Genomic DNA, 55,779 nt, shown 5'->3' on the forward strand with positions numbered 1-55,779 from the left:
GTCTGGCGCTTCCGCTCCGCTGCTGGCGGCCGAATGCAGCGTGGCCAACCGCGACGCGGTGCTTGCCCTGCCCCTGCAGGTGTTCGACGGTGATCCAGATGCCGGCTGGCGGCCGCTGGCCGACCGGCCGGGCTGTTCGCTGGAGACCGCCGACCTCATCGCCGACTACCGTCGCCAGCAGCCCAAGGCAGCCGGCGACCGACCGTTGATCTGGCGCGAAGCGCAGCTGCGCGCACTGGGCGGGCAACGCGACCCGGCCAGTGCGCTGATGCGCACCACCTACAAACCGGCGCACGCCGATGTAGGCGGCTGGAATGCGTATGTGGACGCCACCATCGCCTTCCTGGACGACGACCTGCCCGCGTTGAAGCAGGCGCGGGCGCGGTTGGCCGCGCTGCCGCCGCCACCGGGCCGCATGGTCCGCAATGGGATGGTGCAGGTGGAGGCCGAGCAGGTGCCCTGGCCGCCGCGCTTGCCGGTGGTGGATGCGTTGGTGCGCTGCATGTACCAGCCGTATGCGTTGGCCTATGAGGCGTGTCCGGCCGCGTCGGAGTGAGCAACGGCTTGACCCGATGCGCGCTGCTGGCAAACACTTCGGTGATGGTTCTGCACAAGGAGGTGACGATGCGTGCTGTTCGCTGTCTGCTTGCACTGGCCGTTTCGGCCGTTGCACTTCCCGCTCTTGCCGACGACTGCGTGGTCGATCGGGCCGCGCTGCTGGCGTTGTCGCCGGATGCGTTCGACCAGGATCTGACCGGCGGCTGGCGACCGATGGCGGAGAGGCCGGGATGCCAGCTGCCCGTTGCGGACCTGATTGCCGCCTACCGTGCGCAGCCCAAGGCTGCGGGCAACACCACGTTGATCTGGCACGAAGCGCAGGTGCGCGCGGAGGCCGGGCAGGATGCGCAGGCCGTGGCGCTGATGCGCCAGACCTACAAGCCCGCCCCCGATGCCGGGGGCTGGAATCCCTACGTGGATGCCAGCATCGCGCTGATCGAGAAGAACAAGCCTGCGCTGGTTTCGGCCCGCGCGGCGCTGGCAGCCGTGCCAGCACCCCCGGAGGCGAACGTCAAGGACGGGTTCTTTTCATTCACCCTGCCCAGCGGCGAAACGATGAAGGTGGCCTGGCCGCCCAACCTCGACGTGGTGGATGCCTTTGTCCGCTGCTTCGACAAGCCCTACCGCGATGCCTACGGGATGGCCTGCCGCACCCCGGGCGGGTAACGCCGGGGTGTGTGAACCTGCGTGATGCCGTGCAGCCACGCATGGCGTGGCTCTACCGGTTTCCTACCCGATCACCCGCTTGAACGGCGGCAACGCGTCGATGATGCGCTTGCCGTAGCGGCGGGTCAGCAGGCGCGAGTCGAGGATGATCACGCGGCCGGTGTCAGTGGACGTGCGGATCAGGCGGCCGGAGAACTGGGTCAGCGTGCGCAGCGCGTGCGGGATCGCGATCAGGTTGAAGGCGTTCAGGCCACGGCTTTCGAACCACTCGCTCAACGTGGAGGTCTGCGGGTCGGTGGGCACCGCGAACGGTACCTGGGTGATCACCACCGTGGTGCACGCCTCGCCGGGCAGATCCAGGCCCTCGCCAAACGAGTTCAGCCCGAACAGCACCGAGCCTTCGCCGGCAGCGGTGCGCCGCAGGTGTTCGTCGATCATCTTCTGCTTGGCGCCCTCACCCTGCACCAGCATCAGCTTGCGCTGCGCGGCGGGCATCAGCTCGGCCACCTTTTCCATCTTCCAGCGCGAGGTGAACAGCACGATGCTGCCCTTGCCCCAGTCCAGTTCCTTGACCAGGTACTTGGCCACTTCCTTGGGATGGCGCTCGCGGTCGTCCGGGGTGACCGGGAACGCGGGCACGATCAGCTGGGCCTGGTTGGGCAGGTCGAACGGCGACGCCAGCGACACCATCTCGGCTTCGGCCGGAATGCCGTTGTCGATCGCCAGCGACTGGAAATCGCCGCCGCCGGTAAGCGTGGCCGAGGTCATCACCACAGAGTCCACTTCGTCCCACAGCAGCTTGCGCAGCACGTGCGCGGCCGACACCGGCGACCCGTGCAGGATCAGGTCGCCGTCGCGCGACAGGGTGATCCAGCGCGCCATCGGCGGTTGGCCTTCCTTGTCTTCGCGGCGCCAGGCCGTCCACAGGTTGTGCTGCTGCTCGATCATCTCCAGCGCCATGCCCAGGTTGCGCTGCAGGCGTTCGCGCGCGGCGTCCTCGGGCTTGCCCTTGGCTACTTGAGCCAGCGCGGCATGGGCCCAGTTGAACAGGCTGCGGGTGTCGTCGGCGATGGCCTCGATGTCGGCCATCCAGATCTCCGGCAAGCGCCCGTTCGGGGCGCGCCACATCGGTTCCTGGGCGGCCGGGTCCGGGCGCCAGCTGCGGTCGATGACGTCGCGGAACGCCTTGAGCTGCTTGCTGACCTTGGCCGCGGCTTCGATGGCTTCGTTGGGCAGCAGGTTGCCCAGCTTGTCCTTGTCCACCGCGCGGTAGGAGGCGGCGATCAGCACCTGCAGGCGGCCGGTGCGCTTGGCCATCTCGTCCAGGGCCAGGCTGGCCGCGCCCTGGTCGATGGCCACGCTGCCGATATGGTGGCCTTCGTCGAGCACCAGCAGCATGTCCGAGGGCGGGGCGATCAGCGGCTGGCCGTTGTCGCTCTCACCGATGGACAGCGCCGACAACAACAGCGCGTGGTTGGTGACCACGATCTGCGCCTCGCGCACGGTGTTGCGTGAGCGCAGCACCGCGCACTGCGCCGAATAGGCGCACTTGCGCCCGGCACAGCCGGACGCCGGGGTGGTGATGCGCGAGCGCAGCGTGTTGCTGATGGTCTCCGGGGCGTTGTCGAGGTCGCCATTCCAGCGCCCTTCCAGGAAGTCCTTGCTCAGCTTCTGCGCCAAGTCCATTTCAATCGGTGCCAACGGCCGGTCGAACAGCGGTTGCTCGTCCTCGAACATGCCCTCCTGCGCGCCATCGCCATGTGCTTCGGCGGCATTGCGCGTGCACAGGTAGCGCGTGCGGCCCTTGGCCAGGGCCACCGTGGCCTCGATGCCGGTGGCCTTGAGGAAGTTGGGGATGTCGCGCTCGAACAGCTGCGACTGCAGGGCCACCGTGCCGGTGCTGATCACCAGCTTCTTTTTGGTGGCCAGCGCGATCGGCACCCCGGCGGTGAGGTAGCCCAGCGACTTGCCCACGCCGGTGGGGGCTTCGACCACGCCGACGCCGCCGCTGTGCGACAGCGCACGCGAGACCACGCCGATCATCTGGCTCTGCGACCGCCGGGTGCTGAAGCCGGGGGTATTGGCCTGCAGCTTGGCGTAGGCATCGCGGATGGCGGCCTTCATCTCGTCGTTCAGCGCACGCGGGGCTTCAACTTTTTCGGTCACGCCAAGAGCTACCTGCCTGGATCACGGCGGGTATTTTCTCACGAGCGGAGCGTCTGAACCGGCGCGGATTTCCGCGCCGGTTCAGATCCGGGATGCAGGTCCGGTGCCGGAGCAACCGGGGACACGCATGGCCGGGGCCTCAGCGCCGACGCAGCGCGGCCAGCAGGGCCCAGACCAGCACGATCAGCCCGCCGCTCTGTGCCAGGTACAGCGACTCCACGGCGTCCGAACTGCCGGAAAGCAGGGCCAGCAGGATCCGCACGATGTCCAGCGCCGTGCCGCCCAACAGCAACGCGGCACCGACCAGACCGATGCGCCCGCCGCGGCGCCGCACGAACGGCCGCAACGTCACCAGCAGCAGCACCGCCACCCCCAGCACAGTGACGTGCTGCAGCAGCTGCGTTACGTGCATGGGGCCCACCATCATCAGACCGGACAGCGACAGCGGCGGACTCATGCGCCTTCTCCTGCAGAGCCTGCCAGCGCCTGCCGCAGTGCCCTGCCAAGCACCACCACGGCAGCGGCAAGCAACAGCGTCCGGGCCCAGCCGAAGGCGCCCAGCAACAGACCCAGCGACACCTCACTGCTGATGAAGGACATCAGCATGAACAGCGAAGCATCCCACAGCACCCCCACGGCGGGAGCCAGCAGCAGCGCGCCCGCCGCCCATAGGCCAAGGCGTCGCCCCGGCTGCGCGGGCCGCCGCAACAGCAGCACCAGCGCCACCAGACCCAGCACCGGCATCAGCACCCCCGGCCTGGCCAGCCACAGCACGCCCTGCAGTACCAGCCCCCACAGCACACCCATATCAGACAGCGTCATCGGTCCACCTCCTTGTGTGTGAATTCCTTTGCTGCCAACCCCGCAGCACGTCGGGCCGGAACGCCGGCCCGATCCTCAGCCAGCAGCCGCCGTCGCGTGGCGGCTGCGCAGCGTGCGGGTCAGGGCCCACACCAGCAGCACCACCCCGACCGCATTGAGCAGGCCCAGCACGAAGTGACCCACGCCCAGCCACATCGACAGGCTGCGGATCGACTCGTAGTTGCCCTGCTGCACCATCCACATCGGCACCAGGTTCAACACCAGCCCGGCCACGGTCGCCACGGCCAGCAGGATCAGCGACCACAACGCCACGTCACGCACGGCGGTGCGCGGGGTGTCGATGACCCAGACCACCGAGACGGCCAGGGCAATCAGGATCGGCAGGCGCGTGGCGGTCATGCCCAGCACGGAAATCAGCAGTTCCATGTTCATCGGCTCAGTCCTCGCCGGCCAACGCGTGCTCGGCGCGCAGCTCGGTGTACACCGGGTCGGTCTGCGGGCGCACCGCATGCCACTGCAGGAAGCTCTCGGCGGCCTGCTCGACCAGCATGCCCAGCCCGTCGACCACGTTGCGGCAGCCGGCCGACCGCGCCCACGCGGTGAAGCCGATGGCGGCCTCGCCGTAGTTGAGGTCCACCGCGGTGGTCATGCTGTTGACCAGCCCCAGCGGCAGGGTGAATTCATTGGCGCGGTCGCGCCCGGCCGAGGTGGCGTTGATGATCAGTTCGAAGTCGCCCAGCTCGCGGATGTCTTCCCAGTAGCGGGTGATGGCGCGGCCGGGTTCACCCATGGCGTCGATCAGCGCGTCGGCGCGCTCGGGGGTGCGGTTGACCACCACCAGTTCCAGGATGCCGGCATCCAGCAGCGCCGGGGCGACGCTGCGCGCCGATCCGCCCGCGCCGATCAGCAGGGTGCGGCGGCCGCGCAGGTCCAGGCCGTGGCGGTCGGTGAGGTCGCGCACCAGGCCGATGCCATCGGTGGTGTCGCCGTGCCAGCGGTCGCCCTTGCGCAGCAGCGTGTTGACCGCGCCGGCGCGGCGCGCGCGCGAGGTCAGCGTGGTGCACAGCGCGAACGCTGCTTCCTTGTGCGGGGCGGTGATGTTGGCGCCCACGCCGCCTTCGGCCGCGAAGGCCTCCAGTGCGGCGGCGAACGCGTCCGGGCTGGCCTCGATGGCGCGGTAGTCCAGCGCGATGCCTTCCTGGCGGCCGAACGCGGCGTGGATGCGCGGCGACTGCGAGTGGGCGATGGGCTGGCCAAATACGGCGTAACGATCGGCGGTCATGGGTGTGTCTGCTCCGGGCCTAGAATGGAACGCAAACCCCCAACGGAAGCGGCTATGCGCACTCCATTGTCACTGCTCGCGCTGTGCGCCAGTTTACTCTCCACGCCGCAGGCGATGGCGCTTTCCGAATTCGGCATCGAGGGCATGGGCGTGGTGTCGACCAAGGCCAACGAGGCCCAGGCCACGATAGCCCCGGACGGCCAGCGCATCGTGTGGGCCTCCGACCGCGCCGGCGGTGCCGGCGGCTGGGACCTGTGGCAGGCGGTGCTGCGCGACGGACGCTGGCAGGACCCGACGCCACTGGCCTTCAACACCGGCAGCGATGACACCGACCCCTACTTCAGCCACGACGGGCGCTGGCTGTACTTCGCCTCCAACCGCAGTGGCGGGCGCGGCGGGTTCGACCTGTACAGCGTGGCGGTGCGTGGCGACGGCAGCTTCGGGCCGGTGATGGCGCTGCCGATGACGATCAACACCGCCGCCGACGAGCGCCGCCCGGCCCTGCGCCCGGATGGCCAGGCGCTGCTGTTCGCGCGCAATGGCACCGGCACCCACGGCGGCTTCGACCTGTATCGGGCCACCGTGCAGGACAAGGGCTTCGGGGCGGTGGCCGCGCTGCCGGCCCCGCTCAACAGCGCCGCCGACGAACTGGGGGGCGCGTGGCTGGGCAACGATGGCGCATTGGCCCTCACCCGGGTGACCGGCGGGCACGCGCAGGTGTGGGTGGTGGGCTGCGATTACCGCCAACCGGCCACGCCGCTGGTGCTGTCGTTCAACACGGCCGATGGCCAGACCGGCGCACCGGTGGTGGATGCCGCCAAGCCGACCGAGCTGGTGCTGGCCGGCATGGCCCGCGCACCGCGTGCCGGCGGGCTGGACCTGTACCGGATGAAGGCACCGACCGCACCGGGCGGTGCGTGCCGCTGAGGAGAATCGATGCGGTCAGCGCGGCGCCAGCAACGCGGCGCGCTGCCGTTCGTACTCCGCTTCGCTGATGTCGCCGTGGTCCTTGCGCTGGTTCAACGCGGCCAGCTGCGCCTGCAGTTCGGGCGACAGCTGCGCCTCACGCGCCACCCGGGCGGCGGCGGACGGCTGTTCCGGCGGGCGCTTGGCCGCGCGCAGCACGCCGCGGATGACCAGCCCGATCACCGCCGCGAACACCACCACTCCAGTGCCCCAGGTCACCCATTGGACCCATCCCATCGTCTGCATCGTCATCGTCCTGTCGGCGTAGTGGCGCGTATTGTCAGCGTTCGCGCAGCCAACGCGCCACCTGCGGGGCGAAATAGGTCAGCACGCCATCGGCACCGGCGCGCTTGAACCCGATCAGCGACTCCAGCACACAGGCGCGCTCGTCGAGCCAGCCGTTGGCGAAGGCGGCCTTCATCATCGCGTACTCGCCACTGACCTGGTAGGCGAAGGTCGGCACGCCGAACTGCTGCTTCACCCGGCGCACCAGGTCCAGGTACGGCATGCCCGGCTTGACCATCACCATGTCCGCGCCCTCTTCCAGGTCCAGTGCGATTTCGCGCATGGCCTCGTCGCCGTTGGCCGGGTCCATCTGGTAGGTCTTCTTGTCGGCCTTGCCCAGGCTGGCCGAGCTGCCCACCGCGTCGCGGAACGGGCCGTAGAAGGCCGAGGCGTACTTGGCCGAGTAGGCCATGATGCGCACGTTGACGTGGTCATCGGCATCCAGCGCGCGGCGGATGGCGCCGATGCGGCCGTCCATCATGTCCGACGGCGAAATGATGTCCACGCCGGCGGCGGCGTGCGACAGCGACTGCTTCACCAGCGCGGCCACGGTGATGTCGTTGAGCACGTAGCCCTTGTCATCGATGATGCCGTCCTGGCCATGCGTGGTGTACGGGTCCAGGGCCACGTCGGTCATCACCCCCAGCTCGGGGAAGCGCGACTTCAGCGCGCGGATGGCGCGCTGTGCCAGGCCGTTTTCGTCCCACGCGGCGGCCGCGTCCAGCGACTTGCCGGCCGGGTCGATCACCGGGAACAGGTCGATCACCGGAATGCCCAGCTCCAGCGCCTCTTCGGCCACCTTGAGCAGCTCGTCGATGGACAGGCGCTCCACGCCCGGCATCGATGCCACCGGCGCGCGGCCTTCCCGCTCATGCACGAACACCGGGTAGATCAGGTCGTCGGTGGTGAGCGTGTTCTCGCGCATCAGGCGGCGCGAGAACTCGTCGTGACGCATGCGGCGGGGGCGATAGTCGGGGTGGGCCATGGGGATGCTCCGTAACGGTATGCGGGGGGCGCGGCAGGATTACTGCAGCAGGTAACGATGCGGTTGCAGCGGCGCGGGCAGCGGGTCCACGCCGAGGCTGTCGAGCAGGTCGATTTCGATGGTGCGCACCAGCGCGTCCAGCGGCAGGTCGTTGGGCTCCAGCCCGAACGGCTCTTCCATCTCTTCGCCCAGCTGGTCCAGCCCGAAGAAGGCGTAGGCCAGCACCGCCGACACCACCGGGGTGGCCCAGCCCAGCGAACTGGCCAGGCCGAACGGCAGCAGCACGCAGAACATCCACGCGCAGCGGTGCAGCAGCAGGGTGTAGGCGAACGGCAGCGGGGTGGACAGGATCCGCTCGCAGCCGGCCTGGATGCTGGACATCGCGTGCAGGCGCGTTTCGAACTGGGCGTACAGGATCGGGTCGAGGCGGCCGGCACGCAGCGGTTCGGCCAGGTCGGCGGCGATCATCGCCAGCAGCTGGTCGGGTGCGTTGAGGCGCGCGCCGAAGCGGACGTGGTCGTCCTCGGCCACCCAGGGCAGCGCGGCCAACGCGGCGTCACCGCCGCGCAGCTTGGCCGCCAGCGCATGCGCAAACCCRATCCCGAGCCGGCAGATGCGATCGCGACGCGGCGCGTCGTCGGCCAGCAAAGCGCTGCACAGCCGGGCCAGGCTGCGCGATTCGTAGACCAGCTGGCCCCACAGCTTGCGGCCTTCCCACCAGCGCTCGAAGCAGGCGTTGTTGCGGAAGCTCAGGAAGATCGACAGGACCAGGCCGAGCAGGGTGAACGGCGCCACCGAGACGCGTTCGATGCCCGGCGGGTGCCAGACCTCGGCGAAGGCGGCCACGGCAATGGCCAGCACCAGGATCGCCAGCACCTTGGGCGCCACCGCCGGAACGATGGAGCCGCGCAGGATGTACAGCAATTGCCAGCCGTGGGGGCGGGGACGAATGATCATCGAAAGCGGACATGGCGCCTGGAAAGGCGTGGGCCAGTGGCGCAACCGCCCCGGCAGCGGCTGATTGTACGCCCCTGCACGCGGCCGCCTGCCCGCTGCGACCGATGGTCGCAGCCCGGGTCGCAGCCGTCGGGTCGGCTCAGATGATGCCGCCGCCCAGGCCCAGCCGGACGATGCCCACCACCACCACGATGCCGTTCAGCACCAGCCCGGCCCAGGCCCGGCCGCGCTTGCTGGGGTGGGTGAACAGGATGCCCAGCGCGGCGATGACCGCACCGACCGCCGCGAACGGGATCAGGAACCAGTTGCCCCAGCCCAGCAGCGGGATCAGGGCCAGCACCATCCACAGCAGGGCCAAGATGCCCCACAACAGACTGATCAATCCCATGCCAGGCTCCTTGAATGACGGTGGCGCCACCATAGCCCAGATCCGGGCCGTCGGCGCCGAACCTGACGCGTTCATCGGCCCATCCGTGCCGGCCATCGCAGCAGTGTCGTGACGATCACCCGCAGGGTGCTAGCGTGGTACTCAGAACGTTGGCACCGATTCAGTTGCCAGCGCCGATGATCGCGCCACGGGCCACCGGTCCCTACCGAACAGGGGTGATGCATGAACATTCGAACGATTGCCGTACTCGGCGTGCTGCTGGCTGTAGCCGGCTGCGCCAGTACCTCCAAGGTGATGCTGGGCCAGGCGCGTGCGCCGGTGGACCCGGCCAGCGTGCAGATCTACTCGACCCCGCCGGCAGGCTCGGTGGAAATCGCCCAGCTGGAATCGTCCAGCGCGGTCGGTTTCGGCACCCAGGGCCAGACCGATGCAGCGGTGATGCGGCTCAAGCGTGAAGCGGCCGCCCTGGGCGCCAACGGCGTGATCCTGATGGGCGTGGGCTCCAGCGGCTCGCCGGTGGGCATGTCGGTGGGCGGTGGCAGCTACGGCTCGCATGTGGGCGGCGGTGTCGGCATCGGCATTCCGACCACGCAGAAGCGCGCGGCCGGCGTGGCGATCTGGGTACCCAACCCGGCCGCACCCACGGCTCCGGCGCGCCTGCCGACGCAGACGATCACGCCGACCCGGTAACCGGTAGGCCACGACCGTTGGTCGTGGCGGCCCCGCAACGGCGCACCGACCAACGGTCGGTGCCCACCGGGGTGGTTGGAACACCGACCGTCGGTCGGTGTTGGCCAGATCAGCGTTTTGCAGGTGCCTTGTACTTCGGCACGAACACCTCGTTGACCGCCTGCGCCAGCTGGTCCGGCGGCAGCAGCCCCTGGTCGAGCAGGAAGTTGTTGAAGGCCAGACGGTCGAAACGCTTGCCCAACGCCAGTTCGGTCTGCATGCGCAGTTCCAGGATCCGCGTGTAGCCGTAGAAGTAGCTGCCGGCCTGGCCGGGCATGCGCACCATGTAGCGGTCCAGTTCCTGGGTGGCCATCGCCTTGGACAGGCCGACCTCGTCGATCAGCACGCGCTCGGCGTTGGCACGGTCGATCAGGCCCAGGTTGAGCATCGGGTCGAGCATGGCGCGCGCGGCGCGCAGCAGGCGGAACTGCAGCGCGATCAGCTGCCCATCCAGCGGTTCGTACGGCACCATCTCCGCTTCGGCATACAGCGCCCAGCCTTCGACGTTGACCGAGTTGAAGGCGAACATGGTGCGCGCCAGCGAGATGCCGCGTTCAACCATCGCGGTGAACTGCAGCTCGTGGCCCGGGCGGCCTTCATGCGCGCTCAGCGTCCAGGCCGCCGAACCGAAGTTGAAGTCGTCGTACTGCGCGGCCTTGTCGCCGGCGGCCGGGTTGCCCAGCGGCAGCACGAAGGTGCCCTGCTGGCCGGTGTTGCCCACCAGCGGCGCCGGCAGGAAGTGCGGGGCCGGCGAGGCGGCGCTTTCGGCGGCCGAGCCCAGGCGCATCTGCATCGGGCGCTGCGGCACGTCGACGATTTTTTCGCGGCGGATGATCGGGTCGATCGCATCGATCACGCCGCGGTAGTGGTGCTCCAGCTGGTCGTCGGCGATCTTGTCGCCCTTCAGCGCGCGCACCACCGCCACCGGATCGGTGGGGTCGGTCACCTTCAGGCCCTTGGCCTGCACCACCAGCGGCGACAGCTGGCGCATCGCCGAGCGGGTTTCCATGAATTCCAGCTGCGCACGCTGCATCAGCACCGCCGGGGCGATGTCGATGCCCACGCGCTTGAGCTGGTAGGCGTACAGCGGCTCGGGCAGGCGCGCGTCGGTACGGGCCTTGGGCAGCACGTCCTTGCGGGTCCACTCGCGGTATTCGCGCAGCTGGGTGGCAATGGTTTTGAGCGCCTCGTCGGCGCCGGCCACCTTGTACTTGCCGAACAGCTGTTCGATGCCGGTGATGTAGGTGTCCACGTTGGCCAGCGACTGCTCGACCTCGATCTTCGTGGGCTGCAGCAGGCTCGTGTCGCCCAGGCGTTCTTCGTAACGCTGGCGCGACAGCGTGGTGACCGGCTGGCTGCCCGGGGCGAGGCCGGCATAGGCCTTCAGGCGATCCAGCGCCTTGGCGCGGCGCTCGGCCGGCACCTGGTCGGACAGCAGCAGGTTGAGGCCACTGAAGACCGTCTGCGGGGTGTCGCTCCACGGCAGCAGGTACTTCTCGTTGAGCTCGCTGCCTTCGATGTTCTGGCTGGCGGCGGCGACCATGATCGCCAGGTCCTGGCGCACGTTCGGGTCACGCTCGGTGGCCAGCTTGGCCTGCAGCTCGCTGCGTGCCTTGGCCATGGCCGCACGGTAGCGCGCGCCGTTGTCCGGGCCGAAATCGGCGACCTTGTCGTCGTAGCCGGGCACGCCGAAGAAGCCGGTTTCCTCCGGCTGGAACGGGCCCTGCGCATCCAGCAGGATCTGCGCCAGCTGGTTGCTGCGGGTGACCCAGGCCGGGCTGGACGGCGCCTTGGCGGCGGCTGCCTTGGCGGCCAGGGCCGGGGGTGCGCTCAGCGCGGCGGGAACGGAAAGGGCCAACGCGACGGCAAGGACAAGCGGCTTCATGCAGGACTCCCGATGACGGATGCCCGTGACCCTACGCACTCGGCGCACGGGCGGCAATCGGTCGGAGGTCATGCGCCCGCCTCAAACCTTCAGTGGCGGCGCCAGCGCCGGGCATTCGCCCTCTGCACGGCAGGCCTCCAGCGCGCATTCGGTGGCCGCCTCGACATCATCCAGCGCGGTCAGGTCGATCGGTTCGGCGTCCTTGACCAGCACGTAGAGCATGGGATAGTCCCACCGGCCCTGCTCGCGCTCGGCCTGCAGGAACAGCCGGCCTTTGCCGCGCGGGCCGCTGAGGTGGACCACGAACTGGCTGGAGCCGACCCCGGTGCTGCTGGTTTCCAGTTCGCCCATCGGCAGGAAGCCATCCTGGATCGGCTCGCCCAGGTGCGCCACCAGGTCCACGCTGCAGCGTGCGCGCCGCATGGCTTCTTGATAAGGCTCGCTGCCGCGGCTCCAGTGCGACCACTGCACCAGCATCCACCAGGCCACGCCGGCAAGTGCGGTGATCGTCAGCAGCAGGGCCAGCGGCAGCGCCCAGCGCCAGTGGCGTGCCCACCAACCTCGGGGGTGGGTGGGAAGCGGGGGTGGCAGGTTCATCGGCGTCCTCCTTGTCGTGCCGTTCGAGCGCTACAGCGTCCGTGCTTACGGTGCCAGGCAGCGCCCCAGGAAATCCTCGGCCAGGCGGTAGCGGTGCAGCGCGTTGCTGCCCGACAGACCGTGCTTGGCGCCCGGGTAGGTCATCAGTTCGAACGGCTGCCCACGCTTCTGCAACGCACTCATCAGCGCGGTGGAGTTGGTGAACAGCACGTTGTCGTCGGCCATGCCGTGGATCAGCAGCAGGCGCGAGCGCAGGCCGTCGATATGGGTCAGCACGCGGGCCTCTTCATAGCCCTTCGGGTTGTTGCCCGGCAGGTTCATGTAGCGCTCGGTGTAGTGGCTGTCGTACAGGCCCCAATCGGTGACCGGCGCGCCGGCCACACCGCAGGCGTAGGTGTCTGACGCCTTGGCCAGCAGCATCAGGGTCATGTAGCCGCCGTTGGACCAGCCCTGCACGCCGATGCGCGCCGGGTCCACCCACGGCTGCTGCTTCAGCCAGGCCACGCCGCGCAGCTGGTCGGCCACTTCCACCGTGCCCTGCACGCCGTACAGCGCGCCGCCGAAGTCGCGACCGCGGCGCGGGGTGCCGCGGTTGTCCAGCGAGAACACCACGTAGCCCTGCTGGGCCAGGTACTGGTTGAACAGGTGGTCGCCGCGGCCGGGCCAGCTGTTGGTGACGGTCTGGCTGGCGGGCCCGCCGTACACGTACACCGCCACCGGATAGCGCTTGGCCGGGTCGAAACCGGCCGGCTTGATCAGGCTGTAGTGCAGTTCGGTGCGGTTGTCGGCGGCCTTCAGGGTGCCGAACTCGACCGGGCGCTGGGCCTCCAGGTAACGCGCATACGGGTGCTGCGGATCGGCCAGGTTGTTCTCCACCAGCGTGGCGATCTTCGTGCCATCGGCACGGTGCAGCGAAATCTGCGGCGGGGTGGTGGTGTTGGACCAGCTGTCCACGTACACGCTGGCATTGCGCGCGAAACTTGCGCTGTGCATGCCCGGTGCCTGGGACAGGCGTTGCGGCGTGCCACCCTGCAGCGACACCGCATAGATCTGGCTCTCGCGCGGCGACTCGACCCCGGCCCGGAAGTAGGCCTTGCCGGCCGCTTCGTCCACCGCCAGCAGTTCGTCCACCGGCCAGTTGCCGGCGGTCAGCGCGGTAACGGTCTTGCCGTCATCGGAGATGCGGTAGAGATGCTCGAAACCGCTGCGCTCGGACGACCACACAAAGCCGCCCTGGGTGAGGAAACGCAGGCTGTTGTGCAGCGGCACCCAGGTCGTGGAGGTTTCGGTGACCAGCGTGTGTTGCTTGCCGCTGGCCAGGTCGACCTGGACCAGCGCCAGGTGCTTCTGATCGCGCGACTGGCGCTGGAAGGTCAGCCGTTGCGGATCGCGCCAGTCCACGCGCGCCAGATAGATGTCCGGGTTGGCCCCCAGGTCGACCCAGCGCGGTGCGGCATCGGCCTTGGGGGCAATCACCGCCAGCGTCACGGTCACGTTGTGGTCGCCGGCCGCGGGGTAGCGCTGTTCGATCATTTCGGTACGGTCGGCGTACATTTCGTAGCGCTTCTGCACCGGCACCGGGCGTTCGTCGATACGCGCAAACGCGATGGCCGAGTCGTCCGGGGCCCACCAGTAACCGGTGTGGCGGTCCATCTCTTCGTCGGCGACGAACTCGGCCACGCCGTTGCCGATGGTGTCGCTGCCATCGCGGGTCAGCTGGATCTGGCGGCCGCTGGCCAGGTCGATGACCCACAGGTTGCGCGCGCGCACGAAGCTGACAAAGCCGCCCTTCGGCGACAGCTTGGCGTCGGTGGCAAAGCCCTCCCCGTGGGTGAGCTGGCGCACCGCGGCCGTGCCTTGCTTGGCCAGGTCATACAGGTACAACTCGCCGCCCAGCGGGAACAGCAGGGTGTGGGCGTCGGGCGACCATTGGTAATCGACAATGCCGGTCATCGCGGCGATGCGCTGGCGCTCGCGGCGGGCCTTCTCTTCATCGCTGAGTGTTTCGGTGCCGGGCAGCACCACCTTGGAGTCCACCAGCAGCCGGGTCTGGCCGCTGGCGATATCGAAGCTCCACAGGTCCAGCTGGTTGCGGTCTTCCTGCTTGCCGCGCAGGAAACTCACCTGCGAGCCATCCGGGGCCACCTTGGGTTTCATCAGGGTCGGACCGGACAACGGCAACGGACCGGTGATGGCCTCCAGGGTGAGTTTTTCAGCGTGGGCCATGGTGGTCGAAGCGAGCATGAGGGCGAGCGAGGCAAACAGGTGGCGCATGAAGGGTTCCGGCAAGCGACAGGTCCGCCCCGTTGCCAAGGAAGGCAGGGGGCGGTCAGCCCCCATCCTAACCAAGGCAGTGCGGGAAGGCAGCATGACCTTCTACCCGGGCGCGGCCGTTGCTCGGCTGCCCAGGCTCCGGCGGCCGGGCGCAGCCGGGCAGAGCCCGGCGCTACGGATGGGAACGCGCCCGCACGTAGAGCGGGGCTCTGCCCCGCTGCCTTTGGCTCCGRCGGCAAGGCGCAGCCGGGCAGAGCCCGACGCTACCGGGTTTGTCAGCGCTGGCCGAACAGGTGCTTGCGCTCTGCGTCGCTGAGCGGCTTGCCGGCATCAGGGTTCACCTGCTGGCGCAGCGCATAGGCGCGCTGGGTGGCCGGGCGTGCGGCGATCGCCTCATGCCAGCGCTTGAGGTGCGGGAAGGCGGCAAAGTCCACGGGCAGCTTGTCATACGCGCCAATCCACGGGTAGCTGGCCATGTCGGCGATGCTGTACTCCGCGCCGCCCAGGTAGGCACTGTCGGCCAGGCGCTTGTCCATCACCCCGTGCAGGCGGCGCACTTCGTTGTTGTAGCGCTCGATGGCGTAGGGAATCTGCTCGGGCGCGTACACGTTGAAGTGGCCCATCTGCCCGCTCATCGGCCCCAGCCCGGCCATCTGCCAGAACAGCCACTCCAGCACCGCCACGCGGCCACGGCTGTCGGCCGGCAGGAAGCGACCGGTCTTCTCGGCCAGGTACAGCAGGATCTCACCGGATTCGAACACGCTCTGCGGCGCGCCGCCATCGGCAGGCTGGTGGTCGACCAGCGCGGGCATCTTGTTGTTGGGCGAGATGGCCAGGAATTCCGGCTTGAACTGGTCGCCAGCGCCGATGTTGACCGGCTTGATCTGGTACGGCAGGCCCAGCTCTTCCAGCAGCAGCGTGACTTTGTGGCCGTTGGGGGTGGGCCAGTAATACAGATCGATCATGGCGACAGCACTCGCGGATGAGGAACCCCGAGTCTAGTGCGTCAGTTGGGTGGCAGGGTCACGGCGGACCCGTTACCCTGCCGCGTCTCCCGCAACGCAGCATTCCAGCATGAGCCCCACTCCCCGGCCCATCAGCCCCCTGTCCTCCCTGATCTTCGCCTCGCGCTGGCTGCAGCTGCCGCTGTACCTGGGCCTGATACTGGCCCAATGCGTCTACGTGTTCCTGTTCGGCAAGGAGCTGTGGCACCTGCTGCACCAGGCCAACGCCATGGGCGAACAGGAAATCATGCTGCTGGTGCTGGGCCTGATCGACGTGGTGATGATCTCCAACCTGCTGGTGATGGTGATCGTGGGCGGCTACGAAACCTTCGTCTCGCGCCTGCGCCTGGAGAACCACCCCGACCAGCCGGAGTGGCTCAGCCACGTCAATGCCAGCGTGCTCAAGGTGAAACTGGCGCTGTCGATCATCGGCATCTCCTCGATCCACCTGCTCAAGACCTTCATCGCCTCCGGCAACCTGGACGGTCTGCCGTTGTGCAGCAGTCCTGATTACATCCTGGCCGTGCAGACCGCGATCAAGACGATTGGCCCGAGCGCCGAAGCCGCGTTCAAGTGCACCACCATGACCTCCACCGGCGTGATGTGGCAGACCATCATCCATTGCGCCTTCATCCTGTCGGCCATCGGTATCGCCTACACCGACAAGCTGATGAGCGGCACGCCCAGCAAGGCGTCGGCGCACTGACACTTGCCGGGCAGCGCCGGCATCGGTCACGATGCCGGCCTGCCCTCGCCGTCCGGCCCCTGGCCGGCCGGGGTGATGCTAGATTGCACACCTGCAGTACCGCCGTGGACGTCGGGAAGCGTCCATCGGCCTCGGCCAGCCTGACCGCATCGGGCCTTACGTACCGTCGTATTCAAAGGGGAGTTGGATGTCGCACGTCAACACGATTGCCACGCTGCGCCGGCTGGCGCCGCTGGCCCTTCTGGTCGCTCTGGCTGCCTGTTCAGGCAAGGACGAACCGGCGCCGGCCGCGCCCGCCGCTGCCCCCGCTGCCGCCCCGGTTGCAGCGCCCGCCGTGTCGGCCAAGGTGCAGTCGATGGGCACCGAGGAACTGCGCGACCTGGCCAGCAAGGCGCTGCGCGAGAACCGCATGTACGCCCCGGCCGGCGACAACGCCATCGAGTACTACCTGGCGCTGCGCGACAAGACCCCGGATGACGCCTCGGTCAAGAGCGCGCTCACCGACCTGCTGCCCTACACCCTGATCGCCGCCGAACAGAGCCTGGGCCGTGAGGACTTCGCCGAGTCGCAGCGGCTGGTCGCGCTGATCGAGAAGGTGGACGCCACCGCACCGGCCCTGCCGCGCCTGAAACAGGGCATCAGCGGCGGCATGCAGACCGCCCTCAAGCGCACCCAGGAAGAGACCGACAAGGTCAAGAAGGACGCCGAGAACCGCACCAAGCAGCTGGCCGACCAGCAGCGCCTGGCCCAGCAGCAGGCGGCCGAAGCCGAAGCGGCCCGCACCATTGCCGCCCAGCAGGATGCCGCGCGCCGCGACGGCGAACGCCAGGACGCCGAGCGCCAGGCCAGCGCCCGCCGCGAGGCCGAGCAGCGCCAGCAGACCGCCGCCGCCCAGCAGGCCGCCGCGGCCCGCCAGGCCGCCGCCCCGGCAGCAGCGGCACCGAGCCTGCGTCCGGTCAGCACGCCGGCCCCGCGCTACCCCGCCGAAGCACTGCGTTCGGGTACCTCCGGCGAAGTGCTGGTGGAAATCACCGTCGGCACCGACGGTTCGGTCACCAACGCCCGCGTGCTGCGCGCCACGCCGTCGCGCGTGTTCGATCGCGAGGCGCTCAACGCGGTCAAGCGCTGGAAGTTCGAGCCGGTGGGCGCCCCGGTGACCACCCGACGTACGCTGGCGTTCGCGCCGGGCGGCTGATCGGTTTCGATACTGGCATGGAGAAGGCCCGGAGCGATCCGGGCCTTTTTTGTTTTCGGCGGCTTCCTTCCACTGGCGCGCCGGCATCGAACCGGCCGCGGGCGACAGCGCCTGCGGGTACTTCACGCGCCGCCGCGATCGCTGGCCGATGAGTCAGTGGCCAGCACCGGGCTGAGCCTGGCCTGCGACACGCAACGTGCGTTCATCGTGGTCTTCCGGCGCGAACGGGGTACCACGCCCATGCGATATGTACGAGGCGAACCGCTGTGAGTGCGTGCCCGGACCGCAGATCGCACAACCTGATCAAGCGATGGGGGCACGCGTCGGTGAGCGGTCGCCACCCTTATTCAAATCGTGGGTGCGGACCAACGCCCCCTCCGATGCTCGACAAGAACGTGGCGAAAACAAGTAGAAATCCGGTGGAAATAAGGCATGCGCCATAGAGATTGGCGAGAGCGAAATCCTTGAGCCCGTGCATGAAAAGTAACCCAGCCAGGATCCACGCAACCACTTTCCAGCCGACCCAGCTCGCGTCAAACAACATGGCGCCCTCATGCGCGTTCCACTCCCACAGGCGCTCACGTACGTGCTGACGAACCGCATGGGCGCGGGCGAACTCGGCCATGAAACGCGGCTCTGGCAACGCAAGCGGATCGTCCACCGAAATGGCGCATTCGAGCTCGATCTTCTGAGGAAACACCGGCGCCGTGCAACTTTTGAAGACCAGCCAACGGCATGCAGTCAACGCGGCGTACAGCGGGAACATCAGCGTGTAGCGCATCGGCAGGAGTGCGGTTCCCATCATCAGACAGACCATCATCCAGTGGTTGCGAAGTGTTGGCAGTGTGGACAGGGTGATGACGCCTTCCGAAGGCGTGGCGAAGGCTTGATCCGGGCCATTCTGCATGTAGCGACAGATGAACTCCCACATCTTGTGAACCTCGGCGTCACCCGTCCAGAAGTGACCCATGGTGAAGGTGTCCATGACCTGCCTGTTTTCGTCAAGCACATGGCAGCGAAGATCACGCAGCTCAGTGTTCTGCCCGCCACATCCCACATGGAAGAACAACGAGGGTGAGTCCCAGGGAACTTCGACCACTCCCCCGGCCCCGTTGTGACGAAAAAAGTAGACCTTCTGCGACCTGCGATTGAACCGCACGGGATAGTACGTGTACTGGAACAAATCATTACGCAGATTGATCCTCCACAAGCGCACGCAGCAGCCGACGAATACCAGGGACATCAAGGCCACAGCGACGATGTTCTCGAGGTCAATTTCCGACTCCACAACGAGCGGTCGCCACGGCAAGGAGAGCGAAGCTACCAGAAAGGCGGCGAGCGCACTGATGCCAGCGAGGGGTGCGAACATCCCCTTGATCTTGAACGTGCGATCAACCATCTCCAGGTACGTCGAGTTGAAACGCGTCATCGCAATGGCGTCGTCTGGACTGACCCCGCGGCGACCTGTGCGCTCCAGTCGATTCTTCAGCTCTGTAGGATAAAGACCTCTATCTATACTGAGCACTGGCTGCCAACCGGTGAACATTGCTACACCTGCTCTCTGTCTGGAATGGGATGCGCCTTGGCGACATGAACGCCGCTACCTACCGCCACATGATCTTTTCCAAGTGGCGCCTGCGTGCACGCTCGTAGATGGCCGGATCGCTGGCGAACTCGGCCATGAAGCGCGGCTCCGGGAGGGCGTAGGGATCATCCGGTGCGATGGCGCACTCTGCTTCGATTTCTGGCGGAAATACCGGCGCTTTGCAGGTCTTGAAGGTAAGCCAGCGACTGAGGGTCAGTGCGCCATAGAAGGGGAAAAGAAGGTTGTGCCGCAATGGGAATAGGTTGGTGCCCATCATCAGGCACACCAGCATCCAGTGGTTGCGGAAGGTGGGCAGTGTGGAGAGCGTGATGACGCGATCCAGCGGGTCGTCGAAGCACGCCTCCGGACCGTCCTGCATGTACCGACAGATCAACGCCCATTCTTCCCGGATGTCCTGGTCGTGATCCCAGAAGTGGCCGATGGTGAAGGTCTGCTGCACTTGACGGTTGCGATCAAGGAGGTGGCAGCGAAGGTCGCGCAGATTGGGGTCCTGGCCGCCACGGCCGATGTGGAAGAAGGCAAAGGGCGACCCCCATGGCACAACCACGACGCCGCCCGGGCCGTTGTGACGGAAGAAGTAGATCTTGCGGGTGAGGCGGTTGAAGCGGACGGGATAGTGGGTGTACTGGAAGAGGTCCATTCGCAACTGAAGGTGCCAGAAGAGTGCGATGCCGCAGCCAGCGATCAACCCTACTGGAATGAAATAGAGGCCAATTTCCAACACCCCATCTTCAAGTTCCACCAGACGTTTCCCTACCATAACCATGGCCAGAAAGAGAAACAGACACAGCGCGCCGTATATCAGTGTCGGGACCATGCCCTTGATTTTGAAAGTTCGATCAACGAACTCCAAATACGTTGAACTGAATCTTGTCATCCCAGCCACGTCATCCGGCGGAGTGCCCATGCATTCGATATCGAGAGCTGCACCTGCTTCGACGGGTTGAATCCCCCTTTCTGTCCTGAATTTTGGGTGCCATCCGGTCCACATACGGTCAAGCCTTCAAGTTGACAAGTTCTGTGGATTGAGAGGTGATATCGGGAAAAACTCCGGTCTTGTTCTTCCCAAAGTGCATGGCTCGATCAAGCCACCTTTCGATCTGATCAGGCTTGAGCCATGCCGCTATGACAGTCACTATCGCGGCGAAAATGAAAAGCACGGTTGCCACGGGGACTAAAGCGCCGAATAGAATCAAGGCAGCGGAGATCATGAGGGCCAACCCACCAGAAATCATGGCAATTCCATACCCTGTGCTGAGCTGCATGTCCTTGTATCCCTCCCATACGGAGAGCGCACCAACTATCACTCCAGCGCCACCACTCAGCCACCGACCTCCAGCCTGCAGCACCGCGGCCCTGGTGCTGGCCTTGAACATCCACCGCCCCATCGGCTCGGCCAACGTCCGCGAAAGCCAGGGCAGCTTCGATCCCATTTCTCCCAGTACGATCGCCGCATCGCCTACCAGCGCGGCCACTCCAGCCGCAAAGTTCGCTTGCAGCAATCCGCGTCCTTCCACAGGAGCCTTGAGAATCTGCTTGTTCAACTCTCCAAGACTGGCTGACATCAGCACCAGCGCGGCAATTCCATAGCCGTAGGAACTGCGGTGCAGGCCAGATACTGTGGTGCGCATAGCGTCGTGCAGGTCCAGGACAGTCAGCGTTCCCATAAGCTGCGCCTGCCGTGCGGGCCCGGCAATCACTGCCTTTGCGTTGAGCGCCTTGAACAGCTTCAGCTGATCCGCGTCTGCCAGGGCTACCATGCCGAACTTGAACCGGCCGCCCTCAATCGTCGCGCTGGATGACGCAATCGACTCAGCCGCAGCCGCGCTGGCTTGCTGCGCCGCATTCAGGCCCGCGCGCCCGGCTAGTGTCATTGCCAACGCCTTTCGTGCGCGCTTTGGCGTGGTGTAACCGGTCAGATCTATCAGCGCCGTGCCTGGCGAGGACGACTGGCCCAGCGCAGTAAGCAGGCCGATCTGCCAACGTGCCGGCAGCGTGCCGACACCGACGGCCGCCATGCTACCGATCTCGTTGCCGACCATGCGCGTCACCGGGCCGGACAACTGTTCCAGCAGGCGCGCCGCGCCTCGGTACATGTCCACCAGCCGCTTCGGGCCGTGGTATCCGCTGACCTGGCCCTTGAGAGGGTTATCGAGCATGCCCTTGAATGCGTTGGACAGTCCGTTCGCCGCCACCATCCAATCGCGCGCGTTCGGCGCGCTGGAGGCTTGTGCCAGCGCATCCTTCCACACTGCGATTAGGCCGTCCTGGTTCCACACCTGGGCACGCAACAGTATTTCATCCGGGTTGAGCGGGTCCCCCTGTTCCAACCGTTCCAGTACGTACTGGAATACCTTGCCGCGAGAGGTAGCATCCTGCAGCAGCGCGGTCACCGCTTCCTGGTACAGAACGCCGCTGGTTGTATCGGTGCTGTCGAAGTTTCCGGTCATGTACTGCTTGAAGCCCGCCGACGACAGCCACGCAATGTAAGCATCGTCCAGTGCGGAGATGGTGTGCTCGTAGAACTTCACCTGCTCGGCTGCATAGGTTTCTTTCAGCCAGCGCGCGTAACCGTCATCCTCGCGCAGGTACTGGCGGTATTTTTTCCAGGATGCGGCACCCAGCTTCAGAACTACATCTTCATCGGCCACGGCGAACACATCATCAGTCCATAGAGGCAGTGATCGCGACATCTGCTCGGCCACGGTGCGCCCGCCGAGCGTAGTAACCAGGCCCCGACCCGCCATCGCGTTTCGCCGACGCCGATGCGTTTCATCCTCCAATGCGCCCTGCTCGATGGCCTCGCGAAGTGCGGTGATCGCAGCAGCGGTCTGCCTTTTCTCCTGGCGCTCCGGTTCGTTCTCCCATTCCAGCAAACGCGTCACCGCCAACTGGTTGAGGTCGGCGATGATGCCCACCGGGTCGTCCAGCGCTACCAGCGCCGGCGCCACCGCCAGCGGGTGGTCCGGGGCGTCCTGGCGTGCCGCCAGCCGCGCCTGGGCACGCAGCAGGTCGAGCTGATGCTGAGCGTACTGCACTCGACCGCTCAGGCTGTGGGCCAGTGCATGCGCGCCGGGCAGCACCTCCATGCGGGGCAGGTTGGTGGCGTCTGGTGTTTTAGGCAGGATTGAATAGGTGTCGACAAGGTGGAATTCCGCCACCTGATCCAACGTCTGGTACAAGCTCGCCATGTGCGGTTGCGGGTTGCCGCTGCCGACCCAGCCGGCCATGTCGATGCGGCGCATGCTGCGCTGCCGGTAGGCGGCGTCCTGGTGGCGGCGCCATACCTTGGCCGTCCACGGAGCCGCGCTGAATGCCAGCCACAGCGTGGTCCCCCACTTCGCATCCGGCAGGACGATGCACTTGCTCATCATCGCGCTGCCGTGCCGCGAGCAACTGGCCGGGGCGTCACCGTTCTGCGGCGGCGGAGAAGTGTCACGGATGTCGAAGGAAGACAGGTCGCCGTGCTCATTGACCTGCCACGCCAGCCACTCGTCGCGCGTCTCGTTGAACGCATATACGTAGCCGCCGCGCAGCAGCCGTAGCGTGTACTGCGCATCGGATGCCGGCAGCACGATGTCCTGTACGCCCGAACCGAAAGGGGCCTGCAACGGAGGTGCCCGCCGCCGTACCTCTGCGTCGGTGCGGGCCACGGCATAGCGCGCCAGCAGGATGGGAAAGCCGAACCTGATGCAGTTGGGGCAGTAGTCGGCAGCGGCGTCGTTCATGCCGCCACCGCAGCCGCAGAGGCGCCGGTTTCCAGCCGGGTAGCCATCGCATAGGACATCCCGTCGCCACGCAACCGCGCCAGCCGCAACGCCACATCGGGCCGATGCCGGAACCCGGGGCCGTGCTGCAGGCGCTGCCGTGCGTAAAGGGACAGGTCCCTGACATCTTCCAGACCGGCATCGCGCGCTTCCAGTACGCCCTCCATCAGCGCGCGCAACGCGCTTCTGCCCCCAGTGGCAGGGTCATCGACCAGATCGCGCAGGCACGCATTGATGACGCCCATCTGCTCAAGGCCCTGCCACTGGTCCGGCTGCAGCAGCAGGCCGAACGGTGCGTGCGCGTCAGGCCGGTGATGGGTGCGCCAGGTGCCGCCGAGCGGCTCGTGCCAGGTCCACGCGTGCACCGGGCCCATCACCTCGGCCATCTGCGCCGGAGTCAACAACCAGCGCAGGTGGCGGAATACGCGGGGATCGTGCACGCGAAACCATACGCGGCCCTTGCCGGGCCGCCACAAGCCCATCAGATGCCGCAGGTGACCTCGCAGGCGCGCTGCGTCGTTGCAGGCCAGCAACGTGCAGAACAAGGGGCGTCCGCGTTCGCGCAGATGCAGCTCGGCACGATCCAGTACCTCCAGCCGCCGATCCCAGGACAGTGTATCCAGCGCCACCAGCAGCGGCGGCTGGCGCAGATACCCACCCAGTTCCACCGGCTCCAGCGGCTCGCAGGAGAGATCGGCAAAGCAGGCGGCGGCCACCTGGGTGGGGTCGATGATGGCGTGGGTCTGCGCAAGGAAGGTGCGATGGCCCATGTCGATAGGCGCGTTGACGTGCGTGTCCAGGTCCATTGGAACTCTGCATCGGTGGATGCAGGCAGGCTACGAGGGGCACGGGGGTGTAGCGAAGAGCCAGAACCGACAATGCGTCGCGGGCTTCACAGTTTTTCTATTTCGATTTGTAGATTACTCGCGAGCTTCCATATGACATGCCTACACGTGCCACGGACATCCAACGCTCCACAGCGCTGCGAAAGGTCAGTGCGCGATGACACGCTGCGCATGACGGATGCGCAGCGCAGGCAACGAGTCACCGGTACTGTTCCACCAATTGCCGCAGCGCTGCATCTTTCGGCACCAGCACGTCGAACAGGCCCAGGGCGTGCAGCCCGGGCAGCAGCGCCAGCAGATCGTGTTTGGCGGCGTTGCGCGCTGCCGCGTCCTGATCGGCATCGAGCAGGATCGTCGCATTGGCCAGAAACGCGCCCACGCTTCCCTTGCGCACGGTGATGCCGGCGCGTTGCACATGGTTGTGATCGTCCGGCAGCAGGTCTTCAGGTCGCATCGGGGCAGGCTCCAAGTGGGGAACGCCAGTATCCACGCGTAACGGCGGCGGTTCTGTCGTATAACTGCCATCTGATATGGCAGATCCGACACATCCCGCCCTGCTCGACCCAGCGCTGGCCGATGCGCCCGCGGGCCCGCTGCTGTTCGCTGCCCGCACGATCCCGCGTGGTGGCAAGGCCGGTCCACGGCGCACATCGCGCCACCAGCATGCGCGTGGGCAACTGCTGGGCGCCGACAGCGGCCTGATGCAGATCGACGTGGGGGCCACGCACTGGCTGTTGCCGGCCGGCCACTTGGCTTGGATTCCGCCTGACCTGCCGCACGCGTTGCTGGCGCCACAGGGCTTCGAGGGGTGGAGCCTGTACTTCAACGCGGCCGCCAGCGCGCTGCTGCCCGACCAGCCCCGGATCCTGGCACCGGGCCCGCTGCTGCAGGCCGCCATCCAGCGCGCGCAACAGTGGCCGCCCGGTCCGTTGGATGCTGCACAGCGACGTCTCGCAGGGGTGATCGTGGATGAGATCGCCACCCACCCGACGTTGCCGTTGGCCCTGGCACACCCGCAGGATCGACGCTTGCGACGCGTGGCCAGCGCGTTCGCCGCCCACCCCGAGGACAACCGCAGCGTCGAGCACTGGGCAGCGTTCGCCGGCCTGTCCAGCCGCACGCTCACCCGCCAATGGCAGCGCGAAACCGGTATGGGGCTGTCGCGCTGGCGGCAACGGCTGCGGGTGCTGCATGCGCTGCCCCGGCTGGCGGCGGGTGACACGGTCACGCGTACCGCGTTGGCGCTGGGGTATGAGACCACCAGCGCGTTCATCGCGGTATTCAAGCGCGAACTGGGCGATACACCGGCGCGATACGCGCGGGATGCACGCGGATGAGAGCGGCCGACGGGGCGATGGCGCACTCGCCATCGCCCCGGTGTGCTCAGCCCGAAATGGCCAACCGCTCCTGGTGGTAACGGCGCACCGCTGCATACCACAGCACCGCGGCAAGGCCGAAGCCGGCGGCCAGATAGACGGCCCACATCTGCATGCTGATCGCCTCGTGGCGGATGATCTTCAGCAGCATTTGGTTCTGCGCCAGGAACGGCACCGCGAACTGCCACAGCTCGCTCTTCAGCGGGTACACCATCAGCGCGTAGCCGGGCAGCATCGGCAGCAGCATCAGCCAGGTCATGTGGCTCTGGGCTTCCTTCATGCTCTTGGCCGCCGCCGACAGGAAGGTCAGCAGCGAGGTGCCGATGAACAGCATCGGCAGCATGATCAGCAGCATCTGCAGCATCGGCAGGAAGCCCATGTTGAGCTGTCGTCCCGCCCCGCTGCTGGAGAGCTGCGCGCTCAGTTTGAACGCGAGCAACGTCAGTAGCAGCGACGCCATGCCCACCACGCAGGCGGCGACGATCTTGCCGCTGACAATCGCGCTGCGGGAGGCCGGGGTGGCCAGCAGCGGTTCCAGCGACTGGCGCTCGCGCTCACCGGCGGTGGTGTCCATCACCAGGTAGGCACCGCCCAGGAACGAGGTGATGGTCAGCAGCACCGGCAGCAGGAACGAGAGCACCTGGCCGCGTTTTGCTTCGGCAGTGGCCAGGTCCTGGGTGGCCAGATCCAGCGGCCGCGCGACCTGGGCGTCCACGCCACGGGCGAGCAGGCGCAGCGCACCCACCTGCTGGTTGTAGCCGGCCAGCGCGGTCTGCAGGCGCATGCTGGGGATGTCGGCGGCGCGGCGGGTGCTGTCCTTGACGATCTCCACCAGCGCCGGGCGGCCGTCGGCCCAGTCCTTGCCGAAGTCCGGGCTGATCCGCAGCGCGACGTCGATCTGCTGGTCGCGGATGGCTGCGGTCAGGTCCTTGGGCGCATCAACCGCGTTGAGCCCCTGCGCGGCCAGGAAGCGCACCAGGTTGGGGGCGTTCTCGCGGCCGATGGTGGCGATGTCCAGCGGTTTGTCGATCTGGGTCTTGACCCGGCTTTCGGCCAGCTTGCCCATGCCCAGGATCAGGATGGGATACAGCAGCGGGCCCAGCAGCAGGGTAAGAGCGAGGGTGCGGCGGTCGCGGGACAGATCGCGCAGTTCCTTGCGCATCACGGTCAACAACGTGCTCAACGAACTCATGCGTGCAATCCTTCTTCCGAACCGATCACCTTGACGAAGGCATCTTCCAGGTTGTCTTCCCCGGTCTGTGCACGCAGCTCATCGGCGCTGCCGGCCGCCATGACCGTGCCGTGGGCGATGATCACGATGCGATCGCACAGCGCGGCCACCTCCTGCATGATGTGGCTGGAGAAGATCACGCAGCGGCCCTCGTCGCGCAGGCCGCGCAGGAAGCCGCGCAGCGCACGCGTGGTCATCACGTCCAGGCCGTTGGTGGGTTCATCCAGGATCACGTTGCGCGGGTCGTGCACCAGCGCGCGGGCGATGGCGGTCTTGGTGCGCTGGCCCTGCGAGAAACCGTCGGTCTGGCGGTCCAGGATGTCGTCCATGTCCAGCGCCTTGGACAGCACCTGGGTGCGCGCGCGGATCTGCGCGGCGCTCATGCCGTGCAGCTGCCCGAAGTAAGCGATGTTTTCGCGGGCAGTCAGGCGCTTGTACACGCCACGCGCGTCGGGCAGCACGCCCAGCCGGCGGCGCACCGCGACCGCGTCGGCGGACGCATCGATGCCATCCACCAGCACGCGGCCCTGGTCGGGCGTCATCAGCGTGTACAGCATGCGCATGGTGGTGGTCTTGCCGGCGCCGTTGGGGCCGAGCAGGCCGGTGATCTGGCCGTCCTCGGCCTGGAAGCCGACGTTCTCCACCGCCTTGATCAGGCCGGTCTTTGTCTTGAAGGCTTTGTGCAGGTTCTCGGCGACGATCATGGTTCCCATCCGTTGAACGAGGTGAAGGCCGGCACCGGGCTCAGCGAGTCCAGGCAGGTGGCATCAAGCGATTTGGCGTCCGCTTTGTCCATGAACTGGCCCAGCAGGCGCGGCATGCAACCGGCGTTGAGGGTGCCGTGGCCCTGGCCCTTGGCGATCAGGTGGCGGCCGTTGGGCAGCGTCTTGAGCACCTGCTCGGCGTAGCGCGGCGGGGTGACCGGATCGAACTGGCCCGACAGCAGCAGTACCGGTAGGTCGCTCTTCAGCGGCGCGGTGAAATCCTTCGGGCGCGTGCCCACCTTCCAGCCCGGGCAGGCGGCGAAGAACATGCGCGCCACCTCCGGACCAAGCAGGCGATCACTGGCGGCCGGCTCCTGGTAGCGGTCGGCATCCTCGGCGCAGATCACCGACCACTGCATGCCACGGTTCATCTGCACGCCCAGCGAGCGGCTGGCCATGCTGCTCAGCGACATCAGCGGGGCGTAGCGGCCATGCGCGGCTTCATCCAGCACCACCGGCAGCAGCGAGGACAGCTCGGGCATGTAGGAGAACATGAAGGCCAGGCCGGTGACCGAATCGGACGTCAGCACATCGCGCTTGGTTTCGGCGGTACCGGGGTCGCGGTACTCGACCTCGACCGGGGCCTTGGCCAGCGCGTCCATCACGTTCTTGAGCTGGGTGCGCGTATCGACCGGGAAGCGCTTGGCGCAGGCGGCATCCTTCCTGCACTGCGCCGCCTGCAGGTCGATGGCGGCTTCAAAGGTGTTGGCGAAATCACCGCCCACCACCACGTCGTTCGGGGCCACCCCGTCGATCACCACCGCACGGGTGTGCTGCGGGTAGTGCGCGGCGTACTGCTGGGCCACGCGGGTGCCGTAGGACCCGCCGATCAGGTTGATCTTGTCCACGCCCAGCGCCGCACGCACGGTGTCGATGTCGGCGATGGCCTGGGTGGTGGTGTAGAAGCGGGTGTCGGCGCGGCTGGCCAGCGATGTCGCGCACTGCGCGGCGAAGTCGGCAATGGCCTGGGGGGTCGGGGCGATGGTGTCGTCCAGCGCCATTTCCTTGCCGTCGGCCCCCACGCAGGTGAGCGGGTTGGATTTGCCGGTGCCGCGCTGGTCGACCAGGATGATGTCGCGCTGCTTGCGCACTTCGCGCAACGCCACGTTGATCACCGCGGCCACTTCGGTCGCTGCCTGGCCCGGTCCACCGGCCAGGAAGAACACCGGGTCGCCCTTGCCCTCGCCTTCGTTGCTGGTATCCAGCCAGGCGATGTTCAACCCGATCTTGCGGCCGTCCGGCGCGGCCGGGTTCTCGGCCACCTGCAGGGTGGCACATTGCGCTTCCACGTTGTCGCTGGCCTGGGTGCTGGTCAGCGTGCACGGCTTGAACGTCAGGTGTCCGTACTGACGTTGCGCGGCTTCCGGGGTGGCCTCCGGTGTGGCCTGGCAGGCGGCCAGCAGCAGCAAGGCTGCACCGGTCGCCAAGGGACGGCAGGAAACTCGCATGTTCGATCGCATCCTGGATTGAAGGGTCTCAGCATGCCATGACGAAGGGGCGCGCTGGATGTGACCAGCGCGGTACCGGCGGCACGGGCGGCGTGCGCCGGCCAGGCTCAGGCAGGCAGTGGCACCGCGCTGACGGCGCGGTCGCGGCCGTCGGCCTTGGCCTGGTAGAGCGCCCGGTCGGCGGCGGCCAGCAAGGCCGGCAGGTCGTGCGCGCCGGTGCCGACAGCCACCCCGATGCTGGCGGTGACCGTGACCGGCATGTCACCCACGTAGGCGGGGTGCGCCTGCAGCTGCGCGCGGATGTAGGCGGCGTGTTGAAGGGCCCGGGCATGGTCGGCGCCCGGCAGCAGCACCACGAACTCCTCGCCGCCGTAGCGGCCCAGCAGCGGCTGCTGGGTCGCGAGGCAGCTGGCCAGGACCGTGGCGAAGTGGTGCAGCACCTGGTCGCCCGCGATATGCCCCCAGCGGTCGTTGACCTGCTTGAAGTGGTCCACATCCAGCAGCAGCAGTGCCAACGGCTGCTGTTGCCGCTGGCACTGCAGCAGGCACGCCTGGCCATCAGCCAGCACCGCGCCGCGGTTGAGCAGGCCGGTGAGCCCGTCGGTGCGTGCCGCGCGGCGCAGGTCGACCAGCATCTTCTCCACCAGCAGCAGCACCAGCGCAAAGCAGCGGGCCAGTTCCAGGAAGATGCCCGCCAGGTAGGTGGCGAACATCGGCGCGCCGGCCCGGAAGATGTCCTGCCCGGCATCGGGCGCCACCGGCAGCCACAGCCGCACCAGGTACACCACCGCTTCGGCCCCGAAGATGGCCGCGGCCAGCCAGCAGCTGGTGCGCTGCTCGGGCGGTGCATGGCGCACCAGCATCCAGGCCATCCAGCTGTTGATCAGCACCGCGAACAGGCTGGCCACGTTGAGCCGGACCGCCAGGTTCGGGAACGGCACCACGAACACCACGATGCCGGCCACGTAGGCCCCGGCCAGCAGGGCCGGCTGCCAGGCCGGCAGCCGCCGCTGCAGGTGGCGGGCCACGCCGTACAGCATCAGCACCGCCGACAGCGCCAGTACGGCGTTGCCGAAGATCACCAAAGGCACGACGGGCAGCTGGGCGCGCAGCGCCACCGAGGTCAGGCTGAGCGCCAGCAGCCACAGGCTGGCCGTCCACAGGCGCAGCGCCGGTTGCCCGCGCAGCACCAGCAGCAGCAATGAAAAGCCCAGCGCAATGCCCAGGCACAGCAGGTAGCCGAGCACGGCGACGGTGGGGAAATCCAGGGACATGCGGCCTCGCGCCTCAGAGCAGCGCGCGCATCTTAGCGCGCGCCGCGGCCTGGCAAGGCCGTCCCGGCCTCGACAACGCTCCCTGTGTTCTGAGACGCGCTGCCCAGACGCGGATTGATGCCCATCCCAACGCGCGTCAACTGCAACCATTCCGATTCGGAATTCCCTGACGGCGCCAGATACTCGACGGACCGCACCCCAACGCCGGCGCCGCTGGCCACCCGGGCGTGCCATCCCCCTTGGCCTATGGAGATACCATGACCCCTCGACACTCCCTTTCCCTGATCGCGCTGTCACTGGCCGTCGGCGCCGGCGCGGCCAGCGCGCCGGCGCATGCCCACGGCACCATGACCACGCCGATCAGCCGGGTGTACGCCTGCTTCCAGGGCAACCCGGAAAACCCGACCAACCCGGCCTGCGCCGCCGCCAAGGCAGTCGGTGGCGCGCAGGCGTTCTACGACTGGGCGGGCATCAACCAGGCCCACGCCAACGGAAATCACCAGGCGGTGGTGCCGGATGGGAAGCTGTGCAGTGGCAACAACCCCACCTTCCGTGGCTTGGACCTGGACCGCAGCGACTGGCAACGCACGCCGATCCAGGCCGATGCCAATGGCCGCTTCACCTTCGTGTTCAAGGCCTCGGCACCGCATGTCACGCGTGACTGGCAGTTCTTCGTCACGCGCGAGGGCTGGCAGCCGGGTGCGCCGATGGGCTGGGGCGACCTGGAAAAGTTCTGCACGCTGGGCAACACGCCGTTGTCGCCCGATGGTACTTACAAGCTCGAATGCCAGCTGCCCAAGCGCAGCGGCCCGCATGTGATCTACAACACCTGGCAGCGGGCCGATTCGGGCGAGGCGTTCTATACCTGCATGGATGTGCGCTTCGACGGCGACGGCGGCACGCCCCCGCCGGGTTGGCAGGACGCCGGCCCGCTCACCGCACGGGGCGAACTGCCGGTGGGCACCGAGCTGTCGCTGCGCGTGTTCACCAGCGCAGGGCAGGACGTGGAAACGGTGCAGGCCACGCTGGCCAGCGGCCAAACCGCCCCTGCGCAGTGGCCGCTGCAGTTGGCCCGGCAGGTCAATGCCCGCGCCACTCACGCCCGGGTGGGGGTGATGCGCGATGGGGTGGTCACGCCGATCGCCTCGGCCACCGACAACCGCGTGTATCTTTCGGCCGGCCACCGGTTCCAGCTGGACGTGCGGACGCCGGAGCTGCCACCGCCGGACGGTGACTACGATTTCGTCTACCCCGCCGGCATCGGCAGCTACATTCCGGGCCAGACCGTGGTGAAGGGCAGCGATGGCCAGTTGTACGCGTGCCGGCCGTTCCCTGAAGGCGCCTGGTGCAACACCGACGCCGACGCCTACCGCCCCGGGACCGGATCGGCCTGGCGCGACGCCTGGATTCCGTACTGAGTGCAGCACCGGGGGCGGCGTTGGCTGCCCCCGGTCAGCGCAGCGGGCCTACTTGCTACTGACGTACTTCTCGCGCCGCACCTGCGGGGTCGGCAGGCCGGCGTCCTTCAACGCCTCGAAGGTGGCGTCGACCATGTCCGGGTTGCCACACAGGTAGGCGATGTCGGTGGCCGGGTTCGGGGCGAATTCGGCCAGATGCTGCTGCACGTAGCCGTGGCGCACGTCCGGATGCGGGTTCTCCGGCAGCTCGCGCGACAGGCACGGCACGTAGCGGAAGCCCGGGTGGGCGGCCGCGAAGGCATAGAAGTCGTCGCTGTAGAGCAGCTCGGTGGGGGTGCGGGCGCCCTGCAGCAGCACCACCTCCACCCCGCGCTCGGCCATGGCGGTGGCCAGCAGCGGCAGCATCGACCGGTACGGGGTGACCCCGGTGCCGGTGGCGATCAGCAGGTAGCGGGCGTTGTGGTCGCCCGGCTGCAGGCAGAACCGGCCAAACGGGCCGCTGGCGGTGACGTGGCCGCCGATATCCAGGCCCTCGAACAGGGCCGTGGCGGCGCCGCCGGGGACGAAGCTGACCGCGATATCGACCGCTTCGCCCGCGCCGAGGGCGTGGTTGTGAATGGTGGCCAGCGAGTAACTGCGCTTGGTGGCGGTGCCGTCGGCGTACTCGAAATGGACCTGGATGAACTGGCCGGGCTGGAAATCCAGCGGCTGGCCGTCATCACGCAGGAACTGGTAGTGGCCGACGGTCGGGGCCAGCATGCGCCGGTCGACCAGTTTGAGGGGGAATTGAACAGGCACGGCTTTTCGGGACAGTGTGTAGCCGGGGCAAGCCCTCGGGGTCTTCTATAATAGCCCCTCCCCGCCCCTATCCAGCGCCAGCCCATGGGCGCGAAGGCAAGAGCTTGGCTTCCCAGAACACTCCCGCGTCCACCGCCGCCCCCGCCCTGCGGGTGCGCGACCTCCGCAAGACCTACGACAACGGCACCCAGGCCCTGAAGGGCGTCTCGCTGGACGTGGCCCCGGGCGACTTCTTCGCCCTGCTGGGCCCCAACGGCGCCGGCAAGTCGACCCTGATCGGCATCATCAGCTCGCTGGTGAACCTCAGCGAGGGCCAGGTCGAGGTGTTCGGCAGCGACCTGGTGCGCAACCGCAGCGCCACGATGCGCCTGATCGGCCTGGTACCGCAGGAGATCAACTTCAACCTGTTCGAAAAGCCCTTCGACATCCTGGTCAACTACGCCGGCTTCTATGGCGTGGCCCGTGCCGAGGCCGAGAAGATGGCCGAAGAGGAGCTCAAGCGCGCCCACCTGTGGGAAAAGGCGCAGGTGATGAGCCGCACGCTGTCCGGCGGCATGAAGCGCCGGCTGATGATCGCCCGCGCCATGATGACCCGCCCGCGCCTGCTGATCCTGGACGAGCCCACTGCCGGGGTGGACATCGAGATCCGCCGCGACATGTGGCGGGTGCTCAAGGAGATCAATGCCGCCGGCACCACGATCATCCTGACCACCCACTACCTGGAAGAAGCCGAGCACCTGTGCCGCAACCTGGCCATCATCAACCACGGCCAGATCGTCACCCAGGGGCCGATGCGTGAGCTGCTGGCCAAGCTGGACGTGGAGGGCTTCCTGTTCGACATCGACGGCAGCCTGCCGGCCGAGCTGCCGGTGATCGAAGGCGCCACGCTGATCGCCACCGACGGGCACACGCTAGACGTGGACATGCCGCGCGCGATGGACCTCAACCGGGTATTTGAAGCCTTGAACGCCGCCGGTATCCGGGTGCGTTCGATGCGGACCAAGAGCAACCGCCTGGAGGAGCTGTTCGTGCGCCTCACCGGCAACCAGGAGAATGCGGCATGAGCACCACCCCTACCCCGGTCCTGACCGACGGCCAGCGCAACCGGATCGCGTTGATGACGATCGTGCGCCGCGAAGTGGCGCGCATCCTGCGCATCTGGGGCCAGACCCTGGTGCCGCCGGCGATCACCATGACCCTGTACTTCCTGATCTTCGGCGGCCTGATCGGCTCGCGCGTGGGCGACATGGGCGGCTACACCTACATGCAGTTCATCGTGCCGGGCCTGGTGATGATGAGCGTGATCCAGAACAGTTACGGCAACATCAGTTCGTCATTCTTCGGCGCCAAGTTCGGCCGCCACGTGGAAGAACTGCTGGTCAGCCCGATGCCGAACTGGGTGATCCTGTGGGGCTATGTGTCCGGTGCGGTGCTGCGCGGGCTGATGGTCGGCGTGATCGTGCTGATCATCGCGATGTTCTTCACCCCGGTGCGTATCCCGCATCCGCTGGTGACGCTGACCACGGTGCTGCTGGGCGCGACGATCTTCTCGCTGGCCGGCTTCATCAACGCGGTGTACGCGAAGAAGTTCGATGACGTGGCGATCGTGCCGACCTTCATCCTGACCCCGCTGACCTACCTGGGCGGCGTGTTCTATTCAGTGAAGCTGCTGCCGACGTGGGCGGAGGCGGCGACGCACGCGAACCCGATTTTCTACATGGTCAATGCATTCCGTTACGGGCTGCTGGGGACCAGTGATGTGCCGCTGTGGGTGGCGTATGCGCTGATGATCGGCTTCGTGGTGGCGCTGACGGCGCTGGCGTTGTGGCTGCTCAAGCGCGGCGTGGGCATGCGGAGCTGAGGGGTGTTTTGCCGGGCCTGCGGCCCGGCGGCCCGCTTTACTGCCACTGCCACTGCCAGAGCTGGAGCAACTGCAATAGCAACTGCGGCTCTGGGTTGAAATGGGGGCAGGCGGGGTGTGTGAGTCCGCGGGGGACGCCGCGAGTACGTCCCTGTAGGCTCGGTCGCGCCATCCATGGCGCTCACGCCCCCGCAAACTCACACACCCCGCCTTCGATAGTTTCCCGGTGACGGCAGGGGAACAGCGACGACGGTTGCGGGGTTCCGGTAGTGCCGGCCGCTGGCCGGCAACCTCGCGGAAATGATCGTTCCTGTGGAGCCGGGCTTTTGCCCGGCTCTTTTCGTATGCGGTTGGACGAACTGTGAGAATGTGGGAGAGAGATTTGGAGGGACGTCGTGCCTTGAATCGATCTCGCCCATCCGCGAAAGGCGCTACGCCAACCGCCACATAACGCCCTGCGGGTAGTGAAAAACTCCGGCACAATCGCAGGGTGAATCCCCCAACTGCAGTGAGCGTGCGATGCGTATCCTGATCCTCGGCGCCGGTGGTACCGGTGGTTATTTTGGTGGTCGGCTGGCCCAGGCCGGTGTGGATGTGACGTTCCTGGTGCGCCCGGCGCGCGCGGCGCAACTGGCGGCCGAGGGGCTTGTGATCCGGAGTCCGGTGGGCGATGCGACGTTCCCGGTCAAGCACGTCATCGCCGAGGCGCTGCCCGCGCTGGCGGCGGCCGAGCCGTTCGATCTGGTGATTCTGAGCTGCAAGGCGTACGACCTGGACAGCTCGATCGAGGCGATTGCCCCGGCGATGGGGCCACGTACGACGCTGCTGCCGATCCTCAACGGGCTGCACCACTACGCGGCACTGGATGCCCGCTTCGGGCGCGATGCGGTGCTGGGCGGGCTGTGTTTCATCAGCGCGACCAAGGCCGCCGATGGTGCGGTACTGCATCTGGCACCGGCGGCCAAGCTGACCTTCGGCGAGCGCGACGGTACCGGCAGCAGCGCGCGGGTGTTGGCGCTGGCGGCCGCGTGCGTGCAGGCGAACGTGGACCACGTGGCCAGCGATGCGATCGGGCAGGAGCAGTGGATCAAGTACACGTTCCTGACCACCCTGGCGGCGGCGACGTGCCTGATGCGCGCCGACGTGGGCACGATCGTGGCCACCGACGACGGCGCGGCGATCGTGCGTGGCCTGTATGACGAATGTCTGGCCGTGGCCGATGCCGCAGGCGAGCCGATTCCGGCCAAGGCGCGCGAGATCGCGCTGACGGCCACCACGCAGCCCGGCTCGGCGTTGAAGGCGTCCATGCTGCGCGATCTGGAAGCGGGCCAGCAGGTGGAGGCCGAGCAGATCGTGGGCGACATGCTGGCGCGTGCACGCGCCGCCGGGCAGGCCGCGCCGCTGCTGGCGGTGGCCTACAGCCACCTGCAGGCCTACCAGCGCCAGCGCGGCGCCTGAGCATGCACACCGCTGCGCCGGCGCACGTGCTGGTGCTGGGCCTGGGCTACAGCGGGCGGCACCTGGCTGCCCTGCTCCAGGCCCAGGGCATCGCGTGCAGCGGCACCGTGCGCGACCCCGGCACGGCCCCCGATGACGGGCTGACGCGGTATCGGCTGGCCGAAGGCGTGCCGGTTGATGAGGAGCTGCGCGCGGCGCTCCGGCGCGCGGACGCGATCGTGTGCAGCGTGCCGCCGGAGGACGCGGGCGACCCGGCGCTGCGCCTGCTCGCCGATGCACTGCGCGACAGCCCCGCGCTGCGCTGGGTGGGTTATCTGTCCTCGACGGCGGTCTACGCCGACCGCGACGGCGGCTGGGTGGACGAACAGGCCCGTGCCGATGCGGACGACGCCACCGCCCTGCGACGGCTACGCGCCGAGCAGCAGTGGCGCGCGTTCGCGCAGGCACGCGGTATCGCCTCGGCGGTGTTCCGCCTGCCCGCCCTGTACGGTCGGGGGCGCAACGCACTGGTGCAGCTGGCGCAGGGCAAGGCCCGGCACGTGGTACGGCCCGGGCTGGTGTTCAACCGGCTGCATGTAAAAGACCTGGCCGCTGCGGTGCTGGCGGCGATGCGGCGTGCGCAGGGCCACGCGCTGTATCTGCCGGCCGACGACGAGCCGGCCCCGCCCCAGGACGTGCTGGCGCATGCCGCCTTGCTGAGTGGCCTGCCGTTGCCCGCCGCGCAGGCCTGGGATGACCCGGCCGTCCCCGCCTCGTTGCGTCGCTTCTACGCCAGCAACAAGCGCATCGACAGCCGCGGCACACGCGCGGCGTTGCAGTGGCAGCCCCGCTTCGCGACCTACCGCGACGGTCTCGCCGACGCCTGGGCAAACGGCGACGGCCGCCGGTAACCCACGACCGTTGGTCGTGGGGGATGTATCAGGCCGCGTCAGGCAACCGGAAAAACGCACGCGTGGCCGCCGTCGCGTTGGCGGCCGTGGTCTCCACGTCTTCGCCCCGATCGCGCGCCAGCTCCTCGACGATGTGCGACAGGAACATCGGCTCGTTGCGGCGGTCCTTGGGCATCGGCTTGAGCGAGCGCGGCAGCAGGTACGGCGCGTCGGTTTCGATCATCAGGCGGTTGGCCGGGATGTGCTTCACCAGCTCGCGCAGGTGGCCGCCACGGCGTTCATCGCACAACCAGCCGGTGATGCCGATGTACCAGTCCTGGTCCAGGTAGTCGAACAGCTCCTGGCGCTTGCCGGTAAAGCAGTGCACCACCGCCGCGCCCAGTCGGCCGTCGAAGTTCTTCATCTGCGCCATGAAATCGGCGTGCGCATCGCGCTGGTGCAGGAACAGCGGCTTGCGCGCGCCATCGGCAGCCACCACGTCGGCCGCCAGCTGCAGCTGGCGCTCGAAGGCGCGGTGCTGGGCCGGGCGCGGGGCGAAATCACGGAAGTAATCCAGCCCGCACTCGCCCACCGCCACCACTTCGGCATGCGCATGCAGCGCGCGCATGTCCGCATCGCATTCGTCGGTGTATTCCACCGCGTGATGCGGGTGCACGCCGGCGGTGGCATACAGGAAGCCGGGATGCTGGCGTGCCAGTTCCAGCGCCATCGGCGAATGCTCGCGGCTGGCCCCGGTGATGATCATCTGTGCCACCCCCGCCTCGCGGGCACGCGCCAGCACGGCGTCGCGGTCGCGGTCGAAGGAGTCGTGGGTGAGGTTGGCGCCGATATCGATCAGTTGCATGGGGGAGCTACAAGGCAGGTAACCCGCGCATTGTAGCTGCCCCCGCGCAGGCTCACTCCGGATCCGGCCCGGTGAGCAGCCGCTGCACCAGTTCACGCGACAGGCCTGTCAGCACGATCCGGTCGCCGTCGCGCATCACGGTGATGAACGGGTAGCCATCGCGTTCGAGGGTGTCGGCCGGCAGGGGGCTGGCGTCGAGCATGCCATTCTCGGGAATGCGCAGATACCAGACTTCCGCGCACAACGCAGAGAACGCCGGCAGCGGTTCCGGGTAGGTGCCGCCCCGGCCCGCCACCTCGGCGGTCTTCAACAACGCCAGCAGGCGCGGCAGCAGGTCGTCGTGGGGCGTAGCGTCATCGTGGCCTAGCGAGGCGCCCAGGGTCTCGGGGGCGGTGCTCATGCTGAACAAGGTCGCGGTGGCGCGCGAGCGCGGCACCAGGCTCGTGCGAAGGGTCAGGCCCTGGCCCTTCCAGAGCGCCTCGCTGGCACCGTGCAGGAACGGCTGGAGGTCGTGGTCGAAGCGCTTCAGCCACGCGTCGTACTGCAGGCGCGCCGCGTCCAGGTTCCAGAGCGGCAGCGCGCATTGCGCACCCGGTGCCTGGCGCTGCCAGCGCTCGGGAATCCCCACGGCCGCGCATTCGCGGCACACCAGCTCGGTGTCGGTCGGGCCCTCGAAGTGCAGGCTGGGCGCTTGGGCGTTGGCGCAGTCGTCACTGTCGAGCAGCAGGCGAAAGCCCGTGGTCCCTGCGCAACGCACCAGCGTGTTGCTGTGCATGCCCAATGTGCTGCGGCCGAACTGCGAGAGCCAGACAAAGGCGCGGTCGTCGGCCAGCTGCAGGCTGGGGTAGAGCGGCTCGCGCAACGTGCCATCGGCCACCGCGCGTCGGATCGCCGCCTCGTTGTCCAACCCGGCAGGCAGGTAGCGGGCATCCAGCGTGGGCTGCAGCAGCATCGCCAGCGGGTGGCCGTCGTAGGGCATGTGCAATCCCTCGCCCATGTCCCCGGCCGGTGCTGCGGCGAGAGTGGCGGCGCTGACCGACGCCAACGGACCGATGAGAACCAGCGACAACAACAGGCGAGCCAAGCGCGACATCTACACATCCGGGTACGGCGGGGCGGCACAGGGAAGCATGCCGGCCGGCGGCTGGCAATTGGCCCGCGCTGCAGACACCGTATCCTTGCGTCATGAATGCCCCGATTTTCCCCATCTCCCCGCTGCTGCCGCAGATCCTGGACCAGCTGGCCGGCCACGCGCGCCTGGTGCTGGAAGCGCCACCCGGCGCCGGCAAGACCACCCAGGTGCCGTTGGCCCTGCTCGACGCGCCGTGGCTGCAAGGCCGCAAGATCATCATGCTGGAGCCCCGCCGGGTGGCCGCGCGCAGCGCCGCGCAGTTCATGGCGCGACAGCTGGGCGAAGAGGTGGGCGACACCGTCGGCTACCGCATCCGTTTCGAGAACAAGGTGTCGGCCCGCACCCGCGTCGAAGTGGTCACCGAAGGCATCCTGACCCGGATGCTGCAGGACGACCCGATGCTCGACGGCGTGGGCGCGCTGCTGTTCGATGAATTCCACGAACGTCATCTGGCCGCCGACCTCGGCCTGGCGCTGGCGCTGGACGTGCAGGCGCAGCTGCGCGAGGACCTGCGCATCGTGGTGATGTCGGCCACGCTGGATGGCGAGCGCCTGGCGCAGTTCCTGGCGGCACCGCGGTTGAGCAGCGCGGGCCGCAGCTTCCCGGTGGCGATCAGCCATTTCCCCGCCCGTCGCGAGGAATCGCTGGAAGCCCAGGCGCGGCGCGCGGTGGAACAGGCACTGGCCGAACATCCCGGCGATGTACTGGTGTTCCTGCCGGGCCAACGCGAGATCGCGCGCACCCAGGCCGCGCTGGAGCAGGCGCTGCCGGCCACGGTGCAGGTGCTGCCGCTGCACGGCGAGCTGCCGGTGGAACAGCAGTCGCGGGTGCTGCAACCCGACCCGCAGGGCCAGCGCCGCGTGGTGCTGGCCACCAACGTGGCCGAATCCTCGGTCACGTTGCCGGGGGTGCGCGTGGTGATCGATGCCGGGCTGGCGCGCGAGCCGCGCTACGACCCCAACAGCGGCTTCGCACGGCTGGACGTGGTGAGCATCGCGCAGGCGTCGGCCGACCAGCGCGCCGGGCGTGCCGGACGTGTGGCCGAGGGCTGGGCATGGCGGCTGTGGCCGCAGTCGCAGCGGCTGGAGGCACAGCGCCGGCCGGAGATCGCGCAGGTGGAATTGACGTCGCTCGCGTTGGAACTGGCCGCGTGGGGCAGCGATGACCTGCGCTTCGTCGACCCGCCGCCGGTGGGCGCGCTGGCCGCCGCGCGCGAGCTGCTGCAGCGGCTGGGTGCGATGAGCGACAGCGGCGGGCTGACCGCGCTGGGCCGGCGCATGCTCACCCTGGGCACGCACCCGCGGCTGGCGGCGATGCTGCTGGCCGCCAACGGCGGCAGCGAGCAGGCGCTGGCGTGCGACCTGGCCGCGCTGGTGGAGGCACGCGACCCGCTGCGTCAGGGCGGTGACGCACTGGCCGCGCGATGGCGCGCGTTGGCAGCGTTCCGCCACGGCCGCGCGCCGCACGATGCCAACCGCGGTGGGCTGGCCACCATCGATGCCGCCAGCAAGCAGTGGCGGCGACGCCTGCGCTGCGACGCCGCGCCGCCTACGTCGGTGGAGGCACACCAGCTCGGCGACCTGCTGGCCCACGCCTTCCCCGACCGGATCGCCGCGCGCCACCCCACCGATCCGCTGCGCTACCTGCTGGCCAACGGGCGCAGTGCGCGCCTGTTCGATCCGAGCGATCTGCGCGGCGAACCGTGGCTGGTGGCGGTGGAACTGCGCTATGAGGCGCGCGACGCGTTGCTGCTGCGCGCCGCGCCGGTCGACGAGAACCGGCTGCGCCGCGACTTCCCCGCCCGCTTCACCCAGCAGGACGTGGTGCGCTGGGACGGCGACAAGCGTGCGCTGGTGGCGCGCCGCGAAACCCGTTTCGACCGCATCGTGCTGGACAGCCGGTCGGCCGGGCGCGTGGATCCGGCGCATGCCGCGCAGGCGCTGACCGAGGCCGTGGCCGAGCTGGGCATCGACGCGCTGCCGTGGACCGAGAGCCTGCGCCAATGGCAGGCACGGACGCTGGCGCTGCGTGCGTGGATGCCCGAGCTGGACCTGCCGGACGTGTCCGATGCGGCGCTGATGGCGACCCTGCCGCAGTGGCTGACGCCGGCCTTCACCGGCAAGACGCGGCTGGACGCGCTGGACGAAGCCAGTCTGGGCGAGGCCCTGAAATCGCCGCTGCCGTGGGCGCAGCGCCAGGTGATCGACCGGCACGCGCCGGTGCGCATGGCGGTGCCGTCGGGCATGGAGCGGCCGATCCACTATGCGGTGGACGCCGATGGCATCACCCCGCAGGGACCGGTGCTGGCGGTGAAACTGCAGGAGCTGTTCGGCCTGGCCGACACCCCGCGCATCGCCGATGGCCGCGTGCCGCTCACCCTGCACCTGCTCTCGCCCGGCGGCCGCCCGCTGCAGGTCACCCAGGACCTGCGCAACTTCTGGGCCAACACCTACGCCGAGGTCAAAAAGGAAATGAAGGGCCGCTATCCCCGGCACCCGTGGCCGGACGATCCGTGGACGGCGACCGCCACGCACCGGGCCAAGCCGCGCGGGACGTGACGCGGCTGTCGCATTCATGGCTGCCGGCTGACCGCGTCATCGCGCCGCACTGCAACGGTACAGGCAAGCGGCTACAGTCGTGATCCGGCCGTGGCAGGTGGCTAACACGCCCTACACGGCCCGCGCGCCACACTGGATCAGAACCGAGGCAAAGGAACCCCCATGAGCAGACTGACTGTGATTACCGACCGCGCCCTTGAGCGCGCCCTGGACCTGGCAAGCAGCGCTGGCGACGGCCTCAAGCATGCCGGTGGCAGCCTGCGTCACCTTGGCCCGCAGGCCACGGACTGGATCAAGACCGGTGCCGCACTGGGCGCGGTGAAGACCGGCAGCAAGGTCGCCGCGAAGGTGGTCCGCCGCAATCCGGCCGTGACCATCGCCGCCGCTGCGGTGGGCGTGGGCCTGCTGGGCTACGCGCTGTACCGCAAGCAGCAGAAGAAGAAGCTTGCCAACGGCGGCGTGGTGGACGGCCAGGCGCAGCGCATCAGCGCCCGCAACCGCCGCACCAGCACCGTGGTCGATGAGCACAGCGATATCGGCAGCGACGCCTGACCTGCTGACGCGTCAGCGTGTGTGTATCGAAAGCCGCCGGCCTTGTCCGGCGGTTTTTTTTCGTATGCGTACCAACCAACGGTTGGTACCTACCGGCGGTGCTATCCGATCTGGCGCCACTGGCCGGGTTGCAGGTCGCCCAGCGCGTGCGGGCCCATGGACGCGCGTACCAGGCGCAACGTCGGTAGCCCCACGGCCGCGGTCATCCGCCGTACCTGGCGGTTGCGGCCCTCGCGCAGGGTGACGGCCAGCCAGCTGTCGGGCACGGTCTTGCGGAAGCGCACCGGTGGATCCCGCACCCACAGCACGGGGGCGGGGTCGAGGCGTTCGATCTTCGCCGGCAGGGTCGGGCCGTCATTGAGCTGCATGCCGTCACGCAGGGCCTGCAGCTGCGCGTCGCTGGGCGTGCCTTCCACCTGCACCCAGTAGGTCTTGTCGGCCTTGTGGCGCGGATCGGTGAGGGTGTGCGCCAGGCCACCGTCGTCGGTGAGCAGCAGCAGGCCCTCGCTGTCGTAGTCCAGCCGCCCGGCCGCATACACCGCCGGCGGCAGCCCGAAGCCGGCCAGTGTCGCGCGTGGCGGCTGGCTGCGGTCGGTGAACTGGCACAGCACGTTGAAGGGTTTGTTGAAGGCGATCAGCATGGCGGAAACAACAGCGGGGGACGGGCCATTGTCCCATCCCCCGCTCGTCTGTGATGCAGGGCAGCCCGCAGCGGGTGCTGGGGGTCAGGGCTTCACGAAGCGCAGGGTCATGCGATCGCTTTCGCCGATGGCCTGGTACTTCGCATCGTCGGCCTTGTCGTGCTGGTTGGTCGGCGGCAGGGTCCACACCCCGTTCGGGTGGTCCTTGGTGTCGCGCGGGTTGGCGTTGATCTCGCTGCTCCCGGCCAGTTTGAAGCCCGCCGCCTCGGCCATCGCGATCACCTGCTTCTGGCCCACGTAGCCGCTCTTGTCGTCGGCCGGCACATCGGCCTTGGCACGGTGCTCCACCACGCCCAGCACGCCACCGGGCTTGAGCACCTTGTAGAAGCCGGTGAACATGCCCTCGGCCTGGTTGGCGCTGCGCCAGTTGTGCACGTTGCGGAAGGTCAGCACCACGTCGGCCGAGTTGTCCGCACCGAACTGCGGCGCGGTCGGGTTGTAGGCCACGACCTTGCTCTTGCCATACAGCGCGGCATTGGCGGCGAACTTCTTGTCCAGGCCGTCGCGGCTGCGCTGCTGGTAGTCACGGCCGCGGCCTTCGGGCACCGCCATCGGGTCGACCACCGCCGCGACATAGGTGCCCTTTTCGTGCAGCAGCGGGCCCAGGATTTCCGCGTACCAGCCGCCGCCCGGGGTGATCTCGATGACGGTCTTGCCCGGTGCCACGCCGAAGAACGACAGCGTCTGCGCCGGATGCCGCCACGCATCGCGCTTGACGTTGGCCGGGTCGCGCCAGGTGCCCTGCACCGCCGTCTGCACCGCCGGGGTGATCGCGATCTGTGCATTGGGGCCGGCCGGCTTGGTCGCCAGGGCCGGGGCGGACAGCATCAGCGTGGACAAGGTGAACAGGCAGGCAGTGGTCAGCGAACGGGTTTTCATCGGCGTCTTCCAGTGGCGGGATGCGGCGAGACTAGCAGCCGCGATGCCCAAGGTGTTCACAAAACGTTAGTGCGATGCAGCACGGCGGAACACTGTTTTGTGGCAGCCGCCGCAGCGCTGTCATGGCCGCGGAACTATGCTGATGCATTGGATTTCCACAGGAGCACCTCTCCCATGACTGCATCGCGCGAACTCGGCCGCTCCGGCCTGACTGTGCAACCCATTGCCTTCGGCGGCAACGTCTTCGGCTGGAGCGCCGACGAGAAAGCCTCGTTCGCGCTGCTGGATGCCTTCGTCGACGCCGGCTTCAACCTGGTGGATACCGCCGACGCGTATTCGGCCTGGGTGCCGGGCAACAGCGGCGGCGAATCGGAGACCATCCTGGGCCGCTGGTTCAAGCACAGCGGCAAGCGCGACAAGGTGGTGCTGGCCACCAAGGTGGCCAAGTGGGCCGAGCGCCCGGGCCTGTCGGCCGACAACATCGCCGCGGCGGTGGAAGATTCGCTGCGCCGCCTGCAGACCGACGTGATCGATCTGTACCAGGCGCACGAAGACGACGAATCCACGCCGCTGGAAACCACCCTGGCCGCGTTCGGCCGCCTGATCGAGCAGGGCAAGGTGCGTGCCATCGGTGCGTCCAACTACAGCGCCAGCCGCCTGCGCGATGCGCTTGCGGTGTCAGCCGACTATGCGCTGCCGCGCTATGAAACGTTGCAGCCGGAGTACAACCTGTACGACCGCGCCGGCTACGAGGCAGAACTGGAACCGCTGGTGCGCGACCAGGGCATCGGCGTGATCAGCTACTACTCGCTGGCCAGCGGCTTCCTGAGCGGGAAGTACCGCAGTGCCGCCGATGCAAGCAAGAGCAGCGCGCGCGGCAAGAGCGTGGTGGACAAGTACCTCAATCCGCGCGGCCTGCGCATCCTGACCGCGCTGGACGACATCGCCAGCACGCACGGTGCCAGTGCGTCGCAGGTGGCGCTGGCATGGCTGATCGCGCGGCCCGGCATTACCGCGCCGATCGTCAGCGCCACCAGCGTCGCGCAGTTGAAGGATGTGCTGGCGGCCGCGCAGGTGGCGCTGTCGGCCGAGGATGTGGCGCAGCTGGATGCGGCCAGCGCCGAGCAGGGCTGAGCCCGGCGGCCCACGTGTCGAACACGCAGCCGCCGCGAGGCGGCTGCGTCGTTTCGGTCATGCCGTGGTGCACGACCGCGATGCAACGGCGGTCATCGCATTCGGCCGACATAATGTGTGGATTACATAGTCCGCTTGCAGCGGGAAACAAACCCGGGTAATGTTCGCGCCCATCGCCGCAGCCTGCGGCACCCTTCCACCCAACCGAGCCCGTCATGCCCCTTCGTTTCTCCGCCCTCGCCCACCGACTGCACCGCGCGACCCCTGCGCTGCGTCCGTGCGACGTTGCGGGCAAGGCCGACGCGCTGACCATCGACTGATCTTCCCGCACGGAGATCGGTCACCGATCTCCGAGGCACGCCAACGCCCTCGGATGCTGCATCCGGGGGCGTTTTCGTTTGCGTTGGCGTCGCCCCACCTTACGATCACATGGCGTGATCTTCCATCGTCCACACCCGGGCAAGGACTGCCTGACCACACGGACGTGTTGCCACGAGGCGCGAAAGCGCTGTGCCCAGGTGTGGGGCACGGGCAGCGGGAGATGATGTCTTTCTTATTATGCGTGCCGGTTTACCCGGCACTGCCTGGCCGTGCCCCGGGATTATCTGGGGCTGCCACTCAATGGAATGAATGACCATGAACATAGAAACACCTTTTGAACTGCTGCACGCCGAGGGCACCACCCCCATCAAGGGTTGGGTACACGGCGTACCCGTGGACGAACTGGCCCGGACGCAACTGCGCAACATCGCCGCGGTGCCGTTCGTCGGCCCGTGGGTGGCGGTGATGCCGGACGTGCACGTAGGCAAAGGAGCTACCGTGGGCTCGGTGATCCCTACCCGCGGCGCGATCATTCCGGCCGCGGTCGGCGTGGACATCGGCTGCGGCATGGCGGCGGTGCGCACCACGCTGCGCGCCGAGGACCTGCCCGACAACCTGGCCCGGCTGCGCAGTGACATCGAGCGCAGCGTGCCGGTGGGCAATGGCCGCGGCGGCGAGCACCGGCAGCTGCCGGACAGCATCCACAGCCGCATCGTGCGGTCCGGACTGGTCGAGCGGCTGGATGCCATCAAGCAACGGCACCGGCGCGTGCGCACCGACAAGCTGGCCTGCCAGATCGGCACGCTCGGCGGCGGCAACCACTTCATCGAGATCTGCCTGGATGAAACCGGGGCGGTGTGGGTGATGCTGCACAGCGGCTCGCGCGGTACCGGCAACCTGATCGGCACCTACTTCATCGAGCAGGCGCGCGAACAGCTGGCCCGGCGCGTGCTCGGCTTCCACCTGCCGGACAAGGACCTGGCCTTCTTCATGCAGGGCGAGCCGTTGTTCGATGACTACGTGCAGGCCGTGTCGTGGGCGCAGGACTACGCCCGCGAGAACCGCGAGGCGATGATGGCGCGGGTGCTGGCCGAGATGCGCCTGCGGCTGCCGAAGTTCCAGTTGGAGAAGCTGGCGGTGAACTGCCACCACAACTACGTGCAGACCGAGACTCACGGTGGCGAGGAGCTGCTGGTGACCCGCAAGGGGGCGGTCAGCGCGCGCGCCGGCGAGCTGGGGATCATCCCGGGCAGCATGGGCACGCGCAGCTATATCGTGCGTGGCAAGGGCAATGCCGAGAGCTTCCACAGCTGCAGCCACGGTGCCGGCCGCGTGATGAGTCGCAGCGCGGCGCGCCAGCAGATCACCCTGGCCCAGCACCGCGAGGCGACCGCGCACGTGGAATGCCGCAAGGATGCGGCGGTGATCGACGAGTCACCCGCGGCCTACAAGTCGATCGACGCGGTGATGGCCGCGCAGCGCGACCTGGTGGAGGTGGTGCACACCCTGCGCCAAGTGGTGTGCATCAAGGGCTGAGCAGGCAGAACGGGGCGGCCACCAACCGGTGGCCGTGGATGGGTCAGGCCGCGCTGTCTTCGGCCACCAGTGCGTGGTGCAGGCTCACGCCCGCGCGTACGCCTTCGGCGCTGGCCAGACTGATGTTGCCGACCAGTGTCGCGTCGCCGGCCGCGTAGATGCCGGGCACGCTGGTCTGCTTGCCCGCATCGACCTGGACGAGCACGCCCACCGGGCTGTCCTCCAGTGCGCAGCCGAGCTGCTGGACCAGCGGCGTGGCCATCTGCTGGCGCGCGGTGACAAACAGCGCGCGCAGTTCCACCCGGCGGCCATCGGCAAGCAGCGCAGCGCTCAACGCGGGTGCCTCGCCCTCCAGGCCAACCACCGCCTCGTGCTCGATGCTCACGCCGCGACGCTGCAGGGCGGCCAGTTCCTCTGCGGTCAGCACCATGCCGTGCGCGAACAGGGTGACCTGGCCCCAATCGGCCAGCAGGGCCGCCATCGTGACCGACTTCTCGTGCCCGCCCAGCAGACCGATCGCGCCCCCGCCGATTTCATAACCATGGCAGTACGGGCAATGCACCACGCTGTGGCCCCAGCGCTCGGCCAGGCCAGGCAGGTCGGGCAGATCGTCGCGGATGCCGGTGGCCAGCAGCAGTTTGCGCGTGGCCCAGTTCTCGTTGCTCGCCGTACCCACCACGAAGCCATCGACCGTCGGCTGGGCCGTGGTGACGGTGTCGCTGATCCAGCGCACGGTGGGGTACTCCAGCAGCTGCGCCTTGGCGTTGCGCAGCAACTCGGCACCGGCGATGCCGTCCTGGCCCAGCACGCCGTGCGAATGCGCGGCGAAGCGGTTGCGCGGCAGGCCGCTGTCGATCACCAGGACCTCACGACGCGCACGCGCCAGGATCAGGGCGGCGGACAGGCCGGCGAAACTGCCGCCGACAACAATGGCATCAACGGTCATGGGGAACTCCTGCTGCATGGTGGGCCAGGTGGCGGGCGAAGGCCTCGCCGAGGGTGGCCAGGGTGGTGCCACGCAGGCGCTGCTCAAGCAGGGCCTGGGCCTGGCGGTAGCTGTCATCCAGTGCGTCGTTGACCACCTGCTGCACCGGGCAGCCGCGCCCGGTTTCGCGGGCACCGGTGTGCAGCAGCGCCGGCGCGCCGATCGCCACGTACACGTCATGCAGGGTGATCTGCGCCGGTGCGCGGGCCAGCTGGCTGCCGCCGCCATGGCCGCGCACGCTGGTGACCAGCCCGCCCTTCTGCAGGGCGGCGAGCAGGCGCCGGATCACCACCGGGTGGGTGGGCAGGCAGGTGGCGAGTTGCTCGGAGGTACGCGGGCCCTCCTGGCCGACCAGATGGGCCATCACGTGCAGGGCGTCGGAGAACTGGTTGCTGGATTTCATGTAACAACATTAGTTACAAATTGAGCGGATGTCCAGCACGCGCTTCCATACGGCTTGGGCCGGCTGTCACACGCTCTTCATGTTGTTAATTAGGACATTAATGTGATCCGCATCTCACTTCAGAAGAGGATGGGGTAAACCGATACCGCATCGCCCTCCCTCACTTTCAATTCCCATGAACATGACGTCCGGCGCCCCCACCCGCGCCTTGAGCCTGCAGTTCAAACTGCTGGGCGCGCTGGCGCTCGGCCTGGCCATCGTGGTGCTGTGCGCCCTGGCCGGCCTCGGTTCGGCCTGGCTGAACCTGTCCACCGCGGTGCCGCCGGAGGTAGCCCGCAATACGCAGGCCGAGGCCCTGCAGCGCGAGTTCCGGCTGCAGGTGCAGGAGTGGAAGAACGTGCTGATCCGCGGCAGCGATGCGGCACTGCGTGCGCGCCACCTGGCCGCTTTCGATCGCCAGGGCGGCAAGACCCGCACGCTGGGCAAGGACCTGGCGACCAGCAGTGATGCCGACACCGCACGCCTGGCCGCCCAGTTCATGGCCCAGCATGCCGCGCTTGAAAAGGAGTACCACGGCGCGCTGGACGCCTTCGCCGCCAGCGGCTACAGCCCGCTGGAGGGGGATGCGCTGGTGCGCGGCAAGGACCGCGCGTTGGGCACCACGCTGGACGCGCTGGGCAACCGCACCGCCGCGGTCGCCGAGCAGGCCGTGCAGGCCCGTTCCGAACAGGCGCGGCGGACGCTGCTGGTGTGCGCGGCACTGACCGCCGCAGCCGCAGTGGTGCTGATGGGCCTGCTGGCGGCGTGGCTGCGGCGCGCGGTGATTGCGCCGGTAGTGGCGGTGGAAGCAGCCGCACGCGCCGTGGCGCGTGGCGAGCTTGACCATAGCGTGCAGGTCAACAGCCGCGACGAAATCGGTCGCCTCGGCCAGGCCATGACGGCGGTGACACGCACGCTTAAGGACGTGCTGGCTGCGCAGGCCACCATGGCCGAGCGCCACGAGGCCGGCCAGATCAGCTACCGCATGGACGACAGCGCCTTCCCCGGCGGCTACGGCCAGATGGTCCGCGACAGCAACGCACTGGTGGCGGCGCACATCCAGGTCAAGATGCGCGCCATCGAGATCATGGGCCGCTATGCGGTGGGCGACCTGTCGCAGGACATGGAACGCCTGCCCGGCGAAAAGGCGGTGATCACCCAGTCGCTGGACCGGGTCAAGGCCAACCTCGGCGCGATCAATGCCGAGATCAAGCAGTTGGCCAGTGCGGCAGCGGCCGGCGATTTCAGCCAGCGGGGCGACGAGGCGCGCTACGAGCACGATTTCCGCGACATGGTAGGTGGGCTCAACCAGCTGATGCAGACCACCGAGCGCGACCTGGACCAGGTTTCCACGGTGCTGCAGGCGATCGCGCGCGGCGACCTGAGCGCGCGCATGCACGGGCAGTTCCATGGAGTGTTCGCGCGCATCCGCGACGACGTGGCGCTGACCAGCGGCCAGCTCACCGGCATCGTGGGCGACATCAAGCGTGCCGCGCAGTCGATCCAGACCGCCGCCGGCGAGATCGCCGCGGGCAACAGCGACCTGTCCCAGCGCACCGAACAACAGGCCGCCAACCTGGAGGAAACCGCCGCTTCGATGGAGGAGCTGACCTCGACCGTACGCCAGAACGCCGAGCATGCGCGACAGGCCAACCAGCTGGCCATCGGCGCGCACGCGGTGGCCTCGCAGGGCGGTGCGGTGGTGGGCCAGGTGGTGCAGACCATGGGCGCGATTGAGACCTCGTCGAAGAAGATCGCCGAGATCATCTCGGTCATCGACGGCATCGCGTTCCAGACCAACATCCTGGCACTCAACGCGGCCGTGGAAGCGGCCCGTGCCGGCGAACAGGGCCGCGGCTTTGCGGTGGTGGCCAGCGAAGTGCGCACGCTGGCGCAGCGCTCGGCCGGCGCGGCCAAGGAAATCAAGACGCTGATCGATGCTTCGGTCGGCGATGTCGCCACCGGCGCGCGGCTGGTGCAGCAGGCCGGGCAGACCATGGGCGAGATCGTCACCGGCGTGCAGCGGGTGACCGACATCATGGCCGAGATCGCCGCCGCATCGCAGGAGCAGTCGGCCGGTATCGAACAGGTCAACCAGACCGTGGTGCACATGGACGAAGCCACCCAGCAGAACGCCGCCCTGGTGGAAGAGGCGTCGGCGGCGGCACGCAGCATGGAAGAACAGGCGGTGGCATTGAACGACGCCGTGGATGTGTTCGTGCTGGACGCCGGGCACGCGCCGGCGCCGGGGCTGTCGCGCGCGGCGTGATGCACCGTGGCGCCGGCCGTGGGCCGTGGGCCGGCGTCAGCGCGCGGATCAGCGCACGTAGGGGTCGCCCACCATCGCCGCCGCCAGGTGGTCCAGGAACGAGCTGATCCGCGCCGACACCGCGGTGTTGCGGTAGTACACCGCGTGGATCGGCTGGCGCACGTCCACGGTGTGCGCCGGCAGTAATTGCACCAGGCGGCCGTCCTGGCGGTCGCGGTGGGTCATGAAGTCGGACAGGCAGACGATCCCCACCCCTTCCAGGGCCAGCGCGCGCAACGTTTCGCCGCTGGACACCGCCATCGCCGGGCGCACATGCAGCAGCGCGTCGGTGTCGCCGGGCAGCGGCCAGTGGTTGAGCGAATCCGGCTCATTGAAGCCCAGCAGCGTGTGCGTGCGCAGGTCGGCCACGCTGGCGGGCGTGCCGTGCTGCTGCAGGTAGTCCGGGCTGGCCAGCACGCGCAGGCGGCTGTGGGCCAGCGGCCGCGCATGCAGGGTGGAATCGGCCAGCGGCCCGATCCGGATCGCCACGTCGGTGCGCCGTTCCAGCAGATCGATGTAGCGCTCGCTGCTGTTGAGTTCCAGCACCACGTCGGGATAACGCGCACGGTAGCCCGCCACCAGCGGCGCGATCGCGTGCAGCACGAACGGCATCGCCGCATCCACGCGCAGCCGCCCCGCCGGCCGGTCGCGACGGGCGGCGAGCTGTTCTTCGGCCGCCTCCACCGACGCCACGATCGCGCGCGCGTGGGCCAGGAACGCATCGCCCTCTTCGGTGAGCTGCAGGCGCCGGGTGGTGCGGGTCAGCAGCGTGGTGCCCAGCTTCTCTTCCAGCCGGCCCAGCGCGCGGCTCACCCCGGAGGTGGTCTGGCCCAGGGTTTCGGCGGCGGCGGTGATCGAGCCGCTGTCGATCACGGCAATGAAGGCCTGCATTTCGTCGAGGGTGGTTTTCATGGCGGACACGCGGCGAGCAGAGGCCCATTATTGACCATCAGGCAAGAGTGATTGGCGTGAAGGCCGCTTTTTCGGCAAGAGTGCGGCGCGCAGACTGCGCAGCCTCACCTCCCACCGGTAACCGTCATGTCCCGTGGTATTCCCTTGGCCCTGCTGGCGCTCACCCTCGGTGCGTATGCCATCGGCACCACCGAATTCGTCATCGTCGGGTTGATCCCGACCATCGCCGCCGACCTGGGCGTGTCCCTGCCCTCGGCCGGCCTGCTGGTATCGCTGTACGCCCTGGGCGTGGCGGTCGGCGCACCGGTGCTCACCGCGCTCACCGGCCGTGTGCCGCGCAAGACCCTGCTGGTGGCGCTGATGGTGCTGTTCACGCTGGGCAACGTGATTGCGTGGATGGCGCCTGGCTACGGCTCGCTGATCGTGGCGCGGGTGCTCACCGGCCTGGCGCACGGCGTGTTCTTCTCGATCGGGTCGATCATCGCCACCTCGGTGGTGCCCAAGGAAAAGGCCGCCAGCGCAATCGCGATCATGTTCACCGGGCTCACCGTGGCGCTGGTGACCGGCGTGCCGCTGGGCACCTTCATCGGCCAGCACCTGGGCTGGCGCGCCACCTTCCTGGCGGTCGCCGCGCTCGGCGTGATCGCGCTGATCGGCAGCCTGTTGTTCGTGCCGCGCAACCTGCAGCGCAGCGAACCGGCCACGTTGGGCCAGCAGCTGTCGGTGCTGGCCCAGCCGCGCCTGCTGCTGGTGTATGCGATCACCGCTCTGGGCTACGGCGGCACCTTCCTGTCGTTCACCTACCTGGCCTCGATCCTGCAGGACGTCACCGGTTTTTCCGCCAATGCGGTCAGCGGCGTGCTGCTGGTGTACGGCGTGTCGGTGGCGATCGGCAACCTGTGGGGCGGCCGCCTGGCCGACCGTCGCGGCCCGATCCCGGCGCTGAAGCTGATCTTCGGTTTGCTCGCGGCCGTGTTGTTCGTGCTCACCTTCACCGCCTACAACACCTGGCTGGTGCTGCTGACGGTGCTCGCCCTGGGCGCGGTGGCGTTCGGCAACGTGCCGGGGCTGCAGGTGTACGTGGTCAAGCAGGCGCAGCGCTTTGCCCCGCAGGCCACCGACGTGGCGTCGGGCCTGAACATCGCCGCGTTCAACGTCGGCATCGCGCTCGGCGCCTCGTTGGGCGGGCTGGTGGTGGACCACCTCGGCCTGATGCACACCCCGTGGCTGGGCGCGCTGGTGGTGCTGGGCGCGTTGGGCCTGACCGTGCTGAGTGGCCGCCTGGATCGCCGCGATGGCGTGGCGGATCGCGCCGACGGCATCGCCGTGGGCGCGCATTGAGGGATTCCGGTCGTTGACCCGTGACAGCAGCCGACCCACGGTCGGCTCTACCTGACAGCCGACCAACGGTCGGCTCTACCGTCGTTCTACGGTGCACGGCGTAGCCTGCACCTCACCCCATGAAGGAGTTTCCATGAGCATTCCCGCATTCGGCCTCGGCACGTTCCGCCTGAAGGGCCAGACCGTCATCGACTCGGTCCGCAACGCATTGGACGTGGGCTACCGCGCCGTCGACACCGCGCAGATCTACGACAACGAGGCCGAGGTTGGCCAGGCCATCGCCGAGTCCGGCGTGGCCCGCGACGATCTGTTCCTGACCACCAAGGTGTGGATCGCCAACTTCAGCCACGACGCGCTGCTGGACAGCCTGCGCGAGAGCCTGCGCAAGCTGCGCACCGACCATGTCGAGCTCACCTTGATCCACTGGCCCTCGCCCAAGGATGCGGTGCCGATGGCCGAGTACCTGGGCGCGTTGGCCGAAGCGAAGTCGCTGGGCCTGACCCGCCAGATCGGCATCTCCAACTTCACCATCGACCTGACCCGCCAGGCCATCGCGATCCTGGGCGCCGATGCCATCGCCACCAACCAGATCGAAGTCCACCCCTACCTGCAGAACCGCGCCCTGATCGCGTTCCTGGAGGAACAGGGCATCCACGTGACCGCCTACATGAGCCTGGCCTACGGCGAAGTGCTCAAGGACCCGGTGATCCAGGCCATCGCCGAACGCCACCAGGCCACCCCGGCCCAGGTAGCGCTGGCGTGGGCGCTGCAGCAGGGCTTCGCGGTGATCCCCTCCTCCACCAAGCGAGAGAACCTGGCCAGCAACCTGCTCGCCGCCGACCTGCGCCTGAGCGATGAGGACATGGCACAGATCGCCACGCTGGACCGCGGCCAGCGGCTGGCCAACCCGGATGGGATTGCGCCGGCCTGGGATTGATCGAGGCCGCACCGTCGGTGTTCGCGTTGGTTATCCGCGCCCGCTGACCGTCTTGCGGATGTCCCCGGCGGTAGGTCGGATCCCTATCGACCGCCGACCGTGTGGATAGCGCGGCGAACGCATGACCTTGGCCGAAGCGCGTGCTTCGATGCGGATCATGCCATTACCGAACGTGGCGCGTTTCACGGCAGTCGATCGGGATGCGACCCTACCGGGGTCGCTTTCCCGGTGTTGGTCGTCCGCACCTTCTGACCGTCTTCCGAATGTACGAGGCGGTAGGGTCGGATCCCTATCGACCGCCGACCATGTGAATCGGCACGGCGAACGCACGACCCTAGCCGAAAGTGCGTACTTCGACGCGGGTCATGCCATCACCGAACGTGGCGCGTTTCACGGCAGTCGATCGGGATGCGACTCTACCGGGAGCAGCGGGCGCGGCGACAGTGCCGGATCAGGCCTGCAACCACGCGCGCATCGCCGCGCTCACCTCGTCCGGTTTCTCCATCGGTGCCAGGTGCCCGCAATCGGGCAGCACCACCAGCGTGGAGCCCGGCACCAGCGCATGCATCTCCTCGCTGACCGGCAGCGGGGTGATGCGGTCGTTGGCGCCGCACACGATCAACAGCGGATCGCGGTAGCCGGCCAGCACGTCGTGGCCATCGCCCCGTTCCAGCGCGCTCTGGCGCAGGAATACCTCCGCGCCCAGCCGCGCGGTCATGTCGCGCACGCGCTGCACCAGCAGGTAGTCGTCCAGCCGCGAGGCGTCGATGTAGCTGCGCATCAACGTGTCGCCGAAGCCGTGGAATTTTCCGGGCAGACGCACGCTTGCCTGCTGGGTCCTCCGTTGCGCGGCGCGCTCGGGCGAGTCGGCATGGATCGAGGTATCGATCAGGGCCAGCCGCAGCACCCGCTCCGGCGCGGTGCGCAGAATCTGCTGGGCGACGAAACCGCCGAGCGAGAACCCGGCCAGGGCAAAGCGCGCCGGTGCCTGCACCAGCACGTCATCGACCACGGCCTGCATCGTCTCGCCCCGGGTCTGGTCGCCCACGGTGCAGTCGGCGATGTCGGACAGGTCGGCGATCTGCGCACGCCAGAGTTCAGCGTCGTTGAGCAGGCCGGGGAGCAGCAGCAGGGGGAGGCGGTCGGTCATGCCCCTATTGTCGCCGCGCCGACGTGCACGGTCCGTGCCGCCGACGGCTCAGTGCGTTGCGGTATCTGGCACGTCCGGCACCTGCACCTCCTGCACCGGCAGGGTCACCACCATCACCGTGGAGTCGTCCGGGTCCAGCCTGGTCTTGAAGCCCAGGCTCTGGCACATCGCCAGCATGGTGCTGTTCTCGCGCAGCACCTGGCCCTCGACGATGTTCAGACCCAGCCACTTGGCGTACTCGATCATGATCGCCATCAGCCGCCAGCCGATGCCGTGGCCTTTGAGATCCGAGCGGATCAGGATGCCGTACTCGCCGCGGTCGTAGTCGGCGTCGGCGTGCAGGCGCACCGCGCCGAGCATGTCGCCGCTGCGCGGGTCGATGGCCACCAGCGCGATCGAACGGGCGTAATCGAGCTGGGTCAGGCGCGCGATGAATTCGTGGCTGAAGTGCTTCACCGACTGGAAGAAACGCAGGCGCAGGTCGTCGTCGGTGACGCGGGCGAAGAACGCGCGGAACAGCGCGTCGTCTTCCGGCCGTACCGGGCGCACGAAGGCCGGCGCGCCGTCGGACAGGGTAATAGTGCGTTCCCATTCCTTCGGATAGGGGAACACCGCAAAGCGCGGATGGCCACGGCCCTTGTGCAGTTTGCGCGAGGGCGCGATGGCCACGCGTGCATCGAGCGCGATCACCCCGTCACGGTCGGCGAGCAGCGGGTTGATGTCCAGGCTGCGGATCTCGGGAATGTCGGCGGCCAGCTGCGCCAGCTTGACCAGGATCAGCGCCACCGCGCGCTCATCGGCCGCCGGCACGTCGCGGTAGGCCTTGAGGATGCGCGAGACGCGGGTGCGGCCGATCAGCTCGTGCGACAGGCGCAGGTCCAGCGGCGGCAGTGCAAGCGCCTTGTCGTCGATCACTTCGACGGCGGTACCGCCGCGGCCGAACACGATCACCGGGCCGAAGGTGGGGTCGTCGGCGATGCCGGCGATCAGCTCGCGCGCCTTGGGGCGCACGATGGTGGGCTGCACCAGCACGCCGTCGATGCGGGCGTCGGGGCGTTTCTCATGCGCGCGCGCGATGATCGAGGTGGCCGCCGCATGCACCGCCTGCAGCGAGCCGAGGTTGAGGCGCACGCCGTCCACATCGGACTTGTGCGGGATGTCGGCGGAAAACACCTTCACCGCCACGGTGGCGCCCTGCTCCAGCAGCGGCTGGGCCAGCTCCATGGCCTCGCGCGCGTCACGGGCCTGCATCACCGGCGCCGACGGAATGCCATAGGCGGTAAGCAGTTGGTGGGTGGCGATCGGGTCCAGCCACTGCTGGCCAGCCGCCAGCGCAGCCTCGACCAGCGCGCGCGCGGTGGTGGTATCGACCACGAAGTCTTCGGGCAGGCTGGGCGGGGTTTCCATCAGCGCGGCCTGCGCGTCGCGGTAACGCACCAGGTGCTGGAAGCCGCGCACGGCCTCGGCTTCGGTGGGATAGGTGGGCACACGCGCGGCGTTGAGCGTGGCGGTGGCCCGGTCATCGTTGCCCAGCCAGACCGCGAACACGGGTTTGTCGCGGTGGTGGCGCGGGCGCAGGCCCAGCGTGCGGGTGAGCGCCTGGGCGGCGTCGGCCGAGGAGGTGAACGCGGTGGGCACGTTGACCACCAGCACCGCATCATTTTCGCTGTCGGACATCAGCGCGTCGATGGCGGCGGCATAGCGCTCGCCGTCGGCGTCGACCACGATGTCGACCGGGTTGCTGCGCGACCAGCCCTGCGGCAGCACGCTGTCCAGCTGGGCCACGGTGGCCGGCGACAGCTCGGCCAGGCTGCCGCGCAGGGCCAGCAGTTGATCGACGGCCAGG

At 68.2% G+C, this 55,779-nt stretch carries 51 protein-coding genes (2 of these 51 only partly in view); 19 read left to right on the forward strand and 32 right to left on the reverse strand.

The window, feature by feature from the left end; all coding sequences use genetic code 11:
* On the forward strand, positions 1 to 556 hold the 3' portion of the coding sequence (locus AC1DCJ_RS07550) for a hypothetical protein (RefSeq protein WP_478070578.1). Its footprint begins 35 nt before the window's first position; only the last 556 of its 591 coding nucleotides appear in the window; its start codon lies off the left edge, out of view; it ends in the stop codon at positions 554 to 556.
* 68 nt (positions 557 to 624) lie between these two features.
* Positions 625 to 1,224 (forward strand): hypothetical protein, encoded by a 600-nt coding sequence (locus AC1DCJ_RS07555; RefSeq protein WP_478070622.1) that lies wholly within the window; start codon positions 625 to 627, stop codon positions 1,222 to 1,224.
* Positions 1,225 to 1,287: 63 nt separating this feature from the next.
* Here AC1DCJ_RS07555 and dinG read toward each other — a convergent pair whose 3' ends face one another.
* The 5 genes from dinG to aroE form a co-directional block, all read right to left on the reverse strand.
* Positions 1,288 to 3,348 (reverse strand): ATP-dependent DNA helicase DinG, encoded by a 2,061-nt coding sequence (gene dinG / locus AC1DCJ_RS07560; RefSeq protein ID WP_128098228.1) that lies wholly within the window; start codon positions 3,346 to 3,348, stop codon positions 1,288 to 1,290.
* A 181-nt stretch (positions 3,349 to 3,529) separates the two neighbouring features.
* Positions 3,530 to 3,847, reverse strand: coding sequence for a hypothetical protein (locus AC1DCJ_RS07565; protein WP_313245093.1), 318 nt, complete (start codon positions 3,845 to 3,847; stop codon positions 3,530 to 3,532).
* Entirely contained in the window at positions 3,844 to 4,212 is a 369-nt protein-coding gene (locus AC1DCJ_RS07570) for a hypothetical protein (protein ID WP_478070579.1), read from the reverse strand. Before AC1DCJ_RS07570 ends, AC1DCJ_RS07565 begins: the two co-directional genes overlap by 4 nt.
* Before the next feature lie 75 nt (positions 4,213 to 4,287).
* A complete protein-coding gene (locus AC1DCJ_RS07575) occupies positions 4,288 to 4,644 on the reverse strand; it encodes a hypothetical protein (RefSeq protein WP_241658992.1) in 357 nt (118 codons plus the stop codon).
* 4 nt (positions 4,645 to 4,648) lie between these two features.
* Complete coding sequence (aroE, locus tag AC1DCJ_RS07580) at positions 4,649 to 5,494, reverse strand: shikimate dehydrogenase (protein ID WP_038685641.1); 846 nt, start codon at positions 5,492 to 5,494, stop codon at positions 4,649 to 4,651.
* Positions 5,495 to 5,548: 54 nt separating this feature from the next.
* On the opposite strand from aroE, the gene AC1DCJ_RS07585 reads away from it, so the two are divergent.
* Positions 5,549 to 6,421 (forward strand): TolB family protein, encoded by an 873-nt coding sequence (locus AC1DCJ_RS07585; RefSeq protein WP_478070580.1) that lies wholly within the window; start codon positions 5,549 to 5,551, stop codon positions 6,419 to 6,421.
* A gap of 15 nt (positions 6,422 to 6,436) precedes the next feature.
* Here the strand turns inward: AC1DCJ_RS07585 and AC1DCJ_RS07590 are convergent, their stop codons facing one another.
* The 4 genes from AC1DCJ_RS07590 to AC1DCJ_RS07605 form a co-directional block, all read right to left on the reverse strand.
* Complete coding sequence (locus AC1DCJ_RS07590) at positions 6,437 to 6,706, reverse strand: SHOCT domain-containing protein (RefSeq protein WP_313425003.1); 270 nt, start codon at positions 6,704 to 6,706, stop codon at positions 6,437 to 6,439.
* A gap of 34 nt (positions 6,707 to 6,740) precedes the next feature.
* A complete protein-coding gene (gene hemB / locus AC1DCJ_RS07595; protein ID WP_038685636.1) occupies positions 6,741 to 7,730 on the reverse strand; it encodes a porphobilinogen synthase in 990 nt (329 codons plus the stop codon).
* Positions 7,731 to 7,769: 39 nt separating this feature from the next.
* The gene (locus tag AC1DCJ_RS07600) at positions 7,770 to 8,687 is read right to left on the reverse strand and encodes a bestrophin family protein (RefSeq protein WP_478070581.1); all 918 of its coding nucleotides are present in this window, start codon (positions 8,685 to 8,687) and stop codon (positions 7,770 to 7,772) included.
* A 139-nt stretch (positions 8,688 to 8,826) separates the two neighbouring features.
* Positions 8,827 to 9,075 carry a hypothetical protein gene (locus tag AC1DCJ_RS07605; protein WP_038685632.1) on the reverse strand — a complete coding sequence of 83 codons (249 nt, stop codon included), beginning with the start codon at positions 9,073 to 9,075 and terminating at the stop codon, positions 8,827 to 8,829.
* Between the two features lie 222 nt (positions 9,076 to 9,297).
* Here AC1DCJ_RS07605 and AC1DCJ_RS07610 point away from each other — a divergent pair, with 222 nt between their 5' ends.
* Entirely contained in the window at positions 9,298 to 9,765 is a 468-nt protein-coding gene (locus AC1DCJ_RS07610; RefSeq protein WP_137190730.1) for a hypothetical protein, read from the forward strand.
* Positions 9,766 to 9,874: 109 nt separating this feature from the next.
* On the opposite strand, the gene AC1DCJ_RS07615 is transcribed toward AC1DCJ_RS07610, so the two are convergent.
* The 4 genes from AC1DCJ_RS07615 to AC1DCJ_RS07630 form a co-directional block, all read right to left on the reverse strand.
* Positions 9,875 to 11,689: a DUF885 domain-containing protein gene (locus AC1DCJ_RS07615; protein WP_478070582.1), complete on the reverse strand. Its 1,815-nt coding sequence runs from the start codon at positions 11,687 to 11,689 to the stop codon at positions 9,875 to 9,877.
* An 81-nt stretch (positions 11,690 to 11,770) separates the two neighbouring features.
* Positions 11,771 to 12,286: a cytochrome c oxidase assembly factor Coa1 family protein gene (locus AC1DCJ_RS07620; RefSeq protein WP_428711815.1), complete on the reverse strand. Its 516-nt coding sequence runs from the start codon at positions 12,284 to 12,286 to the stop codon at positions 11,771 to 11,773.
* A gap of 45 nt (positions 12,287 to 12,331) precedes the next feature.
* Entirely contained in the window at positions 12,332 to 14,560 is a 2,229-nt protein-coding gene (locus AC1DCJ_RS07625) for a S9 family peptidase (RefSeq protein ID WP_478070583.1), read from the reverse strand.
* A 275-nt stretch (positions 14,561 to 14,835) separates the two neighbouring features.
* Complete coding sequence (locus AC1DCJ_RS07630) at positions 14,836 to 15,525, reverse strand: glutathione S-transferase N-terminal domain-containing protein (protein ID WP_137190734.1); 690 nt, start codon at positions 15,523 to 15,525, stop codon at positions 14,836 to 14,838.
* A 109-nt stretch (positions 15,526 to 15,634) separates the two neighbouring features.
* On the opposite strand from AC1DCJ_RS07630, the gene AC1DCJ_RS07635 reads away from it, so the two are divergent.
* Positions 15,635 to 16,270 carry a TIGR00645 family protein gene (locus AC1DCJ_RS07635; RefSeq protein ID WP_038685622.1) on the forward strand — a complete coding sequence of 212 codons (636 nt, stop codon included), beginning with the start codon at positions 15,635 to 15,637 and terminating at the stop codon, positions 16,268 to 16,270.
* 187 nt (positions 16,271 to 16,457) lie between these two features.
* Positions 16,458 to 17,465 (forward strand): energy transducer TonB, encoded by a 1,008-nt coding sequence (locus AC1DCJ_RS07640; RefSeq protein WP_137190735.1) that lies wholly within the window; start codon positions 16,458 to 16,460, stop codon positions 17,463 to 17,465.
* Between the two features lie 343 nt (positions 17,466 to 17,808).
* On the opposite strand, the gene AC1DCJ_RS07645 is transcribed toward AC1DCJ_RS07640, so the two are convergent.
* From AC1DCJ_RS07645 to AC1DCJ_RS07665, 5 genes are all read right to left on the reverse strand, one after another.
* Positions 17,809 to 19,011 (reverse strand): DUF6708 domain-containing protein, encoded by a 1,203-nt coding sequence (locus tag AC1DCJ_RS07645; RefSeq protein WP_478070584.1) that lies wholly within the window; start codon positions 19,009 to 19,011, stop codon positions 17,809 to 17,811.
* A 58-nt stretch (positions 19,012 to 19,069) separates the two neighbouring features.
* Positions 19,070 to 19,978 (reverse strand): DUF6708 domain-containing protein, encoded by a 909-nt coding sequence (locus AC1DCJ_RS07650; protein ID WP_313425020.1) that lies wholly within the window; start codon positions 19,976 to 19,978, stop codon positions 19,070 to 19,072.
* Positions 19,979 to 20,066: 88 nt separating this feature from the next.
* Positions 20,067 to 22,799 (reverse strand): T6SS effector BTH_I2691 family protein, encoded by a 2,733-nt coding sequence (locus AC1DCJ_RS07655; RefSeq protein ID WP_478070585.1) that lies wholly within the window; start codon positions 22,797 to 22,799, stop codon positions 20,067 to 20,069.
* A complete protein-coding gene (locus AC1DCJ_RS07660) occupies positions 22,796 to 23,644 on the reverse strand; it encodes a DUF4123 domain-containing protein (protein WP_478070586.1) in 849 nt (282 codons plus the stop codon). The genes AC1DCJ_RS07655 and AC1DCJ_RS07660 overlap by 4 nt, the downstream gene beginning before the upstream one ends.
* A gap of 238 nt (positions 23,645 to 23,882) precedes the next feature.
* Complete coding sequence (locus tag AC1DCJ_RS07665; RefSeq protein ID WP_478070587.1) at positions 23,883 to 24,152, reverse strand: hypothetical protein; 270 nt, start codon at positions 24,150 to 24,152, stop codon at positions 23,883 to 23,885.
* A 61-nt stretch (positions 24,153 to 24,213) separates the two neighbouring features.
* Here AC1DCJ_RS07665 and AC1DCJ_RS07670 point away from each other — a divergent pair, with 61 nt between their 5' ends.
* Positions 24,214 to 25,020 carry an AraC family transcriptional regulator gene (locus AC1DCJ_RS07670; protein WP_478070588.1) on the forward strand — a complete coding sequence of 269 codons (807 nt, stop codon included), beginning with the start codon at positions 24,214 to 24,216 and terminating at the stop codon, positions 25,018 to 25,020.
* A gap of 46 nt (positions 25,021 to 25,066) precedes the next feature.
* Here AC1DCJ_RS07670 and AC1DCJ_RS07675 read toward each other — a convergent pair whose 3' ends face one another.
* The 4 genes from AC1DCJ_RS07675 to AC1DCJ_RS07690 all read right to left on the reverse strand — a co-directional run bounded on the left by AC1DCJ_RS07675 (position 25,067) and on the right by AC1DCJ_RS07690 (position 29,776).
* Entirely contained in the window at positions 25,067 to 26,251 is a 1,185-nt protein-coding gene (locus AC1DCJ_RS07675; protein ID WP_392732073.1) for an ABC transporter permease, read from the reverse strand.
* A complete protein-coding gene (locus tag AC1DCJ_RS07680; RefSeq protein WP_038685610.1) occupies positions 26,248 to 26,994 on the reverse strand; it encodes an ABC transporter ATP-binding protein in 747 nt (248 codons plus the stop codon). Before AC1DCJ_RS07680 ends, AC1DCJ_RS07675 begins: the two co-directional genes overlap by 4 nt.
* The gene (locus AC1DCJ_RS07685; RefSeq protein ID WP_478070589.1) at positions 26,991 to 28,502 is read right to left on the reverse strand and encodes an alpha/beta hydrolase; all 1,512 of its coding nucleotides are present in this window, start codon (positions 28,500 to 28,502) and stop codon (positions 26,991 to 26,993) included. The genes AC1DCJ_RS07680 and AC1DCJ_RS07685 overlap by 4 nt, the downstream gene beginning before the upstream one ends.
* A 107-nt stretch (positions 28,503 to 28,609) precedes the next feature.
* Positions 28,610 to 29,776 carry a GGDEF domain-containing protein gene (locus AC1DCJ_RS07690; protein ID WP_478070590.1) on the reverse strand — a complete coding sequence of 389 codons (1,167 nt, stop codon included), beginning with the start codon at positions 29,774 to 29,776 and terminating at the stop codon, positions 28,610 to 28,612.
* A 257-nt stretch (positions 29,777 to 30,033) separates the two neighbouring features.
* Between AC1DCJ_RS07690 and AC1DCJ_RS07695 the strand changes: the two genes are divergently transcribed.
* Positions 30,034 to 31,194: a lytic polysaccharide monooxygenase auxiliary activity family 9 protein gene (locus AC1DCJ_RS07695; RefSeq protein WP_320488502.1), complete on the forward strand. Its 1,161-nt coding sequence runs from the start codon at positions 30,034 to 30,036 to the stop codon at positions 31,192 to 31,194.
* A gap of 48 nt (positions 31,195 to 31,242) precedes the next feature.
* On the opposite strand, the gene AC1DCJ_RS07700 is transcribed toward AC1DCJ_RS07695, so the two are convergent.
* Entirely contained in the window at positions 31,243 to 31,992 is a 750-nt protein-coding gene (locus AC1DCJ_RS07700) for a ferredoxin--NADP reductase (protein ID WP_313425045.1), read from the reverse strand.
* 104 nt (positions 31,993 to 32,096) lie between these two features.
* Here AC1DCJ_RS07700 and AC1DCJ_RS07705 point away from each other — a divergent pair, with 104 nt between their 5' ends.
* The 4 genes from AC1DCJ_RS07705 (at position 32,097) to AC1DCJ_RS07720 (ending at position 36,201) form a co-directional block, all read left to right on the forward strand.
* Complete coding sequence (locus tag AC1DCJ_RS07705; RefSeq protein WP_137190748.1) at positions 32,097 to 33,056, forward strand: ABC transporter ATP-binding protein; 960 nt, start codon at positions 32,097 to 32,099, stop codon at positions 33,054 to 33,056.
* The gene (locus AC1DCJ_RS07710) at positions 33,053 to 33,853 is read left to right on the forward strand and encodes an ABC transporter permease (RefSeq protein ID WP_313425048.1); all 801 of its coding nucleotides are present in this window, start codon (positions 33,053 to 33,055) and stop codon (positions 33,851 to 33,853) included. The genes AC1DCJ_RS07705 and AC1DCJ_RS07710 overlap by 4 nt, the downstream gene beginning before the upstream one ends.
* Positions 33,854 to 34,372: 519 nt before the next feature.
* The gene (panE, locus tag AC1DCJ_RS07715) at positions 34,373 to 35,311 is read left to right on the forward strand and encodes a 2-dehydropantoate 2-reductase (protein ID WP_478070591.1); all 939 of its coding nucleotides are present in this window, start codon (positions 34,373 to 34,375) and stop codon (positions 35,309 to 35,311) included.
* 2 nt (positions 35,312 to 35,313) lie between these two features.
* Entirely contained in the window at positions 35,314 to 36,201 is an 888-nt protein-coding gene (locus tag AC1DCJ_RS07720; RefSeq protein ID WP_478070592.1) for an NAD-dependent epimerase/dehydratase family protein, read from the forward strand.
* Between the two features lie 28 nt (positions 36,202 to 36,229).
* Here the strand turns inward: AC1DCJ_RS07720 and AC1DCJ_RS07725 are convergent, their stop codons facing one another.
* The gene (locus tag AC1DCJ_RS07725) at positions 36,230 to 37,045 is read right to left on the reverse strand and encodes a TatD family hydrolase (RefSeq protein WP_478070593.1); all 816 of its coding nucleotides are present in this window, start codon (positions 37,043 to 37,045) and stop codon (positions 36,230 to 36,232) included.
* 52 nt (positions 37,046 to 37,097) lie between these two features.
* On the reverse strand, positions 37,098 to 38,138 hold the full coding sequence (locus tag AC1DCJ_RS07730) for a hypothetical protein (RefSeq protein ID WP_478070594.1): 1,041 nt from the start codon (positions 38,136 to 38,138) through the stop codon (positions 37,098 to 37,100).
* A 92-nt stretch (positions 38,139 to 38,230) separates the two neighbouring features.
* Between AC1DCJ_RS07730 and hrpB the strand changes: the two genes are divergently transcribed.
* Both hrpB and AC1DCJ_RS07740 read left to right on the forward strand, forming a co-directional pair.
* A complete protein-coding gene (hrpB, locus tag AC1DCJ_RS07735; protein ID WP_478070595.1) occupies positions 38,231 to 40,735 on the forward strand; it encodes an ATP-dependent helicase HrpB in 2,505 nt (834 codons plus the stop codon).
* A 162-nt stretch (positions 40,736 to 40,897) separates the two neighbouring features.
* Complete coding sequence (locus tag AC1DCJ_RS07740; protein ID WP_038685585.1) at positions 40,898 to 41,287, forward strand: hypothetical protein; 390 nt, start codon at positions 40,898 to 40,900, stop codon at positions 41,285 to 41,287.
* Positions 41,288 to 41,388: 101 nt separating this feature from the next.
* On the opposite strand, the gene AC1DCJ_RS07745 is transcribed toward AC1DCJ_RS07740, so the two are convergent.
* The gene (locus AC1DCJ_RS07745) at positions 41,389 to 41,928 is read right to left on the reverse strand and encodes a pseudouridine synthase (RefSeq protein ID WP_478070596.1); all 540 of its coding nucleotides are present in this window, start codon (positions 41,926 to 41,928) and stop codon (positions 41,389 to 41,391) included.
* An 84-nt stretch (positions 41,929 to 42,012) separates the two neighbouring features.
* Positions 42,013 to 42,867, reverse strand: a complete 855-nt coding sequence (locus AC1DCJ_RS07750) for a class I SAM-dependent methyltransferase (protein ID WP_478070597.1) — start codon at positions 42,865 to 42,867, stop codon at positions 42,013 to 42,015.
* A 174-nt stretch (positions 42,868 to 43,041) separates the two neighbouring features.
* On the opposite strand from AC1DCJ_RS07750, the gene AC1DCJ_RS07755 reads away from it, so the two are divergent.
* Positions 43,042 to 44,001, forward strand: a complete 960-nt coding sequence (locus AC1DCJ_RS07755) for an aldo/keto reductase (protein WP_478070598.1) — start codon at positions 43,042 to 43,044, stop codon at positions 43,999 to 44,001.
* Between the two features lie 636 nt (positions 44,002 to 44,637).
* Complete coding sequence (locus AC1DCJ_RS07760; protein WP_320488493.1) at positions 44,638 to 45,858, forward strand: RtcB family protein; 1,221 nt, start codon at positions 44,638 to 44,640, stop codon at positions 45,856 to 45,858.
* A 43-nt stretch (positions 45,859 to 45,901) separates the two neighbouring features.
* On the opposite strand, the gene AC1DCJ_RS07765 is transcribed toward AC1DCJ_RS07760, so the two are convergent.
* Together AC1DCJ_RS07765 and AC1DCJ_RS07770 are read right to left on the reverse strand one after the other, a co-directional pair.
* Positions 45,902 to 46,804, reverse strand: a complete 903-nt coding sequence (locus AC1DCJ_RS07765; protein WP_478070599.1) for an NAD(P)/FAD-dependent oxidoreductase — start codon at positions 46,802 to 46,804, stop codon at positions 45,902 to 45,904.
* On the reverse strand, positions 46,794 to 47,246 hold the full coding sequence (locus AC1DCJ_RS07770) for an Rrf2 family transcriptional regulator (RefSeq protein WP_137190758.1): 453 nt from the start codon (positions 47,244 to 47,246) through the stop codon (positions 46,794 to 46,796). The genes AC1DCJ_RS07765 and AC1DCJ_RS07770 overlap by 11 nt, the downstream gene beginning before the upstream one ends.
* A 175-nt stretch (positions 47,247 to 47,421) precedes the next feature.
* Between AC1DCJ_RS07770 and AC1DCJ_RS07775 the strand changes: the two genes are divergently transcribed.
* Positions 47,422 to 49,554, forward strand: a complete 2,133-nt coding sequence (locus AC1DCJ_RS07775; protein WP_478070600.1) for a methyl-accepting chemotaxis protein — start codon at positions 47,422 to 47,424, stop codon at positions 49,552 to 49,554.
* A 48-nt stretch (positions 49,555 to 49,602) separates the two neighbouring features.
* Here the strand turns inward: AC1DCJ_RS07775 and AC1DCJ_RS07780 are convergent, their stop codons facing one another.
* The gene (locus AC1DCJ_RS07780; RefSeq protein WP_314402612.1) at positions 49,603 to 50,505 is read right to left on the reverse strand and encodes a LysR substrate-binding domain-containing protein; all 903 of its coding nucleotides are present in this window, start codon (positions 50,503 to 50,505) and stop codon (positions 49,603 to 49,605) included.
* Positions 50,506 to 50,631: 126 nt separating this feature from the next.
* Between AC1DCJ_RS07780 and AC1DCJ_RS07785 the strand changes: the two genes are divergently transcribed.
* Entirely contained in the window at positions 50,632 to 51,846 is a 1,215-nt protein-coding gene (locus AC1DCJ_RS07785; RefSeq protein ID WP_478070601.1) for an MFS transporter, read from the forward strand.
* Positions 51,847 to 51,979: 133 nt separating this feature from the next.
* Positions 51,980 to 52,783: a 2,5-didehydrogluconate reductase DkgB gene (dkgB, locus tag AC1DCJ_RS07790; RefSeq protein ID WP_478070602.1), complete on the forward strand. Its 804-nt coding sequence runs from the start codon at positions 51,980 to 51,982 to the stop codon at positions 52,781 to 52,783.
* Positions 52,784 to 53,234: 451 nt separating this feature from the next.
* Here dkgB and AC1DCJ_RS07795 read toward each other — a convergent pair whose 3' ends face one another.
* Positions 53,235 to 53,933, reverse strand: coding sequence for an alpha/beta fold hydrolase (locus AC1DCJ_RS07795; RefSeq protein WP_478070603.1), 699 nt, complete (start codon positions 53,931 to 53,933; stop codon positions 53,235 to 53,237).
* A gap of 48 nt (positions 53,934 to 53,981) precedes the next feature.
* A protein-coding gene (locus AC1DCJ_RS07800; RefSeq protein ID WP_141058887.1) for a bifunctional acetate--CoA ligase family protein/GNAT family N-acetyltransferase crosses the window boundary here: on the reverse strand, positions 53,982 to 55,779 show its 3' portion. The gene runs 932 nt beyond the window's last position; only the last 1,798 of its 2,730 coding nucleotides appear in the window; its start codon lies beyond the right edge, outside the window; its stop codon occupies positions 53,982 to 53,984.

Source organism: Stenotrophomonas sp. 10N36, assembly GCF_056395005.1.

Bases quoted from the DNA above. Each gene is read 5' to 3' on its own strand.
- AC1DCJ_RS07555 (WP_478070622.1), top strand. From the start codon at position 625: ATGCGTGCTGTTCGCTGTCTGCTTGCACTGGCCGTTTCGGCCGTTGCA.
- dinG (WP_128098228.1), bottom strand. From the start codon at position 3,348: ATGAAGGCCGCCATCCGCGATGCCTACGCCAAGCTGCAGGCCAATACC.
- AC1DCJ_RS07565 (WP_313245093.1), bottom strand. From the start codon at position 3,847: ATGAGTCCGCCGCTGTCGCTGTCCGGTCTGATGATGGTGGGCCCCATG.
- AC1DCJ_RS07570 (WP_478070579.1), bottom strand. From the start codon at position 4,212: ATGACGCTGTCTGATATGGGTGTGCTGTGGGGGCTGGTACTGCAGGGC.
- AC1DCJ_RS07575 (WP_241658992.1), bottom strand. From the start codon at position 4,644: ATGAACATGGAACTGCTGATTTCCGTGCTGGGCATGACCGCCACGCGC.
- aroE (WP_038685641.1), bottom strand. From the start codon at position 5,494: ATGACCGCCGATCGTTACGCCGTATTTGGCCAGCCCATCGCCCACTCG.
- AC1DCJ_RS07585 (WP_478070580.1), top strand. From the start codon at position 5,549: ATGCGCACTCCATTGTCACTGCTCGCGCTGTGCGCCAGTTTACTCTCC.
- AC1DCJ_RS07590 (WP_313425003.1), bottom strand. From the start codon at position 6,706: ATGCAGACGATGGGATGGGTCCAATGGGTGACCTGGGGCACTGGAGTG.
- hemB (WP_038685636.1), bottom strand. From the start codon at position 7,730: ATGGCCCACCCCGACTATCGCCCCCGCCGCATGCGTCACGACGAGTTC.
- AC1DCJ_RS07605 (WP_038685632.1), bottom strand. From the start codon at position 9,075: ATGGGATTGATCAGTCTGTTGTGGGGCATCTTGGCCCTGCTGTGGATG.
- AC1DCJ_RS07610 (WP_137190730.1), top strand. From the start codon at position 9,298: ATGAACATTCGAACGATTGCCGTACTCGGCGTGCTGCTGGCTGTAGCC.
- AC1DCJ_RS07615 (WP_478070582.1), bottom strand. From the start codon at position 11,689: ATGAAGCCGCTTGTCCTTGCCGTCGCGTTGGCCCTTTCCGTTCCCGCC.
- AC1DCJ_RS07620 (WP_428711815.1), bottom strand. From the start codon at position 12,286: ATGAACCTGCCACCCCCGCTTCCCACCCACCCCCGAGGTTGGTGGGCA.
- AC1DCJ_RS07625 (WP_478070583.1), bottom strand. From the start codon at position 14,560: ATGCGCCACCTGTTTGCCTCGCTCGCCCTCATGCTCGCTTCGACCACC.
- AC1DCJ_RS07630 (WP_137190734.1), bottom strand. From the start codon at position 15,525: ATGATCGATCTGTATTACTGGCCCACCCCCAACGGCCACAAAGTCACG.
- AC1DCJ_RS07635 (WP_038685622.1), top strand. From the start codon at position 15,635: ATGAGCCCCACTCCCCGGCCCATCAGCCCCCTGTCCTCCCTGATCTTC.
- AC1DCJ_RS07640 (WP_137190735.1), top strand. From the start codon at position 16,458: ATGTCGCACGTCAACACGATTGCCACGCTGCGCCGGCTGGCGCCGCTG.
- AC1DCJ_RS07645 (WP_478070584.1), bottom strand. From the start codon at position 19,011: ATGTTCACCGGTTGGCAGCCAGTGCTCAGTATAGATAGAGGTCTTTAT.
- AC1DCJ_RS07650 (WP_313425020.1), bottom strand. From the start codon at position 19,978: ATGGGCACTCCGCCGGATGACGTGGCTGGGATGACAAGATTCAGTTCA.
- AC1DCJ_RS07655 (WP_478070585.1), bottom strand. From the start codon at position 22,799: ATGAACGACGCCGCTGCCGACTACTGCCCCAACTGCATCAGGTTCGGC.
- AC1DCJ_RS07660 (WP_478070586.1), bottom strand. From the start codon at position 23,644: ATGGACCTGGACACGCACGTCAACGCGCCTATCGACATGGGCCATCGC.
- AC1DCJ_RS07670 (WP_478070588.1), top strand. From the start codon at position 24,214: ATGGCAGATCCGACACATCCCGCCCTGCTCGACCCAGCGCTGGCCGAT.
- AC1DCJ_RS07675 (WP_392732073.1), bottom strand. From the start codon at position 26,251: ATGAGTTCGTTGAGCACGTTGTTGACCGTGATGCGCAAGGAACTGCGC.
- AC1DCJ_RS07680 (WP_038685610.1), bottom strand. From the start codon at position 26,994: ATGATCGTCGCCGAGAACCTGCACAAAGCCTTCAAGACAAAGACCGGC.
- AC1DCJ_RS07685 (WP_478070589.1), bottom strand. From the start codon at position 28,502: ATGCGAGTTTCCTGCCGTCCCTTGGCGACCGGTGCAGCCTTGCTGCTG.
- AC1DCJ_RS07690 (WP_478070590.1), bottom strand. From the start codon at position 29,776: ATGTCCCTGGATTTCCCCACCGTCGCCGTGCTCGGCTACCTGCTGTGC.
- AC1DCJ_RS07695 (WP_320488502.1), top strand. From the start codon at position 30,034: ATGACCCCTCGACACTCCCTTTCCCTGATCGCGCTGTCACTGGCCGTC.
- AC1DCJ_RS07710 (WP_313425048.1), top strand. From the start codon at position 33,053: ATGAGCACCACCCCTACCCCGGTCCTGACCGACGGCCAGCGCAACCGG.
- panE (WP_478070591.1), top strand. From the start codon at position 34,373: ATGCGTATCCTGATCCTCGGCGCCGGTGGTACCGGTGGTTATTTTGGT.
- AC1DCJ_RS07720 (WP_478070592.1), top strand. From the start codon at position 35,314: ATGCACACCGCTGCGCCGGCGCACGTGCTGGTGCTGGGCCTGGGCTAC.
- AC1DCJ_RS07725 (WP_478070593.1), bottom strand. From the start codon at position 37,045: ATGCAACTGATCGATATCGGCGCCAACCTCACCCACGACTCCTTCGAC.
- AC1DCJ_RS07730 (WP_478070594.1), bottom strand. From the start codon at position 38,138: ATGTCGCGCTTGGCTCGCCTGTTGTTGTCGCTGGTTCTCATCGGTCCG.
- hrpB (WP_478070595.1), top strand. From the start codon at position 38,231: ATGAATGCCCCGATTTTCCCCATCTCCCCGCTGCTGCCGCAGATCCTG.
- AC1DCJ_RS07740 (WP_038685585.1), top strand. From the start codon at position 40,898: ATGAGCAGACTGACTGTGATTACCGACCGCGCCCTTGAGCGCGCCCTG.
- AC1DCJ_RS07745 (WP_478070596.1), bottom strand. From the start codon at position 41,928: ATGCTGATCGCCTTCAACAAACCCTTCAACGTGCTGTGCCAGTTCACC.
- AC1DCJ_RS07750 (WP_478070597.1), bottom strand. From the start codon at position 42,867: ATGAAAACCCGTTCGCTGACCACTGCCTGCCTGTTCACCTTGTCCACG.
- AC1DCJ_RS07755 (WP_478070598.1), top strand. From the start codon at position 43,042: ATGACTGCATCGCGCGAACTCGGCCGCTCCGGCCTGACTGTGCAACCC.
- AC1DCJ_RS07760 (WP_320488493.1), top strand. From the start codon at position 44,638: ATGAACATAGAAACACCTTTTGAACTGCTGCACGCCGAGGGCACCACC.
- AC1DCJ_RS07765 (WP_478070599.1), bottom strand. From the start codon at position 46,804: ATGACCGTTGATGCCATTGTTGTCGGCGGCAGTTTCGCCGGCCTGTCC.
- AC1DCJ_RS07770 (WP_137190758.1), bottom strand. From the start codon at position 47,246: ATGAAATCCAGCAACCAGTTCTCCGACGCCCTGCACGTGATGGCCCAT.
- AC1DCJ_RS07775 (WP_478070600.1), top strand. From the start codon at position 47,422: ATGAACATGACGTCCGGCGCCCCCACCCGCGCCTTGAGCCTGCAGTTC.
- AC1DCJ_RS07780 (WP_314402612.1), bottom strand. From the start codon at position 50,505: ATGAAAACCACCCTCGACGAAATGCAGGCCTTCATTGCCGTGATCGAC.
- AC1DCJ_RS07785 (WP_478070601.1), top strand. From the start codon at position 50,632: ATGTCCCGTGGTATTCCCTTGGCCCTGCTGGCGCTCACCCTCGGTGCG.
- dkgB (WP_478070602.1), top strand. From the start codon at position 51,980: ATGAGCATTCCCGCATTCGGCCTCGGCACGTTCCGCCTGAAGGGCCAG.
- AC1DCJ_RS07795 (WP_478070603.1), bottom strand. From the start codon at position 53,933: ATGACCGACCGCCTCCCCCTGCTGCTGCTCCCCGGCCTGCTCAACGAC.